We start from the raw sequence: 57671 nt of genomic DNA on the forward strand, positions 1-57671 counted from the left end.
CAGACTTTCTTCAGACCAAGACGGATATCCTTTTCCAGACTGTCGATGTCCCAGGTGTCAAACCCGTCTGTTTTTTGTAGGCAGTTCACAAAACGGTGAATTTCACGTAGCGTCAGGGTACGGTGTTTGCTGTCGTAACGCGCCAGCATCACGCGCCCGCTGGATGCGCCGAGATCAACCGCGACACAATGGCGAAAAGTCATAATCAGGTCCTTCTTAGAGTCATTGCGCACAGTCTAAAAAAGCCCTCAAAAACCTACCTTCTCGTTACTGACAGGAAAATGAGCCGCTGGCAACAAGGCAAAGATGAACGTGATAGCGTTCACAGTTTCTACTAATAGGCCGGTGTGATGTCGTCCGCATTTCCCGCTTTTTCCCGCCTTTTCTTGAAAAAAAGACCATGTTTGCGCGCTTTAGCGTCAAAAATTTAAGGTGAGGCCGATAACCCTTAATTACTATTCGGACATGTTGAATTCAGGAGGAAGCAACCATGACCGTACTGCATAGCGTGGATTTTTTTCCATCAGGTAAAGCGCCCGTGGCGATTGAACCTCGTCTGCCGCAAGCCGCTTTCCCTGAACATCATCATGATTTTCATGAAATCGTGATTGTGGAACACGGTACGGGCATTCATGTATTCAACGGGCAGCCGTATACCATCAGCGGCGGTACCGTGTGTTTTGTTCGCGATCACGACCGGCATTTATATGAACATACCGACAACCTATGCCTGACGAATGTACTGTGGCGTTCACCGGACGCCTTCCAGTTCCTGGCGGGGTTGGATCAATTGCTGCCGCAGGAGCAGGATGGTTACTATCCTTCTCACTGGCGGGTGAATCAGAGTGTGTTGCAGCAGGTGCGCCAGTTGGTCGGTCTGATGGAGCGCGCCGGAGACGGCATGGATGCGCCTGCCGTGGCGAATCGCGAAATTTTGTTTATGCAACTACTGGTGTTGTTACGCCGCAGTAGCCTGATGGAAGGCGCGACCAATAACGACGCCAAACTCAACCAACTGATGGCATGGCTGGAAGACCATTTTGCGGAGGAGGTCTGCTGGGAGGCGGTAGCTGAACAGTTTTCGCTGTCGCTACGCACGCTGCATCGTCAGCTTAAACAGCATACCGGGCTGACGCCGCAACGTTACCTTAATCGCCTGCGTTTGATCAAAGCCCGGCATTTATTGCGCCATAGCGATCATAGCGTAACAGAAATCGCGTACCGCTGCGGTTTTGGCGACAGTAACCACTTTTCGACTCTGTTTCGCCGAGAATTTAACTGGTCGCCGCGGGATATCCGTCAGGGACGCGATGCGATGATCCAGTAACGCGAACGCTATCAACGTTTTTCGTCGCCAATATGCTGATAATTATACCCTTTAATACCGGATGGCGGCTGCGCCTTACCTGGCCTACGGCGGCGAGCGGTAGACAGAATAAGCGTAGCGCCATCCGGCAAGCATTCAACATGAGGTGCTGCGGTGGCAAATCAGTTAATCCTTTTGAAAAAAGATTTTTTTACTGATGAGCAGCAGGCCGTTACGGTTGCCGATCGCTATCCACAGGATGTTTTTGCGGAACATACGCATGAGTTTTGTGAACTGGTGATGGTCTGGCGGGGCAATGGCCTACACGTTCTTAATGAGCGCCCATACAGAATTACCCGCGGCGATCTGTTTTACATTCGTGCTGAAGACAAACACTCCTATACCTCCGTTAACGATCTGGTGCTGCAAAATATCATTTACTGCCCGGAGCGTTTGAAACTCAATGTAAACTGGCAGGCGATGATTCCCGGCTTTCAGGGAGCGCAGTGGCATCCTCACTGGCGGCTGGGCAGTATGGGAATGAATCAGGCGCGGCAGGTCATTAACCAGCTTGAACATGAGAGTAATGGACGCGATCCGCTGGCGAATGAGATGGCGGAATTGCTGTTTGGTCAACTGGTGATGACGTTAAAACGGCATCGCTACGCGACCGACGATCTTCCGGCAACCTCCCGAGAAACCCTGTTGGATAAATTAATTACCGCTTTGGCTAATAGTCTTGAGTGTCCCTTTGCGCTGGATGCGTTTTGCCAGCAGGAACAATGCAGCGAACGGGTGCTGCGGCAGCAGTTTCGCGCCCAAACCGGGATGACGATTAATCAATATTTACGCCAGGTCCGTATTTGCCACGCGCAGTATCTGCTTCAGCATAGCCCGCTGATGATTAGCGAGATTTCGATGCAGTGCGGTTTTGAAGATAGTAATTATTTTTCAGTGGTGTTCACGCGGGAAACCGGGATGACGCCGAGCCAATGGCGTCATCTCAGTAATCAAAGCGATTAACTGGCCATGCCTAAACCGACAATATTTGCCGCGATAATAATTACCACGCAGCCGAGGCTTAATACGGCAACGGGACGGCGGCCAGCATTTTTCCACTCTTTTAGCACCAGACCGACAAGCCCCCCGCACAGCACATAGAAGCTCATGTGCAGCATCCAGCTCATGTAGTCATATTGCGCGGGAATGCGCGCGTGACCCCAGGCATAGAAAAAGAACTGTAAATACCACATCAGACCGCCAAGCGCGGACAGCAGAATATTGCTGATAATCAACGGTCTTGCCAGCGAGAAGTCGGCTTTTATCGACAGATTTGGCACTTTTGCCAGGCGGATAAAACAGAAACCGAGGTTCACCAGCGCGCCGCCGCCCATAATCACCACGTAACTCGGCAGCGCGACATAGAGCGGGTCAACGCCAAGCGCGGCAGCAGCTTCATGCATCGGTTTCGCGGCGTTCATGGCAAAAGACATCCCCGCCGAGAAAATACCGCACATCACTGCCAGCAGAAGCCCTTTCTTCAGATTGAACTCCTCCGCTTTAATGCCCATTTTGCGTTCTTTTAACTGTCCGGCGCGCGTCACAATCCCGACGCCGATCAGCGCGACAAAAACGCCAAGTAGCGTCATGCGTCCCCCTTCGGTATGGATTAACACATCGAAGTTACCGTTGATGATAGGCGTCATCAGCGTGCCGACGATAAGCGTAATGCCGATAGCGATGCCGATACCCATCGACATCCCGAGATAACGCATGGTCAGACCGTAATTAATATTGCCGATGCCCCACATGGCGCCGAACAGAAAAACCGGTAAAAGGGTGGAGAGGTTAAACTGTCCATAATAGGCCCAGAAATCAGGCAGTAACAGAGCGCTAATTGTCCACGGCAGAATAAGCCATGAGACAATGCCACCCACTGACCACATGGTTTCCCATGACCACTGTTTCACTTGCTTGAACGGGGCATAGAAGCAGGCTGCACTGGCCGCACCTATTAAATGCCAGAAAATACCCATCGTAATCGCGTTACTCATGACATGTTCCTCATTATTTTTTATGGACGGGATACCCCTTCCGTTTGTATGAGTTTAAAAATTACGCAGCCTGGTAACCTTATAACGATTGCCGCCGTTGGGTGTATTCTGGCAATCAGCACGTTAATGAAGTGATTAACTTCACGTTTTAAAAAAGTCGGAGCGCATCGTGACCGTCTGGATGTTATTTAAATCAGTGGGTAATATTTGTTTTCTAAAATACCTTCATCATAACGACACGAAACGACTTAGCTGGCAACAATGCAAAGAAAACGCTGCGTGAGTTCACATAATGGGAATAGTCTGACTTACCGTTTGATAAAAGGGTAGTTATACAGTAATTATTTAGTTGTTTTATTTGTATTTACAATTTAAATATATTGAAATTAACGTTAGGAATCAATGAAATATAAATATAAGGAAATCCCTATATTGGCGTTGTTGATGGTGTTTTGATTTTTATTTTATATTACGAATATAAATTTCATTTATTTTATTTTGCTTTTTGAACATTATCCCAATTTTAAATTAAAGATCTTTGTCTATATTGTCGCCATTCACATTGCGTATTATGGTTGTAATGGTCTGACATGAAACAACGTTTTAATTTTAAATTAAATGGATTCTGTTATGAGAAAATCTCTTTTCTTACTATTACCTCTTGTTGTAACAAATGCGCATGCAGTATATGTCGATGTTCGTCATGAATATCTTGATGACAGTAAAGCTAACTATGACCGTGCGTATATTTCTCATCGGTTTGCGAATGGTGTTGGTTTTGCGATAGAAGCTATCTCAAAATCAGGCGGGGATGACACCAATAAAGCGTTTAATGACCTGGAAACACAGGGCAACGAATATACGATAAGCTACCAATTTAAAACCGGTGATGTCGCCTGGCAACCGGGTTTCGTGCTGGAAACAGGCAACGGTTACTCTACCTATAAGCCTTACTTCCGCGCGACGTGGACATTAAATGAAAGCTGGTGGGTTGGTGCGCGCTATCGTTTTGAATATGTACGCCGTTCTTCTGATATCCGTGATGATGATACCATCAATCGTATGGATGTCTGGGCGGGTTATAAATGGAACAACTTTGACTGGACAATCGAAGGAATTTATAAGAAAGCTGATAAATATGATCTTTACGATGGCGGCAAAGATAACTATGAATATAACTTCAGAACTGCCTATATTATTGATCAATGGTCGCCATTCGTTGAGGTAGGTAATGTTTCCGTCAATAGCAACAGCGATGAAAGACAAACCCGTTTCCGCGTGGGTATAGGCTACACATTCTAATCATTATCCCTGTTTATTATTTATTCCCTTTTCCGGCTACTTTATAGGTAGCCGGTTTTTTTTACCTGGTGATGACCTGCGGATAATTATTATCGTGCGTTGGCCGGATAAGACGCGAATCGCCATCCGGCAACGAGATATGCAGGAAACTATGCGCTTACATGATGCCCAGTAGACGGGGTAAGAACAGTGTGATTTCCGGAATGTAGGTAATTAATAACAGAACGCCGATAATCGCGCCGTAAAAAGGCAGCAACGGTTTAATCACTTCCTCAACTTTGACCTTACCGACGCTCGCCCCGACATATAAACCACTGCCAACTGGCGGCGTAATGGTGCCAATCGCCAGGTTATAGATCATGATAATGCCGAAATGCACCGGATCGACGCCCAGTTTAGCCATGATCGGCAGCAGAATCGGGGTAAAAATCAGAATGGCCGGACCAATATCCATAAATGCGCCGATAATCAACAAAAAGACGGTAATGACTAACAGGATAACCAGTTTATTGGCGGAAATACCGAGGATCATATCGCTCAGCGCCGCAGGAATATTGGTGATCGACATCGAGAAGGACATCGCCGAAGAGGTTGCCAGCAGGAACATGATGACCCCGGTCATTACCACTGTCTGGAGCAAAATCGAAGGCAAATCCTTAATTTTCAGCGTGCGGTAAAACACCATCGTCAGCAATAACGTATACACCACGGCAATCGCGGAGGCTTCAATGGCGGTGAAAATCCCCTGCACAATGCCGCCGACGATAATCACGATCAGCAGCAGGCTGGGAATGGCCTCAACGGCAACTTTTAGCGCCATGCCTTTTTGGACGGTGAAGAAAACCCGATAATTTCGACGCTTAGCGACCACCAGCGTGACCAGCATACAGCCAACGCCCCACAGCACTCCCGCGACCAGACCGCCGGCGAACAGAGCGGCAATCGATGTTCCCCCGCTTGCCAGCGCATAAAGGATAAAAGCCGTGGTGGGCGGAATTAACATTCCCGTCGGCGCGGAGGCGATATTCACCGCGGCCGCAAAGCCGCGATCGTAACCTTCGCGCGCGCTCATCGGCACCATCACGCCGCCGATGGAGGTTGAGGCGGCAATCGCCGATCCGGAAATTGCACCGAACATCATATTGCCGACGATGTTGGTATAAGAGAGCGAGCCGGGCAGTTTGCCAGTAAACAGTTTGGCAAAATTGACCAGCCGGGCGGCAATTCCCCCGCTATTCATGATCACCCCGGACAAAACGAAGAACGGCACGGCCAGCAAGGCAAAACTGTCCAGGCTGGAGAACATTTTTTGCGCGGTGGCGAACATCGAAATATCGAAAGGCAGTACCAGCATCATGGTGCTGAAAGAGGCGATAACGATGCAGATCCCGATAGGCGCGCCCATGGCCAGTAAAACAACAAAGACGGCAATTAGCGTACAGGACGCAAAAATAGGGTCAATCATGTGATTTCTCCAGAGTGTGCTCAGTGGTATCCGTGGCGGAATGGATAGCTTTCAGGGCGTCAACGATATTCAGCAGCCCATAGAGGATGATCAGTACGCCCGCGCAGGGGAGCGCGTAATAAATTTTTCCCATCGGAATGCCCAGCGCAGGGGAGATTTGCAGCATAGAAATCGCAGAAATCTTTAAGCCGCCGATAATCAATACCCAAATGGAAAACGCGATAAAAATGACCTGCAGAATAATATCCCACCAGCCGCGAATCGTCGGCGACACCTTATCCAGTAAGAGAGTCAGGCTGATATGCTGTTTCTGACCGGCGACAAAAGCCATGCCCAGCATTGATACCCACACCAGGAGAAATCGCAGCATCTCTTCGGTAAGGGTGCTGGGAACGCCCAGAATGTAGCGGCTCACCACCTGCCAGCAGGCGATGCCAACCATTATCGCCAGCACCAGGCAACAGATAGCGCCCAGCAATAAATCAAGTCCTTTTCTGAATGTGTTCATCTTAATTTCCTGATTAGATTAATTTTTTGCTGTCTGGATACGTTGATACAGCCCGTAAAGCCGCGGTTTGTTTTTCAGACCGTCGTAAATAGGCTGTACTGCCTTCTGGAAGGGTTTTTTGTCGATCTCGTAGAATTCAACGTTGAAATCTTTTACCGCCGCCAGCCTGGTTTTCTCTATTTCCTTGTCCCATGCGGCTTTCTCAAATTCGATCGACGCCTTGATGGCGGCTTCGACGATGCGCTGCTGTTCCGGCGTCAGCTTTTCCAGCGTGAGGGTACTCATTAGCAGGATATCGGGAATGCGGGTGTGCATATCGTAGGTGTAATAACGGGCGACTTCGCCGTGGCGGGCGATGGTGAGAGCGAACTCATTGTTTTCCGCGCCGTCGAGAATGCCTTGTTGTAACGAGGTATAGACCTCCGCCTGGCTCATGGCGATGGGCGAAGCGCCCAGCAGTTTGAGGGTTTGGATCGCCGTCTCACTCTGCATGACGCGGATCTTCTTCCCGCGTAAATCCTCAATGCGTTTAACCGGCGCTTTGCTCATATAAAAATTACGCGCGCCGGAATCATACCAGCCTACGCCGACAAACCCCTGTGCGGCGGTGGACTGATAAACAGGCTCCATCACCTGTGGGTTATCCATTACGCGGTAGTATTCATCGACGGTGGCAAACAGGTAGGGAAGTGAGAACACGCCGTACTCAGGCGAAAAACTCTCCATCAGCCCGGACGACACTTTAGTGATGTCGACGACGCCGACCTGCGTCAACTCCACCAGTTCGCGCTCGCCGCCAAGCTGTCCGTCCGGGAAGTACTGTACTTTGATATCGCCGCCCGTTTTCTCTTCAACTTGCTGCCCCAGGAAGTGCAACGCATCTTTTACCGGCTGGCTATTTTCAGCGTAGGCCAGGCGCAAAATGGTTTCGCCGTGGGAGAAGAAAGAAAGTGTGGAGAGTAAGGCCAACGTAGCCAGACGTATAAAACCAGGTTGCTTCATGATTCCCTCGCAATTGTAATAATTTACCGGGAATGTAATTGCATGGTGAAATTATAACCTTCTTGATTTTGCCACCGCTGACAAAAATTGGCACCAAAAGAAAGATTTTGAAACCCTGTTTCACATTTCATGATTTCCAGGAATTCATCAACAGACGGTTTCGGTTGGACGCGTAAAAAACGGTTTTTTTCAGCGGATGCCGTAACGTTTATAACCCTGGAAAAAGTACGGCATTGATAATCATTTTCAATATCATTTAATTAACTATAATGAACCAACTGCTTACGCGGCGTTAACACTGTGCCGCTCGACAATAATGGAGATGATTATGAGTTATACACTGCCATCCCTGCCGTACGCTTATGATGCACTGGAACCGCACTTCGATAAGCAGACGATGGAGATTCACCACACCAAACACCATCAAACCTATGTCAACAACGCCAACGCGGCGCTGGAAAATCTGCCTGAGTTTGCTGACCTGCCGGTTGAAGAACTGATTACTAAACTGGACCAGGTGCCAGCGGACAAAAAAACTGTGCTGCGTAACAACGCGGGCGGCCACGCTAACCACAGCCTGTTCTGGAAAGGGCTGAAAAAAGGCACCACTCTGCAGGGCGATCTGAAAGCGGCTATCGAGCGTGACTTCGGTTCCGTTGACAACTTCAAAGCTGAATTCGAAAAAGCAGCAGCAACCCGTTTCGGCTCCGGCTGGGCGTGGCTGGTGCTGAAAGGCGACAAACTGGCTGTGGTTTCTACCGCAAACCAGGATTCCCCGCTGATGGGTGAAGCCATTTCCGGCGCTTCCGGCTTCCCGATCCTGGGTCTGGACGTGTGGGAACACGCTTACTATCTGAAATTCCAGAACCGCCGCCCGGACTACATCAAAGAGTTCTGGAACGTGGTGAACTGGGACGAAGCAGCAGCGCGTTTCGCCGCTAAAAAATAATTTGCATTGCACGTCTGTAGAAGCGAGTCTGATGACTCGCTTTTTTTGTATCCGCGTAAGGAGCAGCAGATGCATTATCCGGTTGACGTGTTTATTGGCAAAATTCGTGACTATGACGGCAGCCGCCCGAGTGCTATCGCCAAGGTGCAAATCGACGGCGAACTCATGCTGACCGAGCTGGGTCTGGCAGGCGATGAGCAGGCCGAAAAGAAAATCCACGGCGGCCCCGATCGCGCGCTATGCCATTACCCCCGCGAACACTATGCTGATTGGATTCGCCAGTTCCCCGAGCAGGCGACGCTGTTTTGCGCCCCGGCGTTTGGCGAGAATCTGTCGACGGACGGAATGACCGAACACAACGTGTTTATTGGCGACATCTACCGCTGGGGCGAGGCGTTGATCCAGGTCACTCAGCCGCGCTCTCCATGCTTTAAACTTAATTTCCACTTTGCCATCAGCGACATGGCCCTCCTTATGCAGAACAGCGGAAAAACCGGCTGGCTGTATCGGGTCATTGCGCCAGGTAAGGTCTCCAGCGATGCGCCGCTGGAACTGGCGTCGCGTCTGAGCGATGTCTCGGTTCATGAAGCGGGTGTTATCGCCTGGTCTATGCCGTTTGATGACGAACAATATCACCGGCTGTTGAGCGCCGCCGGGCTGTCGGCGAGCTGGAGCCGCACCATGCAGAAGCGTCGTTTGAGCGGCAAAATTGAAGATAGCGCCAGACGACTGTGGGGGGATAAAACTCCGCTAAAATGAAAGGAAGGATTATGACTGAAGCTGAAAATGCGGTGGCGATCGTAAAAGAATTTTTGGTGGCCTCGATGATTCCCGATGCTGAACGCGCCGCAACGTATATGCACCCGGAGGTGAAAATTACCTTCACCGGAGGCCGGGCGATGGCGGGCGCGGCAGATATCGCGCAGTTTAACGGCGCTCGCTACAAGTGGGTGAAGAAGGCGCTGGGCGAGTTTGATGCGGTGCAGCATGATGATTACGTTGTGATTTATTCCAACGGTACGTTGTATGGCGAATGGCCCGACGGTCGCCCGTTTGCCGATAACCGCTTTATTGACCGCTTCGAAGTGCGCGATGGCAAAATTACCCGGATGGACGTGTGGAATGACAGCGCCGAGTGGATTTTAGCGCCGGAAATCTCCCGATAGCGCGGTACGTAGGCCGGATAAGTGTAGCGCCGTCAGGCAGTCAGGTGTACATTGCCGGATGACGGCGTTTGCCTTATTCCGCTGGTAACCTATTAATTATTCACAAAAGATATGTAAATTATGGACGCACATATTCTCGAGGCTTGTACGGAAGAAGTTAAGCACATCTTATTCGAAGAGTATCACCTCAAATCTATTGAGGAGCTTTGGGAGCGGTCTCTGGATGAGGAGTTTTTAGCTGAGTTGTATCAACAGTTTAAGTTCATAACGGAAAAGTATGGCGTGAATGGTGATGAATTGGACAGCATCCTCGATACGCTTTAAATGGTTAAGGCTCGGTAAGAGAAAGTATTACCGAGCCATGAATAATATTAGGTTCGCTTGTACAGCGGTAGCCACAGCGTGAGCCGCAACCCACCCAGCGGGCTATCGTCAGCCTTAACCCAGCCGCGGTGCTGCTGCATGGCGCTTTCGACAATCGCCAGCCCCAGCCCGGTGCCGCCAGACTCGCGGTCGCGCGCCTCATCAGTGCGATAGAACGGACGGAAGATCTGCTCGCGGTCTTCAGGGCTGACGCCCGGCCCGTCGTCATCGACCGTGATCGTAATACCGTCTTTATCCACCGAGAAGCCGACTTCAATCTTCGTATGTGAATAGCGCAGCGCATTACGAACAATATTTTCCAGCGCGCTTTCCAGCGCGTTTGGGTTGCCATAGAGCGGCCACGGCCCCGGCGGATAATTTACCGTTAACGACTTGCCCATCTGTTCGGCTTCAAAGGCGGCGTTATCCAGCACTTCGCCCCATAGCTGATTGGCTTTCATCGTTTCGCTGACCAGCGCGTTTTTCTGTTGGTTACGCGACATCACCAGCAGGTCATTGATCATGCTGTCCAGACGCTGCGCTTCGGTTTCAATACGCTCCAGCTCTTTGCTTTCGCCGCCACGACGACGCAGCAGCGCGGTACCCAGTTGCAGGCGCGTAAGGGGCGTTCGCAGCTCATGGGAGATGTCTGACAGCAAACGCTGCTGCGAGGTCATCATCCGTTCCAGCGCCGTCACCATCTGGTTAAAACTGGCGCCAGCGGCGAGGAACTCCTGCGGACCCGCCTCCAGCTCCGGATGCTGACGCAGGTTGCCTTGCGCCACTTCATCAGCCGCGTTTTTCAACTTACGCGCCGGTTTCGCCAGACTCCATGCCAGCCATAGCAAGAGCGGCGAACTGACCAGCATCGTGACAATGAGCAACAGAAGCGGGCGGTCAAACAGCAGATTAATAAAATCGGATTGCGAACTGCTGGCCGGTCGAATCAAGTAAAGCTGGTAATTATCCTCTCCGTCGCGAACGGAGAACGGCCCCACCATCTCTACGCGGCCATATTTTTTCTTCTGCGGATGATCGGCGTTATCCGCCTGACCAATGAAGTTACGAATGATCTGCATTTCGCTGCGTTCAGCACCGATCACGCGTCCTTCAGAGGTCACCAGTAATAACCGCTGTCCAGGCGGCGCCCACTTATCGATCGCGCGGAACAGGCGACGCCACCACATCAGGTCGTTGGGCGGATCGTTCGCAAGTTCAGCTTCTACATGTTGCTCTATCATCAATCCCTGGCGCTGTTCGCTGTCCAGCAGCTCGGTCATCTGGCGTGAATCGAGCTTGGGCAACATCAGTACCAGCATTAGCACCAGCGCCAGCGTCAACCAGAAGATGGCGAAGATGCGCGCGGTTAAACTTCCTATCATGAAGCGGAAACCATCAGATAGCCGCGACCACGCAATGTTTTAAACCACGGATGACCGTCTTTGCGTTCCGGCAGTTTGCGGCGCAGGTTAGAAATATGCATATCAATGGCGCGATCGAACGGCGTCAGGCGCTTACCCAGCACTTCCTGGCTTAAATGTTCACGGGAAACCACCTGGCCGAGGTGTTGCGCCAGCAAATAGAGCAGGGTGAATTCCGTACCGGTCAGCTCCAGCGTTTGGCCATCGAAACTGGCTTCCTGGCGGCCCGGATTAAGGCTTAGCGCATCGACTTCCAGCGTCGGCGAGCCGTTGTCGCTGCTCTGCTGCTGTTCGCTCCAGTGGGAACGGCGCAAAATAGCCCTGATGCGCGCTACCAGCTCGCGGTCGTTAAACGGTTTGGGCAAATAGTCGTCCGCGCCCAGCTCAAGGCCGAGAACGCGATCCAGCTCGCTGCCGCGCGCGGTCAGCATAATGACAGGCGTCTGGTGTGTCTGGCGAAGCGCTTTCAACGTATCGATACCGTTTTTCTTCGGCATCATGACGTCAAGCAAAAGTAAATCGATGCTGTCATCCAAAAGCTCAAGCGCCTGCTCGCCGTCGTGGGCCACCAGGACATTAAAACCTTCCATTTCGAGGAGCTCTTTTAACAGGGAAGTCAGCTCTCGGTCATCATCAACTAACAGGATTTTATTCATTGTTTACGTACCTCCGAGGCAGAAATTACGTCATCAGGCGTCGCTAATCCATGACTTTACGTTGTTTTACACCCCCTGACGCATGTTTGCAGCCCGAATCGTAAACTGTCTCTCGTTGAATCGCGACAGAAAAGATTTTGGGAGCAAGCGATGCGCAAAGTTACCGCTGCTGTTATGGCCTCAACGCTGGCATTCAGTTTTTTAAGCCACGCAGCTGAAGTTGTTACAAGCGATAACTGGCACCCCGGTGACGGGGCCACGCAGCGTAGCGCGCAAAATCATATGTTTGACGGCATAAGTTTAACCGAACATCAGCGTCAGCAGATGCGAGATCTTATGCAACAGGCAAGGCACGAACAGCCTCCTGTTAATGTTAGCGAAATGGAGACAATGCATCGGCTTGTCACCGCAGAAAAATTTGATGAAAGCGCTGTGCGCGCTCAGGCAGAAAAAATGGCGCAAGAGCAGGTCGCCCGCCAGGTCGAAATGGCCCGCGTGCGTAACCAGATGTATCGCCTGTTAACGCCGGAGCAGCAAGCGGTTTTGAATGAAAAGCATCAGCAACGAATGGAGCAACTGCGCGACGTGGCGCAATGGCAAAAAAGTTCATCGTTGAAATTATTGAGTAGTAGCAACTCACGTTCCCAGTAACAACCCTGTTTTCCTTGCCATAGACACCATCCCTGTCTTCCCCCACATGATGTGGGGGTTTTTTTTATCTCCAGTTTGTCATTCTGTTATTAGCTTACTGTTTTAAACCATCCGTTATACTACCGGCAGAAGATAGCGGGAGTATTTATGAATCAAACCTATGGACGGCTGGTTAGCCGGGCGGCTATCGCGGCAACGGCGATGGCATCAGCGTTACTTTTGATCAAAATTTTTGCGTGGTGGTATACGGGATCGGTGAGTATTCTGGCGGCGTTGGTGGACTCGCTGGTGGATATTGCCGCGTCATTGACGAATTTGTTGGTCGTGCGTTATTCGCTGCAACCCGCAGATGATGAACACACGTTTGGGCACGGTAAAGCGGAGTCGCTGGCGGCGCTGGCGCAAAGTATGTTTATTTCCGGTTCGGCGTTGTTTCTGTTTTTGACCAGTATCCAGAATCTGATTAAGCCGACGCCAATGAACGACCCCGGCGTGGGGATTGGCGTTACCGTCATCGCTCTGATATGCACTATTATACTGGTCACGTTTCAGCGCTGGGTGGTACGCAAGACCCAAAGTCAGGCGGTACGGGCGGATATGCTTCATTATCAGTCTGATGTTATGATGAACGGAGCGATTCTTATCGCGCTGGGGTTATCCTGGTACGGTTGGCATCGTGCGGATGCCCTGTTTGCGTTAGGTATCGGCATCTATATTTTGTATAGCGCGTTACGTATGGGGTATGAGGCGGTGCAGTCATTATTGGATCGCGCGCTGCCCGATGCGGAACGACAGGAAATTATTGATATCGTGACGTCATGGCCGGGAGTCAGCGGCGCGCACGATCTCCGCACGCGGCAGTCAGGGCCGACTCGCTTTATTCAGATTCATTTGGAAATGGAAGATAATCTGCCGCTCGTTCAGGCGCATTTTGTGGCTGACCAGGTAGAGCAGGCGATTTTGCGGCGTTTTCCGGGTTCAGATGTCATTATTCATCAGGATCCCTGTTCAGTTGTCCCCAGGGAAGGCAGGAAGTTCGAGCTTGTATAATTGATTGTTAAAAAGTGAGCCAGGCCAGCATTTTGTGTATAAATTACCGCCATTTGGCCTGACCTGAATCAATTCAGCAGGAAGGGATTGTTATACTATCTGTATATTCGTTGGATCGTTTCGAAGTGCGAAATCGGCTTCCGGCAATAGATTTCATTTTGCATTCCAAAGTTCAGAGGTAGTCATGATTAAGAAAATCGGTGTGTTGACAAGCGGCGGTGATGCGCCGGGCATGAACGCGGCAATCCGCGGTGTTGTGCGCGCAGCGTTGACGGAAGGGCTGGAAGTCATGGGCATTTATGACGGCTATCTGGGCCTGTATGAAGATCGTATGGTGCAGCTTGACCGTTACAGCGTATCTGACATGATCAACCGTGGCGGTACTTTCCTCGGTTCTGCCCGTTTCCCGGAATTCCGTGACGAAAATATTCGCGCTGTCGCGATCGAAAACCTGAAAAAACGCGGTATCGATGCGCTGGTAGTTATTGGCGGCGACGGTTCTTATATGGGTGCAAAACGTCTGACTGAAATGGGCTTCCCGTGCATCGGTCTGCCAGGCACTATCGATAACGACATCAAAGGCACCGACTACACTATCGGCTATTTCACTGCTCTCGGCACTGTCGTGGAAGCGATTGACCGTCTGCGTGACACCTCCTCTTCTCACCAGCGTATCTCTATCGTTGAGGTGATGGGCCGTTATTGCGGCGACCTGACGTTGGCGGCGGCTATTGCTGGCGGCTGTGAGTTTATCGTGGTGCCGGAAGTTGAATTTAATCGCGAAGATCTGGTGGCCGAAATCAAAGCCGGGATCGCGAAAGGGAAAAAACACGCTATCGTCGCTATTACTGAGCATATGTGCGATGTTGACGAACTGGCGCACTTTATTGAAAAAGAAACGGGCCGTGAAACGCGTGCGACGGTGCTCGGCCACATTCAGCGCGGTGGTTCCCCGGTACCTTACGATCGCATTCTGGCTTCCCGTATGGGCGCGTATGCTATTGACCTGCTGCTGGAAGGCCATGGCGGTCGTTGTGTCGGTATCCAGAACGAGCAGCTTGTTCATCATGACATCATCGATGCGATTGAAAACATGAAGCGTCCGTTCAAAAGCGACTGGATGGAGTGCGCGAAAAAACTGTACTGATTGTTTTTGCGCGCCTGATGGCGCTACGCTTATCAGGCCTACAGGTTGCAGAAACGTGTAGGCCGGATTAGGCGCTAGCCGCCATCCGGCAATCCCTCAGATTTATTCCTCGAAGTTATAGCCAATCTTTTTTTATTCTTTAATGTTTGGATCGCTTTCTGGCACGCTTTGCTCATCACAACACAACATAAGCGAGTCGGGCGATGAAAAAGTGGGGCGTGGGATTCACATTATTGCTGGCGTCAACCAGCCTTCTGGCAAAGGATATTCAGTTACTTAACGTATCGTACGATCCAACGCGTGAGCTGTACGAGCAGTACAACAAAGCGTTTAGCGCGCACTGGAAGCAGGAAACCGGCGACACCGTCGTGATCCGCCAATCGCACGGCGGTTCGGGTAAACAGGCGACTTCCGTTATTAACGGCATTGAAGCCGATGTCGTGACGCTGGCGCTGGCTTACGATGTGGACGCTATTGCGGAACGTGGTCGTATCGATAAAAACTGGATTAAGCGTCTGCCGGATAACTCAGCACCTTACACCTCCACCATCGTTTTCCTGGTCCGCAAAGGCAATCCAAAACAAATTCATGACTGGAACGATCTGATTAAACCCGGTGTGTCGGTGATTACGCCAAACCCGAAAAGCTCTGGCGGCGCACGCTGGAACTATCTGGCGGCATGGGGCTACGCCCTGCACCACAACAATAACGATCAGGCCAAAGCGCAGGATTTTGTCAAAGCCCTGTTTAAAAACGTTGAAGTGCTGGACTCCGGCGCGCGCGGCTCAACCAATACTTTCGTTGAACGCGGTATCGGTGATGTGCTGATTGCCTGGGAAAACGAAGCGCTGCTGGCGACGAATGAACTGGGTAAAGATAAATTCGAGATAGTGACCCCGAGTGAATCTATTCTCGCAGAGCCGACCGTTTCCGTGGTCGACAAAGTGGTGGAAAAGAAAGACACCAAAGCGGTAGCGGAAGCGTATCTCAAGTATCTCTACTCGCCGGAAGGGCAGGAGATAGCAGCGAAAAACTTCTACCGTCCGCGCGATGCTGACGTGGCGAAAAAATACGACGATGCGTTTCCGAAGCTGAAGCTGTTCACCATTGACGAGGTGTTTGGCGGCTGGGCGAAGGCGCAAAAAGATCACTTCGCTAATGGCGGTACGTTCGACCAAATCAGCAAACGCTAAACCGTTTATAAACCCGGTAACGTATTATGTTACCGGGTTTTTTCTTTGCCACAATTTTGCGTTACTCTTCCCCGTCTATGGGTCACAGGGAACGCATATCATGAAAAAAACAGGCTACTTTTTACTGGCGGTGATAGTGATTGTCGCCGCGGCGGGCGTCGGTTACTGGAAATTTTCCGGCAACCCTGATGCATTACGGGAAATCGTGCTTGAACAATGCCTGCCCGATCAGTTACAGCATCAAAACCCAGCGCCGTGCGCGGAAGTCAAACCTCGCGCTGGCTATGTCGTCTTTAAAGATCGTCACGGTCCGTTGCAATATTTATTGATGCCCACCTACCGTATCAACGGTACAGAAAGCCCGCTATTGCTGGAACCCGCTACGCCCAACTTTTTCTGGCTGGCCTGGCAGGCTCGCGGCTATATGAGTAAAAAATACGGGCATGATATTCCGGATAGCGCGGTCTCGCTGGCGATTAATTCGCGGCTTGGTCGTTCACAGGACCATTTGCATATCCATATTTCTTGCATCCGTCCTGACGTTCGGGAGCAACTGGATAACGATCTCACGCGCATCAGCACTCGCTGGCTTCCGCTACCGGGCGACCTGATGGGGCATGAATACCTGGCGCGCCGGGTAACCGAGAGCGAGCTGGCGCAGCGTAGTCCGTTTATGATGCTGGCGGAAGAGGTGCCGGAAGCGCGCGATCATATGGGACGCTATGCGCTGGCGGTGGTACGCCAAAGCGATGGCTCTTTTGTCCTGCTGGCGACCGAGCGTAATTTACTGATCTTCAATCGCGCATCGGCGGAAGAGATTCAGGACCATAGTTGCGCCATTTTGTCTTCCCGCTGATTTTCGTTACACCCCCTGCTCATTATCTTATTGATTCTTATCCCGGTTTAAAACCGGGGTAAGATCGTGTCTATAAAAATATGTGAAACCGATCAAAAGATATAAAGGTATACATTTATATCTTTTTGAGGATGGTTACACTCTCTTCATAGCCTCCATTGCGTGTCGGACAGGCGGCTTATTTATAAAAACGTTTTTATTTCATGTAGTGACATCATTAATTGTTCACCAGATTTGCGCTGTTAAGCGTAAAGGAATATCAACATGAAACTTTCTATCGTGGAAAAAATCGGCTTCGGCGCGGGAGATATGGCGATAAACGTTGTGATTATCGCCATGCAGCTGCTCCTCGCCTATTTCTATACCGATATCTACGGCCTGAGCGCCGCTGATGTTGGCGTACTGTTTGTGGTTGTGCGGATGATTGATGCCATTATCGATCCGGCCATGGGGGTTCTTACCGATAAACTGAATACGCGCTGGGGGCGTTATCGCCCGTGGCTGCTGTGGTTTGCTATTCCTTTTGGCTTCGCCGTTTATTTGATGTTTATTACGCCTGATATGGCTTATATGGCCAAACTGGCATGGGCCTATGGCACCTATATTCTTATGACCCTGGTCTATACCGCGATCACCATTCCCTATATTTCGATGATTGGCGTGATTACCAGCGACCCCGTCGAACGGTTAAGCGCCAACGGCTATCGTTTTGTGATGACTAAGATTGCCGCTTTCCTGGTGACTATCGTCGTACCGATGCTTGCCGTCTGGCTGGGGCAGGGTAATAAGGCTTTGGGCTATCAGTTTTCGATGGGCTTAATGGGGGCAATGGGTGCGCTGCTGTTTATCTTCTGTTTTCTTACCACGCGTGAACGCAGCGAGCCGGAAATTACCTCGCTATCGGTGGGGAAACAGTTTAAATATCTGTTACGTAACGATCAGTGGATTATTCTCGGCGTTGTTATTCTGCTGCTGATGTGCGGTTATGTTATTCGCGGTTCCGTTGCCGCTTATTACGCCAAGTATTATCTGAACGGCGGAGATAGCCTGATTTCACCCTTCCTGACTACCGGCGTCGTTGCCTCTATTTTAGCGATGATCGCCACCACCTGGATAACCAAGTTCTGGGACAAAATTAAGATGTTCCGCTACACCCAGATTATTACCTTTATCCTGAGCGCGCTGATGTATTTCTCTGTCGGGCGTGAAAATCTTATCCTGGCGTTTGCGTTCTATTTTCTCATTAATTTCTTCTGCGATATGCAAATGCCGGTGTTCTGGTCCTCTATCGCCGAAGCGGTGGATTACGGAGAAAAGAAAACCGGTCTGCGCGTTTCCGGGTTGGCGTTTGGCGGCATCCTCTTCTTCCAGAAGTTTGGGATGGGGATCGCGGGCGGGATACTCGGATTCCTGCTGAGCCACTTTGGCTATCAAGCCGATGTTGAACAGAGCGCGCGTTCGCTCACCGGTATTGCGCTGATGATGACGCTCATTCCGGCTCTGTTCCACCTTGCGGTTGGGCTGCTTATGAAAAAGTATCTGATTAATAATGAATATTATCGAGATATTCAGCTTGCCCTGGCGCAGAAACAGGCATAAGGAGGCGCAAATGAAGGCCATGAATAAGGTTTGGGTTATCGGCGATGCCTCCGTTGATCTGGTGCCGGAAAAACAGAACAGCTATCTGAAATGTCCCGGCGGAGCGTCGGCGAACGTGGGGGTATGCGTTGCCAGGCTGGGCGGGGAGTGCGGTTTTATCGGTTGTCTTGGTGATGATGACGCCGGTCGCTTCCTGCGCCAGGTTTTCCAGGATAACGGCGTGGATGTCTCTTCGCTGCGGCTGGATGCGGACCTGACCAGCGCGGTGCTGATTGTCAACCTGACGGCTGATGGGGAGCGCAGCTTTACCTATCTGGTGCATCCGGGGGCTGATACCTACGTTTCGCCGCAGGATTTGCCGCCGTTCAGGCAGTACGAATGGTTTTACTTCAGCTCAATTGGCCTCACCGACAGGCCCGCTCGCGAGGCGTGCCTTGAGGGAGCGAGAAGAATGCGTGAAGCGGGTGGTTACGTACTGTTTGACGTCAATCTGCGCAGCAAAATGTGGGGGAATACTGATGAAATCCCTGAACTGATCGCCCGGTCCGCCGCGCTGGCTTCTATCTGCAAAGTCTCGGCAGATGAGCTGTGCCAGCTCAGCGGGGCCAGCCACTGGCAGGATGCGCGTTATTACCTGCGCGATCTGGGCTGCGACACCACGATCATTTCGCTGGGGGCCGATGGCGCGCTGTTGATTACCGCCGAGGGGGAATTCCATTTCCCCGCACCGCGCGTCGATGTTGTTGATACCACGGGAGCCGGTGATGCTTTTGTCGGCGGCCTGCTGTTCACCCTTTCCCGCGCAAATTGCTGGAACCATGCCCTGCTGGCGGAGGCCATCAGCAATGCCAACGCCTGTGGCGCTATGGCGGTGACGGCAAAGGGCGCAATGACCGCTTTACCGTTTCCCGACCAGCTAAACACTTTTCTTTCCAGCCATTCGCTGGCACAAGCCATGACCGTGAAATAAGGAGTCATCATGCACGTTGATCAAAACAAAATACTGGGATGCCTGGTTGGCGCCGCCGCCGCGGACGCGATGGGAGCCGCGACGGAAGTACGCACCCAGCAGCAGATAAAAGACTATTTTGGCGGCTGGGTGACGACCTTTCAAAAACCGCCTGCGGACACGTTTGGCCGCTGCAATGAAGCGGGGATGTGCACGGATGATTTTATTCAGGCGAAGTACATCATGGATGCGCTGCTGCGCCATCAACGCCAGGTCAGCGACGAGGCGATGCGCGAGGCTTTTCAGCAGTGGCTGGATTACCCGTACTACGCCAACTTTACCGGCCCGACGACGCGTGCGGCAATGAAGGCAATATTCAATGATAACCGCGCCTCTTTACAGGGTGAGCTGGAAGGCGAGAAACAGTCGGTACAGATTATTAATAAGGGTAACGCGGAGGCAACGAACGGCGCCGCCATGAAGATTTGGCCAGCGGCGGTGCTGCATCCTGGCGATATCGACGCGGCGATTGACTGCGCGCTGCAGATTTGCCGTTTTACGCATAATAACGTGCTGGCGATGTCCGGCGCAGCGGCGATGGCGGCGGCAACCAGCGAGGCGTTAAGAGCGCAGACCAATGCAGACAGCATTATTGCCGCCGGTATTTACGGTGCGCAAAGGGGCTATCTGCTGGCGCAGGAGCAAGGGGCGATGATGGTCGCCGGGCCTTCCGTTGCCCGACGCATTGAACTGGCCGTGGATATCGGTAAACGTCATCGCCATTGGGAAACGGCGATAGTGGATATTGCCGATATTATTGGCTCCGGGCTGCACGTGAGTGAAGCGGTGCCCGCGGCCTTTGGCCTGTTCGCGTGTTGTCCGAATTCTGCCGTAGATGCTATTATCTCCGGCGTTAATATCGGCAATGATACTGATACTGTCGCCACCATGGTTGGGGCGATTTCCGGCGCATTCCATGGCGTGGAGGCTTTTCCCGCCGATTATTTAACGACTTTGGATCGTATGAATCATTTCGATTTGGCAGAACTGGCCAGGCAAATCGCAGGGTAGCGACTTCACCCTGCCGGGGACGGTAAAACGTCCCCTGCTGGCGAAGACGTGAGGTGCGCAGCTTGCAGGTTGATAAAACGAGCTTTACTCCGCTTTATAAGCAACTATTTTTTATCATCTGTCAGCAGATCCAAAATGGATCCCTGCCTTTAGGCAGCCAGCTGCCGACGCAAAAAGAGATTGCCAGAGCCTACAACGTCTCGCTGATTGTGGTTAAACAGGCCTGGAGCGAATTAATCAATGCGGGCATTATTTCCTCCCAGCGCGGAAGCGGTTCGGTGGTGTGCTCGGTACCGGAAGGCGTGAGCTACGGGCACACGTTTCGCGGTATTACCCGCGATCTCCAGGACGCCAGCGTGGCGATTGAGAACCGTATTCTGGAAATCGCGCCGCGCCGCGCGCGCGACGCTCAGGCAGACGGCTTGAGCCTGCCCGCACAGCATCACTATCTCTATATTTCGCGTATTCGTTGCCTGAATAACCGTCCGTTTAACCATGAAAAGATCTATCTCGATCTTAGCTTCTTTCCCGATCTGCAACTCACACCGCAGGCGCTGGAGCATACGTCGCTCTATTCGTTATTAAACGTCACAAGCGACTCGGCGATAGAAAAAGTTGAGGCGATTTTACCTTCCGCTGACCTGTGCGAAAAATTGCAAATCGCCGCCAATAAACCGCTGTTATCCGTCGCCAGACAGACGTTTCAGGCCGGGAAGGACAGCCCTTTTGAGTATTGCCGCTATTACGTGCTGTCTGAATACTTTGGTGAAATTCATTATCACTGATCTGTCCGCTTAATCTTGCGATAACCCCACTATATCTGGCGTTTACCTGCCTGACTGTCCGTCGTATTCTTGCTGAAAAAATCGTCAGGAGACAGGTATGTCGCTCTGGTTGTCCCATCCTCTGTTCCTCCCGTCCATCATCGTTGGCGTTACTATCCTTCTGTGGGCGACTTCGCTACTGCCGGAGTTTATGACCGCACTGCTGTTTTTTGCCGCCGCGATGATCGTCAAAATCGCGCCGCCGGAGGTGATTTTCGGCGGCTTTGCTTCATCAGCCTTCTGGCTGGTATTCAGCGGCTTTGTGCTGGGGACCGCCATTCGCAAAACCGGGCTGGCGGACAGGGCGGCCCGCTCGCTCTCGTCGCGCCTCACCGATTCCTGGCCGCTGATGGTTGGCAGCGTGGTGCTGCTCAGCTATGCCCTGGCCTTTGTTATGCCTTCAAATATGGGGCGCATTGCGCTGCTGATGCCGATTGTGGCGGCCATGGCGAAACGCGCGGGGATTGAGGATGGCACACGCGGTTGGTATGGGCTGGCGCTGGCGGTGGGATTCGGTACTTTCCAGCTGTCGGCCACCATTTTGCCTGCTAACGTCCCGAATCTGGTGATGAGCGGCGCGGCGGAAGGTTCATACGGCATCCATCTGAATTATGTACCTTATTTACTTCTGCATACGCCGGTGCTCGGTTGGCTAAAAGGGGCGGTACTGATTGCGCTGATATGCTGGCTGTTTCCCGGTAAACCGCATCCGCCGCGCGACATGACGCCGCTGCCGCCGATGAGCCATGATGAGAAGCGCCTGGCATGGCTGCTGGCGGTGGTGTTGACGCTCTGGGTGACTGAAAGCTGGCACGGCGTGGGGCCAGCCTGGACGGGGCTGGCGGCGGCGGTGATAACGCTTCTGCCGCGCGTTGGTTTTATCAACGGCGACGAGTTTTCCAGCGGCGTGAATATCCGTACCTGTATTTACGTCGCCGGGATTCTGGGGCTGGCGATCACCGTCACTCACACGGGTATTGGCAGCGTCGTGGGAAATGCGCTGCTGCATATTATGCCGCTGGATAAAGAGAGTCCGTTTACCAGCTTCCTCGCGCTGACCGGAATTACCAGCGCGCTGAACTTTATTATGACCGCTAATGGCGTACCGGCGCTGTATACCACCTTCGCGCAGAGCTTTTCCGATGCTACCGGTTTTCCACTATTGAGCGCGATCATGATTCAAGTACTGGGGTATTCCACGCCGCTGCTGCCGTATCAGGCGTCACCGATTGTGGTGGCGATGGGACTAGGGAAAGTTCCTGCGCGGGCGGGAATGCTGTTATGTATCGCGCTAGCGGTGGTGAGCTATTTGATTCTGCTGCCGCTGGACTACCTGTGGTATCAGGCGTTGGGGAAACTGTAGCCTGTTCCGCTTGGGGATTTTCCCGGAGGCGGTGCTACGCACCTGTCCGGGCTACCAGGCGATAACCCCGGTTGCGAAGCGCGACCGGGGAAAGACCCGCTAAAGCGAATTACGCTTTTTTAGCAGCTTCTGCTGCTTTCACGATCACCGCGAAGGCATCAGCTTTCAGAGAAGCGCCGCCTACCAGCGCGCCGTCGATGTCCGGCTGCGCGAACAGTTCGGCGGCGTTGGACGCATTAACAGAACCGCCGTACTGGATAATAACCTGTTCAGCGATTTTCGCGTCAGCTTTAGCAATGTGGTCACGGATGAATTTGTGCACTGCCTGAGCTTGCGCAGGAGTTGCAGATTTACCGGTACCGATCGCCCATACGGGTTCGTAAGCGATAACCGCGCCTTCAAAGGCTGCCGCGCCCTGCGTTTTCAGTACCGCGTCGATCTGGCGTGCGCATACTTCTTCTGTTTTGCCCGCTTCGTTTTCCGCTTCGGTTTCACCGATGCACAGTACCGGCGTCAGACCTTGTTCTTTCAGTACGGCGAATTTTTTGGCGATCAGCTCGTCAGATTCTTTGTGATAAGTACGACGCTCGGAGTGGCCGATAATAATGTACTGCGCGCCGATATCCTTCAGCATTTCAGCCGAAGTTTCACCGGTGAATGCGCCAGACAGATTCAGATCAACGTTCTGCGCGCCCAGCATAATGTGGCTACCGGCAGCAGCGCGTTTCGCCAGATCGATATACATTTCCGGCGGAGCGATTGCCACGTCGCAGCCTGCTACGCCCGTCAGTTCTTTACGCAGGTTAGCCACCAGTTCGTTTACCATGTGGCGGCTGCCGTTCAGTTTCCAGTTACCCATCACTAAAGGATGTCGCATTTCATTTCTCCACGCTTAGTCAGCGAATTAAGGAAGATGGCCGCTCGTCAGAGCAGCATGGTCTGTGAAACAGTATAGAGATTCATCCCCGGAAAGGCTTTGCTTTTTGTCATCAATTCGCCCCTTCCAGATTTTCAGATAACGCCAGCTTAATCGGTTCAACCGCGAAGGTCAGCCCCTTTTCGCCATTATCTGCGACAACATAACGTACCGCGCCTTCGGTCTCGGCGTAATAGTGTTTACCTTTACCGGCGATAAGCATCTTTTGCAGTTTTTTCTGGCTTTGCTCTTTTGTCAGCAACGGGGCGACAGTGCGAATAATGGCGGCCATATATTCCAGCGCTTTCGCTTTCGCCGCTTTCTGTTCCGGCCCCTGAATGGGCAGCCAGGTAATCTGCATACTTTTCACTTTGAGCGTACCGCGCTCCAGCGCCGTGGAGGCATACAGATTTTCGTTAATCTTACTGGCGGCGCGGGTCAGGTTCGCCTTATCGCGGCTATTCTCAATGGCGCGAAATTCATTGAGCGGCAGATCGGGATTCTGGCGGTTAAAGTTCTCACGAAACTGGCTAATAGAAAGATCAAAGGTTGGCGAGCCCGCCAGCAAATAGGGCGCTGTCGTGGTCGATGAAGAGAGCTGCGCGTGCGCCGTTATGCTGGCGGTGAGAGCAGAAAACAACAGTAAAAACAGAGTACATCCTGGCTTCATCAATCTTACCTTTCGTTAGGACTGCTCACGATTAAAACGATAACTGTCGGGCTTGTCAAAAGGGTAAACTGTAGCGGAAGGCAAAATATAAGGAACTTACATGACCATACAGCAATGGTTATTCTCATTTAAAGGGCGTATCGGACGCCGTGATTTCTGGATTTGGATCGGCCTCTGGTTTGCCGGGATGCTGGCGCTATTTTCGCTGGCGGGGAAAAATCTGCTTGATATCCAAACGGCGGCATTTTGCCTGGTGTGCCTGCTGTGGCCGACCGCCGCCGTCATGGTCAAACGTCTGCATGACCGGGGGCGATCCGGCGCGTGGGCGTTGCTGATGATTCTGGCGTGGATGCTGCTGGCCGGAAACTGGGTGATGCTGCCGGGGATGTGGCAGTGGGTCGTCGGGCGATTTATTCCGACGCTGATCCTGGTGATGATGCTTATCGATCTGGGCGCGTTTGTCGGTGTTCAGGGGGAAAATAAGTTTGGGAAAGCGACACAGGACGTGAAGTTTAAAGCAGAACCGTGAACGGGCGGTAAACCGTAATTTGCCCGGTGGCGCTGACGCTTACCGGGCCTACAGATTGGTGATGATTTGCAGGCTGGATAAGCCCTAGCCGCCATTCGGTAAAACATCACCAGTAATGTTCAGCCGTCATATGCCCCGGTCGGCGGCGCAGATGTTTAGTCATCTGTCGGGTCTCTTTCAGCAGTTGCTGCGTATCGCGCACCATCTGCGGGTTACCGCATAGCATGACGTGGCTGGTCTCTTTATCCATCGGCAACCCAACGGCTTTTTCCAGCTCGCCGTTTTCAATGAGCGCTGGCACGCGTCCGGTAAGCGAGCCTGGCACGCTCTCCCGGCTGACCACCGTTTGGATGCGCAGCTTGCCTTCATAACGCTGTTGCAGTTCCAGCATTAGCGGCAGATAGCTTAAATCGGCGGCGAAGCGTGCGGCGTGGACTAAGACCAGATTTTTAAAGCGCGCGACATCCTGGCCATATTGCAGAATAGACAAATACGGGCCAATAGCGGTTCCGGTCGCCAGCATCCATAGCGTCTCGCAGTCAGGCACTTCATCCAGTACAAAGAAACCCGACGCGTCGCTGACCACTTGTACCTCATCGCCAGGTTTTAGCGCCGCCAGCCGCGGGCTGAGCTTTCCTTGCGGAACGGTCACCAGATAAAACTCTAAATTCGGATTGTCAGGCGCATTCACATAGGAATACGCGCGCTGAACGCGCTCGCCATCGATCTCCAGTCCGAGTTTGGTAAATTGGCCTGCAGTAAAAGGATTAATGGGGGCGTGAACGGTCAGGCTGAACAGTGCGTCAGTCCAGTTTTGCACCTTAGTGACTTTACCTGTTACCCAATCGGCCATGGTTTTCTCCTGTTCTGAATCGCTAACCTTATCTTCGTTCGTCAGGAGAAAGATTTCCAGCCCCGCGAGGCTGGAAGGCTCTAACTAACAAATGCGCTAGAGGATATGCGCCTGTACATCCGGATCTTTACGATCAAGATAGTGGATCGACTGAATGCGGCGGATAGTGCGTGATTTGCCGCGGATCAGCAGTGTTTCCGTCGTGGCAATATGGCCTTTCCGGCTAATTCCTTCCAGCAGATCGCCTTTCGTGATGCCGGTCGCGGAGAAAATAACGTTATCGCTACGCGCCATGTCGCCCAGGCATAACGCCTTGCCCGCTTCAATGCCCATTGCTTTGCAGCGCGCCAGTTCCTGTTCGCCAATGCGGCGGTTTTCTTCGCTGTCGCCTTTCACGTCATGGCGCGCCAGCAGACGCCCCTGCATATCGCCGTCCAGCGCGCGGATCACCGCTGCGGATACTACGCCTTCTGGTGCGCCGCCAATCCCGTACAGCACGTCGACTTCACTATCCGGCATACAGGTCAGAATTGAGGCCGCGACGTCGCCGTCAGGAATGGCAAACACGCGTACGCCCAGTTTAGCCATCTCTGCGATAACCTCGTCATGACGCGGTTTTGCCAGAATGGTCACGGTCAGATCGCCAAGCGGTTTACCCAGCGCATCCGCGATGTTGCGCAGGTTATCCGCCAGCGGCAGATTGAGATCGATCGCCCCTTTGGCGCCCGGACCGACAATCAGTTTTTCCATATACATATCGGGCGCATTCAGGAAGCAGCCTTTATCGCCGACCGCCAGCACCGCCAGCGCGTTCGCCTGACCCATCGCCGTCATGCGCGTGCCCTCAATCGGATCGACGGCGATATCTACCGCATCGCCGTGGCCGGTACCGACTTTCTCGCCGATATAGAGCATTGGGGCCTCGTCGATTTCGCCTTCGCCAATCACGATGGTGCCGTCAATGTTGACCTGGTTGAGCATGATACGCATGGCGTTGACCGCCGCGCCGTCCGCGGTATTTTTATCGCCGCGTCCCAGCCATTTGTAGCCAGCCAGCGCCGCCGCTTCGGTCACACGGGAAAATTCGATGGCAAGTTCTCGTCTCATAACAAACTCGTAGCAAAAAGGAGTGGCGCGCAGTGTAGCACAGGGGAAGGAGGGAATAATTGATGTGTGTGCGGAGTTGCCCCCGCACAAAGATTCTGCCGGATGGCGACCTTACTTGTCGTGATCTTCCCACGCCATTGCGCGTTTAACCGCTTTCTTCCAGCCGCTGTAACGGTAGTTACGCTCGGTGGTTTCAATACCGGGGCGGAATTCTCGCTCAATGACGGCTTTTTCCTGCAGCTCGTCCAGGTTCTGCCAGTAACCGACGGCCAGACCAGCCAGATAGGCGGCGCCCAGCGCGGTCACTTCGCGCACTTCCGGGCGTTCCACCCGCGTGCCGAGAATATCTGACTGGAACTGCATCAGGAAGTTGTTGGCCACTGCGCCGCCGTCCACACGCAGAGCGTGCAGGCGGATACCGGAGTCGGCCTGCATCGCTTCCAGTACGTCGCGGGTCTGGTAAGCGATGGATTCGAGCGTCGCGCGGATAATGTGATTAGAGTTCACGCCGCGGGTCAGGCCAAAAATGGCGCCGCGGGCATACGGATCCCAGTACGGCGCGCCCAGACCTGTGAAGGCCGGAACCACGTAGACACCGTTGGTATCTTTCACTTTCGTGGCGAAATATTCGGAGTCGAATGCGTCGCTGATGAGCTTCATTTCATCACGCAGCCATTGAATGGACGCTCCCGCCATAAACACCGCGCCTTCCAGCGCATAGTTGACTTCGCCGCTTGGGCCGCAGGCGATGGTGGTCAGCAGGCCGTTTTCCGATTTTACCGCTTTCTCGCCGGTGTTCATCAGCATAAAGCAGCCGGTGCCGTAGGTGTTCTTTGCCATTCCTTCCTTTACGCACAGTTGGCCGAAGAGCGCGGCCTGCTGATCCCCGGCAATCCCGGCGATAGGAATACGTGTACCGCCTTTACCGCCAATATTGGTCTGACCGTAGACTTCGGAGGACTTACGTACCTGGGGCAGCATCGCGCGTGGGATATCCAGCACGTCCAGCATCTTATCGTCCCAGTCCAAATCATGGATGTTGAACAGCATGGTTCGTGAGGCGTTGGTGTAATCCGTAACGTGGACGCGGCCCTGCGTCATCTTCCAGATAAGCCAGGTATCCACCGTACCGAACAGCAGCTCGCCACGCTTCGCGCGTTCGCGCGAACCTTCCACATGGTCAAGGATCCATTTCACTTTAGTGCCAGAGAAGTACGGGTCGACGACCAGACCGGTATTGTCGCGGATGTAATCTTCCAGACCGTCGCGTTTAAGCTGTTCGCAAATATCGGCGGTACGACGGCACTGCCAGACAATAGCGTTGTATATCGGTTTGCCGGTTTCACGTTCCCAGACGATCGCGGTTTCACGTTGGTTGGTGATACCGATAGCGGCAATCTGATCGGAACTGATATCGGCCTTAGCCAGCACTTCTACCAGCGTTGAGCTTTGGGACGCCCAAATTTCCATCGGGTCGTGTTCTACCCAGCCTGGCTTAGGATAAATTTGCTCAAATTCACGCTGTGATACGCTGACGATATTCGCGTCATGATCCATAACGACCGCGCGGGAGCTGGTGGTACCCTGGTCGAGCGCAACGATATATTTTTTTTCAGTCATAATTTTGTCCCGTAATCAGATTACAGCGAAGCATTTTGTTGTGTGGTCGCGGTGGAGTCCTTCTCTTCCACGACGCAGGTATCGCACGGCAAATGACGGCCAATAAATTTGCGATAAGCAAACGCGCCCAGAATGGCGCCGACGATGGGGCCAAACAGCGGCACCAGGAAGTAAGGAATGTCTCTACCGCCGGTAAACGCAATTTCACCCCAACCGGCAAGCCCGGCGAACATTTTGGGGCCAAAGTCACGCGCCGGATTCATCGCAAACCCGGTCAACGGCCCCATAGAGGCACCGATAACGGCGATCAGTAAACCAATGAGCAGTGGCGCAAGCGGACCGCGAGGTACGCCGTTACCGTCGTCGGTCAGCGCCAGAATCAGCCCCATCAGAATAGCGGTAATCACCATTTCAACCGCGAAGGCCTGCACAAAATTGATATGAGGATTCGGGTAAGTTGAGAAAATGCCTGCGAGATCGAGACTTTCAACGCTGCCACGGACGATATGGTGGGTTTGTTCGAAGTCCACAAAAAGATTGTAATAAAGCCCGTAAACTAACGCCGCTGCGCAAAAGGCGCCGGCAACTTGAGAAATAATAAAAGGAACAACTTTACGTTTGTCGAAACAGGCAAATAGCCAGAGTGCGATGGTCACTGCCGGGTTCAGGTGTGCGCCAGAAACACCTGCCGTCAGGTAGATAGCCATCGCTACTCCCAGACCCCAGATGACGCTGATTTCCCACTGTCCAAAAGTAGCTCCGGCAACTTTAAGCGCAGCGACACAACCCACACCGAAAAAAATCAACAACCCGGTACCGAGGAATTCAGCAATGCACTGGCCTTTTAAGGTTGATGTTTGACTCATAATCGGATCCTGAAGAGTATGTAATGATTATTGGTATGCGAGGAAGTCATGGACATCCACGATGCCCTGTAGGCACACTGTTAATTTATCGTTAACGAGCAAAAACGAGAAATATCGAAATCAAAATGTGTGTACTGCGTCAATAAAATGAGCGTTATCGCGCCATGAGGCGCATTTTGAGACAGCAGAAGAGAGTGAATTGAATCATTTCATTAACCAATATGTTAACACTTTTAAGTTATTGAATGAATGTTACCAGGAGATGGATGAAAATTGCTGCAAACCGCGATCTACGCGGTATGTCGCTGGACAGCGAGAGCGGGGCTTCATACAATCGACACTATATATTGTGCGCGTTTACGTGAAGCGTCGCCTTGCAATTCAGGAGAGGTAAGATCATGTCTTTAGAAGTGTTTGAGAAACTGGAAGCAAAAGTACAGCAGGCGATTGACACCATCACCCTGTTACAGATGGAAATTGAAGAGCTGAAAGAAAAGAACAACAGCCTGACGCAGGAAGTGCAGTCTGCACAGCATCAGCGTGAAGAACTCGAGCGTGAAAATAATTCTCTGAAGGAACAGCAGAGCGGCTGGCAGGAACGTTTGCAGGCGCTGCTTGGTCGTATGGAAGAAGTCTAATCCTCGTCATATTTCACGTTATGGCGGCGTTGGCTGCGTGCGTTCACCCCAGTCACATAGCGGCCTATGCTCCTGGGGATTCACTTACTTGCCGCCTTGCCCTGACGCGAAATCTATAGAGGATTTAGAATGCGGATACCGGTGGGCCGGATAAGGCGTAAGCTGCCATCCGGCAATCAGCGACAACGCATAAAAAAGGCGCCTTACGGCGCCTTTTTTGATCACTCGATATCAAGCGGGTCTTCGGAAAGGATAATCCCGGTGTTGTCGGCATAGAGATGATCGCCGGAGAAGAACGTCACGCCGCCGAAATTGACGCGCACATCGCTTTCCCCAATGCCTTCACCTGCGGCGCCAACCGGAATGGCGGCGATCGCCTGAATGCCGATATCCAGCTCTTCCAGATCGTCCACCTGACGCACCGCGCCATAGATAACCAGCCCTTCCCATTCATTTTGCGTGGCCAGACGCGCCAGCTCCGCATCGACTAATGCACGGCGGACAGAACCGCCGCCATCGACCAGCAGAACCCGACCACGGCCATTTTGTTCGAGCAGATCGTACAGCAACCCGTTGTCCTCGAAACATTTTACCGTGATGATTTGTCCGCCAAACGACGACCGCCCTCCAAAATTAGAGAACAGCGGTTCCACGACGTTGACATCTTCCTGATAGATGTCACAAAGCTCGGAAGTATCGTATTTCATAGGCTTAACGTTCAGTTGCTGCGAGAATTTTTAGTATATCGCGCTAAGTATACTGTTGGCAAAATCATCAATTGTTAATTGATATTTGTCAGTTAAACGGCCCACTGACTTAAGAGTATCCCAATCACAAATAACAGGTTGGTTAACAACGCGCCTTTAACGGTACGTTCAAGCATCGGGCGCATTGCCGCAGGCTCCCTTTCGCGCATTACGTAGCGCGCTTGTTTAATGAGCAAGGGCGCGGCCAGAATAAACAACCATCCCCACGGACTGTGTAGCGAGAGCAGATTAAACAGCGCCAGACAGAGCAGCGCGCCTAGCAACAGGCAGGCGTGATAACGACGCGCGTTGACATCGCCCAGTCGTACTACAAGGGTGTTTTTGCCGTTCTCTCTGTCGCTATTAATATCGCGCAGGTTATTAATATTCAGCACCGCCGTCGCCAGTAAACCGCAGGCGGTGGCCGGGAGAATCAGCGCCGGAATCAGCGTATGCGCCTGGAGATACCAGCTCCCCATGACACTTAGCCAGCCAAAGAATACCAGGACAGAGATATCACCCAGCCCGATATAGCCGTAGGGCCGATTACCCACGGTGTAGGTGATGGCGGCGATAATCGACAGCCCGCCCAAAATCAGGAAGCCGACAAAATCGGTTAACGTATGGCACGCGACCGCCACCAGCGCCAGTCCGGAGATACAGATCAGCACGACGGTAATGATTAACGCCCGCTTCATCTCCTGTCGGGTGATGACGCCTTTTTGCATCCCCCGCAGCGGCCCGATGCGATCCGGTTTATCGCTGCCTTTGACAGCGTCGCCATAATCGTTGGCGAGGTTGGATAAAATTTGCAGCAGCCCGGCGGTGATAAGGGCCAGCAGCGCGACCAGAGGATCGAAATAGCCTTGCCACCATGCCAGGGCCGTACCGACGATAATCGCCGCGAAGGCGAGGGGTAAGGTTTTGGGTCGTAAGCTTTCCAGCCAGGCCTGGGTGCGGCTAATTTGTTGTTGTTCAGTCATATTTAGCGCCAATAAAAATGGGGCTTTTCAGCCCCATCAACAGTGATGAAAATGCATTGGACGCGATTATAAGATAAAACGGCTTAGATCTTCATCTGCGACCAGCGCATCCAGATGTTTGCTCACATATTCCGCATCAATTGTGATGTTTTGGCCGTGCAGATCGCTGGCGTTATAGGAAATTTCTTCCATCAGACGCTCCAGTACGGTATGCAGACGGCGCGCGCCGATGTTTTCGGTGGTTTCGTTAACCTGCCAGGCGGCTTCGGCAATACGTTTAATACCGGAATCGGTGAACTCGATATTGACGCCTTCAGTTGCCATCAGCGCTTTATACTGCACGGTGACGGAGGCGTTTGGCTCGGTCAAAATGCGTTCGAAATCGCTGGTGGTCAGCGCCTGAAGCTCAACGCGAATCGGCAGGCGGCCCTGCAGTTCCGGGATCAGATCAGACGGCTTCGCCACCTGGAACGCGCCAGAGGCGATAAACAGAATATGATCCGTTTTGACCATCCCGTGTTTGGTCGAAACCGTGCAGCCTTCTACCAGCGGCAGTAAGTCGCGCTGTACGCCTTCGCGTGAAACATCCGGGCCGGAGGTTTCGCCACGCTTACAAATTTTGTCAATTTCATCGATAAACACGATGCCGTGCTGTTCAACCGCGTCGATAGCGTCCTGTTTCAGCTCTTCCGGGTTGACCAGCTTAGCAGCCTCTTCTTCAACCAACAGTTTCATCGCGTCTTTAATTTTCAGCTTACGCGGTTTCTGTTTCTGACCGCCCAGGTTCTGGAACATAGACTGCAACTGGCTGGTCATCTCTTCCATGCCCGGAGGCGCCATAATCTCTACGCCCATCGGCGCGGCGGCGAGGTTAATCTCGATCTCTTTATCGTCGAGCTGGCCTTCGCGCAGTTTTTTGCGGAACGTTTGACGGGCGGCAGAAGGCTCCTGCTGCTGTTCGGCCTGGCCCCAGTTATTTTTTGCGGGTGGGATCAGTACGTCGAGAATACGCTCTTCCGCCAACTCCTCCGCACGATAGCGGTTTTTCTCGATAGCCTGTACGCGAACCATTTTCACAGCGGCATCGGTCAGATCGCGGATGATAGAGTCCACTTCTTTCCCGACGTAGCCCACTTCGGTGAATTTGGTGGCTTCGACTTTAATGAACGGCGCGTTGGCGAGTTTTGCCAGACGACGGGCGATTTCGGTTTTACCGACGCCGGTCGGGCCAATCATCAGAATATTTTTCGGCGTTACTTCGTGGCGCAGCTCTTCATCAAGCTGCATACGACGCCAGCGGTTACGCAATGCAATCGCCACGGAACGCTTTGCGTTATCCTGGCCGATAATGTGTTTGTTCAGTTCGCTGACAATTTCGCGTGGGGTCATTTCAGACATGAGAGGTCCTTACGCTTTGGCGGTCAATTCTTCAATGGTGTGGAAATGGTTGGTGTAAATGCAGATATCGCCTGCAATATCCAACGCCTTTTCAGCAATTTCGCGCGCGCCGAGCTCGGTATTTTCCAACAGAGCGCGAGCGGCAGCCTGGGCATAAGGACCGCCGGAGCCGATAGCAATTAAATCGTTTTCAGGTTGCACGACATCGCCGTTACCCGTGATGATGAGCGAGGCGGTTTCATCCGCGACGGCCAGCAACGCTTCCAGTTTGCGTAGCATACGGTCGGTACGCCAGTCTTTCGCCAGTTCAACGGCGGCTTTGACCAGGTGCCCTTGATGCATTTCCAGTTTACGTTCAAACAGCTCGAACAGCGTGAATGCATCCGCAGTACCGCCCGCAAAGCCCGCAATGACCTTGTCGTTGTAGAGGCGGCGGACTTTCTTCACGTTGCCTTTCATTACTGTGTTACCCAGTGTGGCCTGACCATCACCGGCGATTACCACGTGGCCGTTACGGCGTACGCTTACTATTGTTGTCACGAGCAGACCCCTTGGTTACTAATGCTGAATTGCGGCCCCGTACGGCGTACGGGGCATAATGCAAGTATAGATGGGGGAGATTTTGAGGGTTTCAACCCCCGGTGGCGAGTCGAATGCAGTTTGTATGGCCCGCCATCTTCAGACGGTTAATGGTGCTGTCGGCATTTTCTTTACCTTTCACCGGCCCGATAACCACGCGATTCCAGCCGTTATTGGTGGTAATTTTGGAGTCAAAGCCTTCAAACGCCAGCTGAGCGCGGACGCTTTCTGCCTGCTCGGCGCCTTTGAATGAACCACATTGCACCATCCAGCGACGTTCATCTTTTTTCTCTGCTGTCGCCTTCGGCGCTTCAGGCGCGCGCGTAATTGGCGCGGCTTTTGGCGCTGCCGCGCTGGTATGCGCCGGCGTTTGCAGCAAATCCTGATAAGGTTGCTGCGAGGCCGTCTGCTTCGGCGGCTGACTTTGGCGCGCGGGTTGCGCCGGGGCGGACTGTACCGTGCGTGTTTGCGGCTGCTCGTTTACCCGCGGCTGCGTACGTGGTTGCTGAACAGGCTGCGTTTGAGCCCACTGCTGCTGCGCCTGACGCTGGCGCTGTAGCGTTTGCTGGCGTTGTTCTGGCGTCTGCTCGTTCCACGGCACTTCGTTAAGTTGCGTTGGCTGCTGACGCATATCCGCCTGCATCTGCTCCAGGAGTTGACGCTGTTCGCTGGTGAGCTGATTCGGATTCATGACTTCGCCGCCGGCGGACGGTTCCGTTGGCGTACGCACGCCCGGCTGGCGACTTTCCAGCTCTTTGATGTAACGCCAGCGTTCTTCCGGTTTTGGCGGAAGCCCATTGCCGGTGACTTTCTGGTTTTGTAGCGTTTCGGACTCTTCTTTCTTATGGTGAGTAATGAAGTACAGACCGCCGATAAAGGTCACAAGGACGGCTGCCGCAATCGCGACCATTGCCGGCGAGACGGCAGGCATGTTGCTTTGCTTCTTCCGTGAGTTCCGTGAGGTGCTCTTTTTGCGCCGCGAAGGAGCCGGTTGGCCGCGACGTACATAATCTCGTTGTGCCACTATCGTTTCGCTGTATTTATTCGTTCGTCAGCCCGTCATGTTACTGAAGCGGCGGGCCTTTGACCAGACAGGTGAGTCTTAAAGCTATTTACTTTAGGGTAAAGCGCGCGTAGAACCGCGAATAATCAGCTCGCAATCCATTAAACGCGAGCCGCTGCTCACATTTTGCCCCTGCATCTGATCGAGCAACAGCAGCATCGCCTCGCGACCAATGTCAAAACGCGGCTGCGCCACGGTTGTCAACGGAGGGTCGCAAAACTCGGCCAGCGCGATATTGTCAAAGCCAATAATCGACAGATCGTCAGGTACTTTCAGACCCTGGCGCTTGGCCCAGGAGAGGGCGCCCAGCGCCATTACGTCGCTATGACAAAAGACGGCGGTAGGCGGCAACGGTTGCTCAAGCAGCTGCTTTAATGCGTTTGCCCCGGCTTCGTAGGTAAAGTCGCCACGGGCGATGTAATGCGGATCGACCACAATGCCACTGCGTCTTAATGCCTGTACGTAACCTTGTAAGCGATAGTGACAGAGCGGCATATCTTCCGGCCCCGCAATACAACCAATCCGCTTGTGGCCCAAATCCAACAGGTAGTTCATGGCATTGAACGCGGCGGTCAGGTTATCGATATGTACCGTCGGCAGTTCAAGCTCCGGCGCAAACTCATTCGACATCACCATCGGAGGCAAATTGCGCTGCTCCTCAACGCTGGCGTCAAAGGGCAGTCGGGAACTGAGAAGTACCATGCCGTCGATCTGTTTGGTGATGATGAGATTAAGAAAGGTTTTTTCTTTCTGGTTTTGATGGGCGCAATCGCCAATCAGCACCAGATACCCCTGTTCTGCCGCGGTCACTTCGATACCGCGGATAATTTCACTGAAGAAGGGATCGCAAATATCCGGGACAATCACCAGAATCGTACGGGATTCATTGCGTTTTACATTTCGCCCCATCGACTGCGGGAAATAACCCACTTCAAGCGCGGCCTGTTCAACCCGGCTACGGGTCGACTGGGAGACTTTATCGGGGTTCATTAACGCGCGGGATACGGTTGCCGTAGAGACTTTCGCCTTCAACGCAACATCCTTCATCGTAGCGGCAGTAACCTGCTTGTTCGATTTCACTCTTTCTCCTCGCCTGGGAACTGCTGGCGCAGATCTATCCCTGGTAACACTCATCGAAAACATTTTTATCAGATAGTGCGTGGAAGCGGTTACAGAATTTTCATAAAAAGTGTGATGGATCTTTAATTTTACGATCCGCCTCGCATCGTGAGGACTATCCTTCAATCGGATCGACGTCCAGAACCCATTTAACTTTCCGCGCTTCCGGGAGCGTATTGATCAACGCCAGCGTGCCGCTGATGATGTGTTGCAGGCGAATCCGTGAAGGATGCTGAAGTAAAATTTGCCAGCGATAGCGGCCGCCGCGTTTTGGCGCGAGGGCCGGAACCGGACCTAAGATCCACAGCTTATCGTCTGATAGCGGGCTGGCCTGAATCAGATTACGCAACTGCTGGAGAAAGACGGGCGCCTGCTGATTGTTGTGATCCTCTGCGCGAATAATGACGTGGCTGGTCCACGGCGGAAGCTGGAGCGTTTGCCGTTCCGCCAGCGCCTGTTCCGCAAACGCATCATAGCCTTTATACAGTAACGTTTGCAGCAGGGGATGCTCAGGATGGTGCGTTTGGAGCACCACTTCGCCCTGTTTGCCCGCGCGCCCGGCGCGGCCGGAAACCTGAGTGTAGAGCTGGGCGAAGCGTTCCGCCGAACGAAAATCTGCGGAAAAAAGCGCGCCATCGACATCCAGCAACGCCACCAGCGTGACGTCCGGAAAGTGATGGCCTTTCGCCAGCATTTGTGTGCCTATCAGAATGCGCGCTCCGCCGCGGTGAACTTCCGCCAGATGCTGCTCCAGCGCGCCTTTACGACTGGTGGTATCACGGTCGATTCGTGAGATCGGCACGCCGGGGAAGAAGGGCGCCAGCACCTGCTCCAACTGTTCCGTCCCTAACCCAACCGGTAGCATATGTGTGGAGCCGCAGGAGGGGCACTGACGCGGTACCGGACGTTGGCTGTCGCAGTGATGACAGCGTAAATGATGCTGCGCCTGGTGCAGCGTGTAGTAGTGATCGCAACGCGGGCACTCCGCAATCCAGCCGCAGTCGTGGCAAAGCAGCGCGGGCGCGAATCCCCGGCGGTTAAGAAATAAAATTACCTGATTGTCGGCCTGGAGATGTTGGCGCATACGGGCGATAAGGGCGGGCGCCAGTCCCGCCTGAAGACGCTGTCCTTTTAAATCCAGCACATGCTGCAGGGCTGGGCGGGCGTTGCCTGCGCGCCGCGTCAGACGCAGCATCCGGTATTTTTTCTGCCGCACGTTGCATAGCGTTTCCAGGGCTGGGGTGGCGGAGCCGAGAATAATCGGGATCTGCTCGCTATGGGCGCGATACACTGCCAAATCGCGGGCATGGTAGCGCCACCCTTCCTGCTGTTTATAAGAGCTGTCGTGCTCTTCGTCGATGACAATCACGCCAAGATTTTTAAACGGCGTAAACAGCGAGGAGCGCGTGCCGATGACAATCGCCGCTTCGCCGTTTTTCGCTTTCAGCCATGCCGAAAGACGCTCGCTGTCGTTTAGCCCGGAATGCAGCACTTCCACCGGCGCGTTAAAACGTTCGCGAAAACGGGCGATCGTTTGCGGCGTCAGGCCGATTTCCGGCACCATTACCAGCGCCTGTTTGCCCTGGGCGAGGACGTTTTCCAGCACGCTCAGATACACTTCGGTCTTGCCGGAACCGGTTACGCCTGCCAGCAACCAGGCGGAGAAACCGTCCGACGCGCTGTGAATCGCGCCGACTGCTGTCGCCTGTTCGGTATTCAGCCGCAGGCGCTCTCCTGCGACGGCATAACGCTCCCGCCAGTCGGTAAACGCGGGCGTTTCACTGGCAAGCTCACAAAGCCCCTTACGCCGCAGCGTTTGCAGCGTGGCGTCAGTAAAATCAAGCTCGGCTACCTGATAGCGCCAGATCTTTCCTTGCCGCAGCGCCGCCAGCGCCTGTTGTTGTTTGGCGGAGCGTTTCAGGCTGTTGATGTCGACGGCTTGCCCCTCTTCGGTGGCGAACCAATACCATAGGGGCGCGTTGCTGGCTGGTTTTCCCTGACGCAGTAAAACCGGCAGAGCGTGAAACAGAACGTCGCCGAGGGGATGGTGGTAGTAATCCGCCGCCCAGAGGAGTAAGCGCCAGATGGAGGGAGAAAAGATTGGCTCGTTATCCAGGATTTCAATGACCGATTTTAATTCATCGAGCGGCAATTCGCTGTGGTCGCTAACCGAGACGACAATGCCCACGCGCTCTTGCTGCTTGCCGAACGGCACGCGCACGCGGCACCCGGCTTTGGCGACCCCGCCTTCCGGCAGCAGGTAATCAAAGGTTCGGGGAAGCGGAACGGGCAAGGCAACGTGCGCGACGGACATAGCATCTTCCTGACTTGAAATTTCGTCGGGTAGTATACACATTACGATAAGGGAGCGCGGATCAGTTTGCATACGGTGGTCAAATTCTGTATGATTCGCCGCCTTTGGTGCGTGTTGTGAGCATCAAACCCTTTACTATTAACTTCGCGTGGTGTCTGGCGTTAGGGCTGGAAGAGCGACGCGGCCTTACACTGAGGTTCCCCATGAAAAAAGGTATTCACCCGAATTACGTAGAAATTACTGCAACCTGTTCTTGCGGTAATGTTATCAAAACCCACTCTACCGTGGGTCACGACCTGAACCTGGACGTGTGCGGCAAATGCCACCCGTTCTTCACTGGTAAGCAGCGTGTTGTTGATACCGGTGGTCGTGTTGAGCGCTTCAACAAGCGCTTCAGCATCCCTGGCAGCAAATAAGTTACCGCCAGAAAAAAAGCGCCGCAGGGCGCTTTTTTGTTATGGATGACCCGTCCTGAATAATAACGTTGACACATTTTATTTATATACAAAGGAAGATATGTCAATCTATTCCAGAACTAGCCAGTGGTAATAACGCTGCTTATTACTCGAACAACCTTTCTCGCCCGCCGATCTTGATATATTCCTAAAATTCACCGTACAACCATTTTTGATCTTTTGTATACCACCTGTTCCTTGTAGGGTTTTGCGCAACTATAACTCATAAGGATATAACAATAAGCGGAAAACCGGCGGCGCGTCAGGGTGACATGACCCCGGTGGGCGGTCCGATAGTCCAGGGGGCAGCGGGTGTGCTGATTGGCGCGCCGACGGACGTGGCCTGTTCGGTGTAGTCCTCTCTGAATATATAGGAGATAAATCAGAGGAGATTTTTGATACAGAGGAGACGAAAAAATGAAAGGAATGATTAAATTCATACTATTGTATTTTTATGTGTACTTTTCATTTTTCCTTATGTGTTTTGTGGGAGAATGGATTCTAAGAGGTATCTATTATTTCAGATTTTCGACATGGCCAAAAATTGATTTTAATATTAATGATATTTTTGCTCCTGTTTTCTTTTATGCCACTGGCGCATGGTTGCTATGCGTTGTTTATAGAATAAATGGATGGGATACAGGACGAAAGAAAAAGAAATAATTTATTTTAAAGTGAGTTATTAATTACACAATTTTAAAATAAAATCTGGAGAAGAAATTATCTTGAGAGCGTTCAGAATTATGTGTCACGTTAAAAATGCTACAGCGGCATCACATTCTTCAGTCGTCCTTCAACATAAATGGCTAACTGCGACAATGTCAAATTCTGACCTTCCAGCTGAAGAAACGGGTGGTCGATCTGAGTCTGGATAAGGCGAATGTCATAACTACAATACGTTTTAACCATTCAGGCGGAAGTTAGCTTCCGCCTGTTTTACTTTTACTATCTCGCTTTATTTTTTAAACATCTGCTCTGGATCGATAATCAGCGCCCGATAACCCAGCATACCGGCACGGTTACTGTGTACTTTTAGCTCCAGCATCACATCCTGAGTACCGTCTTTGACTTCATCCAGAACGGAAACGATCGGTTTTGTACCGCTCATTCCCGCTGTAGCCGAGTACATGAACATCGTTTTGGTTTCCGGGCGATATTCCGTGACGGAAGTAATGGCGCTGTACCAGTCAAAACCGCGCTCTTTACCATATTCCCACATTTGGGAAACCGTCATATTTTTTTCGTCAATTTGATATTCCACGCCGCGGGAATATTTCATTGACGGCATGGCCGGTTGTTCCATGCCGCGCGCATCGCCGTTATCAAAGGCGGTCACGACGGTTTTACCTCCGGTGCTTTTGGATGGCACTAACCAACCGGTATGTTGTGTCCATGTCCAGTCAAATCCACCGTCGCAGTGGTGCGCTTCGCAGGTCAGCGGTTTACCGTTGCTGTCTACGGGTTTCAGCACTTTTTTCGCCAGTTCGCCTTTCCAGCCGGATGGATCGGAAAGTATCCATTTCACTTTTTTATCGCGACCAATTTTGATGATGGCAGACTGGTGGCGCGAGCTAATGATAATGCTGTCGTCGCGAGGATCGTAGCTGACGGAGTTAACATGCGCCCAGTTGCGACCCGGGCCGGAGCCCGCGATATCGCCGAAGGGTTGTTTTGCAAGCTGCTCTTTGGTCATGACCTGACCGGAATGTTCGGCATCGACGCTCAAACATACCGCTCCCTGATCCATCGCCAGAATAACGTCGTCACGATAGGGGTCGAGGATTTTTGGCAGATCCCAGTAATCGACGGTATCGCCGTTCTGGTCAACTTCAAGAATATGATCACGCACCGTATTGATGGTGTATTTACCATTTAATGGATAATTTTCTTTTGCGACACGCAGCAGGTAGGTGCCTTTCGGCGTTTCGGTAATGGCGTGCGAAAAATCAATAAATCCTTTTGGCAGTCGTTTATCAGAAATAACGCGGCCTAAGAAATCATATTTAAAGTAACGTTGACCCTGGCCAAAAATAAGATTGCCATCGTTAACCTGATGGAAGCTCATCATGGAACCAAAGCGCGTTATATCATCCTGGTTACGGAATTTATCAATATTCATATAGCCGCGAACATCGCCATTCGTATCGCTAATCCAGTTGATACCGGTATAATCCCAGTTCGCCGCGCCGCCTGCGACATGCATAATGTGGCCAGCTCTTGGCATCCCCGTTATATGGTTAAAAAGATATAAGCGATTTTTAAGCGAGCTATCGACTTTAACCGGTTCTACCGTAGGAAGAACGGCAGTTTGCCCGGTAGTAGAGGGTAATGATACCGGTGCGGCGTAAATGGACCACGTATAAGTTTGTTTTTTACCTTCTTCAGTCCAGTCAACTTTAACTTTATTGACATAATCTGGATACAAGCCAAATACAGGTATGCCGTCATGGGTATTTATAGCCTGCGGGCCGACATCATAACTGATCGGGATACCTTTTTCCCCTTTCCCTAAAACGGTAACCTTCACGTTCTGTACATTATGATTGGCTTTATTAATGATTGCTGTTAATGGGAAAACGCCGCCGTAGGGGGCGACATCGACCATACCTAATGGCCCCTCATGGACTGGAATGACATCTGCTGATGCGACCATTGGCCTGTTTGGGTCTAAAACACCTGAGGCCAAAACGCTGCCGCTCAAACACAGGCAGCATAATACAGGTAAGACTTTCCTTGTAAATAACATATTTATTTCCCCATTCGATATTATCGATAAAATGAATGTATATTAACCTTCTTATTTATCGGAGATGAAAAAACATTTAAAAAAGTAAAACAATCCGCGGAGGGGAATAATGATGTTGGTCACAAATATGAGGTGTCCATGGTCTTTTTAACAATACTTATCGTTATACTATTTGTTCAGTAAATATATGGCGGTGTATTATTATTCATGTACGCTTTGCTACGTGAAACATTAAATAAATATTGGAAGTTTAAATATAATAAAATTATATCGGTTATGGCATGTCGGGAATTTTTTGCAGGAAAATAACGAAGAGAAACTTATCATGTCTGACAAATTTATCCACTGAGGGCTATTCGGGAAGATGAACGGTTAGAAAAATGTCGGAGATAGCCGTGTACAGGGGGAATCGTTAAAAAAGCGCGGCCAGAGGCGTTCTGACCGCATGCTTTGCTATCAGTATTCCCACGTTTCCGGGTCAATCCCCATCTCACGCATGATCTCTTTTGCCGCTTCCGGGATTTCATCGCTGCGCTCTTTTCGCAGATCGGCATCATCCGGCAAGGGTTGCCCGGTAAAGGCGTGCAGAAATGCTTCACACAACAGCTCGCTGTTGGTGGCGTGGCGCAGGTTGTTCACCTGACGACGCGTACGTTCATCGGTGAGGATTTTTAACACCTTCAGAGGAATGGAAACCGTAATTTTTTTGACTTGCTCACTCTTCTTACCGTGCTCAGCGTATGGGCTGATATATTCGCCGCTCCATTCAGCCATGAGATACTTAATCCTCTTCGTCATTAATATTGAGGTCTGAACCTGAGCCCGGACCATAATCGCGCGTAGTTTACCGTAGTGGCGCGGCCCTGACACGAAGTTAGCGGTCGCAGATGTGCGCTAATGCATATAATTTTAACGGCTATTTGCGGTTTGCTCAATCTATACGCAAAGAAGTTTAGATGTCCAGATGTATTGACGTCTATTGTGGTAGTGGTTAATCTGTGGCCTGACTTTCACCGACTCAGCCAGGAATATCTTCATATGACGCGTAAACAGGCCACTATCGCAGTGCGTAGCGGATTAAACGATGACGAACAATACGGCTGCGTTGTGCCGCCAATCCATCTCTCCAGTACTTATAACTTTACCGGTTTCAATGAGCCGCGCGCGCATGATTATTCCCGCCGCGGTAATCCCACGCGTGATGTTGTTCAGCGCGCATTAGCGGAACTGGAAGGCGGCGCGGGCGCGGTATTGACGAATACCGGCATGTCGGCGATTCATCTGGTCACCACCGTTTTCCTCAAGCCGGGCGATCTGCTGGTCGCGCCGCATGATTGCTATGGCGGCAGTTATCGTCTGTTTGACAGTCTGGCGACACGCGGCTGTTATCGTGTGCGGTTTGTCGATCAGGGCGATGAACGCGCCTTACAGGCGGCGCTGGAAGAAAAACCGAAGCTGGTACTGGTAGAAAGTCCAAGTAATCCATTGTTACGCGTGGTGGATATTGCGAAAATCTGTCGGCTGGCGCGCGAGGCGGGCGCAGTGAGCGTCGTTGATAACACGTTTTTAAGCCCGGCGCTGCAAAATCCGCTGGCGTTGGGTGCCGATCTGGTGTTGCATTCATGCACGAAATATCTCAATGGTCATTCGGATGTTGTGGCCGGCGTGGTGATTGCTAAAGATCCGGAAATGGTCACTGAACTGGCGTGGTGGGCGAATAATATTGGCGTGACCGGCGGGGCGTTTGATAGCTATCTGCTGCTGCGCGGTTTGCGAACTCTGGTGCCGCGTATGGAGCTGGCGCAGCGCAACGCGCAGGCGATTGTGAAATATCTGCAAACCCAGCCGTTGGTGAAAAAACTGTATCACCCGTCGCTGCCGGAAAATCAGGGGCATGAAATTGCCGCGCGCCAGCAAAAAGGCTTTGGCGCAATGTTGAGTTTTGAACTGGATGGGGATGAGGAGACGCTGCGTCGTTTTCTGGGCGGGCTGTCGCTGTTTACGCTGGCGGAATCTTTAGGGGGAGTGGAAAGTTTGATCTCTCACGCCGCCACCATGACGCATGCCGGTATGTCGCCGCAGGCGCGTGCCGCCGCCGGGATCTCCGAAACGCTACTGCGTATCTCCACCGGTATTGAAGATGGCGAAGATTTAATTGCCGACCTGGAAAATGGCTTCCGGGCTGCAAACAAGGGGTAAACATGAGTGTGATTGCGCAGGCAGGGGCGAAAGGTCGTCAACTGCATAAATTTGGCGGCAGTAGTCTGGCGGATGTGAAGTGTTACCTGCGTGTCGCAGGCATTATGGCGGAGTATTCGCAGCCTGACGATATGATGGTAGTGTCCGCCGCAGGCAGTACCACCAACCAGTTGATTAGCTGGCTCAAGTTAAGCCAGACCGATCGCCTTTCTGCGCATCAGGTATTACAGACGTTACGCCGCTACCAGTGCGATCTGATTAGCGGGCTGCTTCCCGCCGACGCGGCAGATGACTTAACCAGCGCTTTTATCAGCGATCTGGAACGTCTTGCCGCCTTGCTCGACGGCGGCGTAACGGATGCCGTCTATGCTGAGATCGTCGGACACGGCGAAATTTGGTCGGCGAGATTGATGTCCGCCGTCCTGAATCAGCAGGGGCTGGATGCCGCCTGGCTGGACGCGCGCGCATTTTTACGCGCCGAACGCGCCGCACAGCCGCAGGTTGATGAAGGGCTATCTTATCCTTTATTGCAACAGCTACTGGCGCAGCATCCTGGCAAACGTCTGGTCGTGACCGGCTTTATCAGCCGCAATCACGACGGCGAAACAGTCCTGTTAGGCCGGAACGGTTCCGACTATTCCGCCACGCAAATCGGCGCGCTGGCGGGCGTTTCCCGCGTGACCATCTGGAGCGATGTCGCGGGCGTTTATAGCGCCGACCCGCGCAAAGTGAAAGATGCCTGCCTGCTGCCGTTGCTGCGTCTGGACGAAGCCAGCGAGCTGGCGCGTCTGGCGGCGCCTGTTCTGCACGCCCGTACGCTACAGCCAGTGTCCGGCAGCGATATCGATTTGCAGTTGCGCTGTAGCTACACGCCGGATCAAGGGTCAACCCGAATTGAACGGGTGCTGGCTTCCGGGACGGGCGCGCGTATCGTGACCAGTCACGACGATATCTGTCTGATTGAGTTTCAGGTGCCCGCCAGCCAGGATTTCAGGCTGGCGCACAAAGAGCTCGACCAAATTTTAAAACGGGCGCAGGCGCGTCCGCTGGCGGTGGGCGTGCATCGCGATCGCCAGCTATTGCAGTTCTGCTATACCGCCGAGGTAGCGGATAGTGTACTGAAACTCCTCGACGATGTCGGGCTGCCGGGCGAATTGCGCCTGCGGCAGGGGCTGGCGCTGGTGGCGATGGTCGGTGCGGGCGTTACTCGCAATCCGCTACACTGCCATCGCTTCTGGCAGCAGCTTAAAGGTCAGCCAGTGGAATTTACCTGGCAGTCGGAGGAGGGCATCAGTCTGGTGGCGGTGCTGCGTACCGGCCCAACTGAGAGCCTGATTCAGGGGCTGCATCAGTCGGTTTTCCGCGCCGAAAAACGCATTGGCCTGATGCTGTTCGGTAAGGGGAACATCGGCTCCCGTTGGCTGGAACTGTTTGCCCGTGAACAAAGCACGCTTTCCGCGCGTACTGGTTTTGAATTTGTGCTGGCGGGCGTGGTGGATAGCCGCCGTAGCCTGTTGAATTATGAAGGGCTGGACGCCAGCCGCGCGCTGGCATTCTTTGATGATGAAGCCGCTGAGCAGGACGAAGAGTCGCTATTCCTGTGGATGCGTGCGCATCCGTATGATGATTTAGTGGTGCTGGATGTGACAGCAAGCGAGCAACTGGCCGATCAGTATCTGGATTTCGCCAGCCACGGTTTTCATGTGATTAGCGCCAATAAACTGGCGGGCGCAAGCGCCAGCGATAAGTATCGCCAGATTCATGACGCGTTTGAAAAAACCGGGCGTTACTGGCTGTATAACGCCACCGTGGGCGCGGGGTTGCCGATCAACCACACGGTGCGGGATCTGATTGACAGCGGCGATACGATTCTCTCGATCAGCGGGATCTTCTCCGGGACGTTATCCTGGCTGTTCCTGCAATTTGACGGTACGGTGCCGTTTACCGATCTGGTGGATCAGGCCTGGCAGCAGGGGCTGACCGAACCCGATCCGCGCGTCGATCTTTCCGGAAAAGATGTCATGCGTAAGCTGGTGATTCTGGCGCGCGAGGCTGGATACGACATCGAGCCGGATCAGGTGCGTGTAGAATCGTTGGTGCCGGCGCACTGTGAAGAAGGGTCTATCGATCACTTTTTCGAAAACGGCGACGCGCTGAATGAACAGATGGTGCAGCGTCTGGAGGCAGCCCGCGAACTGGGGCTGGTGTTGCGTTACGTGGCGCGTTTCGACGCCAATGGCAAAGCGCGCGTCGGCGTTGAAGCGGTGCGTCCGGAACATCCGCTGGCGGCGCTGCTGCCGTGCGATAATGTCTTTGCTATTGAAAGCCGCTGGTATCGCGATAACCCGCTGGTGATCCGTGGGCCGGGCGCGGGTCGCGATGTGACCGCCGGGGCGATTCAGTCGGATATCAACCGCCTGGCGCAGTTGCTGTAATAAAGGCAAGTTCGTGAGCGAAGCGCCGGGTTGCGCTTCGCTCCCTCATCAATACGTTATGCAGTCATTCTGTAGATACTGATATACGAAGCGCTATCCGATTGCTGACGAAACATTATGGCGTGATGCTTTTTACATTCTCAACCCGGACATCCATCCGGGGGTAAGGAATATTGATGCCGTTTTCATCCATTGCTTCCTTGATATTTTCCAGAAGATCGTAGTAAGTACTCCAGTACTGAGCGTTGGGCACCCATACGCGAACATAGAAATTCAGGCTAGAGGGCGCAAGTTCGCCCAGGCGGACCGTAATATCGCGGGTTTTATCAATGCGATGATCTTGTTCAATAATACGATGTATCACGCTTTTTACGTCAGCAATACGGCTTTGGTAATCCACGCCAATAATCAGATCAATACGTCGATAGGGGTGTCGTGAATAGTTGATAATATTATCAGCAATAATTTTACCATTCGGGATGACAACTTCTTTGCTATCCGCAGTGAGCAGAGTGGTGGAGAAAATATGGACCTTTTCTACTGTGCCGATAACCAGGCCAATTTGTACAATTTCCCCGGCGCGGAAAGGACGCAGGGAGACAAGCAGTACGCCTGCGGCAAAGTTGGAAAGTGACCCTTGCAGCGCCAGACCAATGGCTAAACCCGCCGCGCCGATAACGGCAATAATTGAGGAGGTTTCTATACCGATACGGCCAAGAGCGGCTACTGCCGTGAAAGCTATCGTGATGTAGCGAACCAGCGCGGAGAAAAAGTGGACAATAGTGGCATCCACTTGCCGCCTGAGAAGTAATTTTTCCAGCCCCCTCGATAGTAAGCGAGCTATTAACTTACCGATGAAAAGTAGAATGATGGCGGCAACAACATTCCAGCCAAAATGAATTACCGAGTCACTGTGCTCGGCCATCCATTTGATCGCGCCTTTAATTTTTGGAAATAACTCAAAACCTTCCATGTTTATCCTCTGTCAGCAGTATCCGCGGTATTAGCGGTAATAAAACGGTTCATTTTTGCCTGGATAATCGCCGCGCCGACGGGTGGCAGCAGTAACGCCCAGAATAGTGTCCAGCCGGTTCGTATTCCGCCATCTTCGTTTTTATTCGCCAGCAGAGCGCGGATTTCATCGCTAAGCGTCAGACACAATATGGCTGTGCCAAACGGCATAATTGCTGACAGCCATCCCGCGCCACATGCGGTCATGAGTCGGGGCGAAGGCGCCACAAATTGCATTTCCCGGTGAATTCTGAAGAACCAATAAATAATATAAAATGGAATGAAAAAGGCCAATAATGCGACGACAAGGGGTTCTGTGCACTCAGGTCGCTGGGTTGATGAGAACCTTTTGGGCGGTGCAATATAGAAAAGTTCTTTTTTGAGCGGTAATAGTAGCAAAAGCGCGATAACCGCTAAAGTAATTACGATTATTCCTATATAAGGAATTGAGTATATAAATATAGACAGATAGCCAGCGATGATAAATTTGAACAGTAAGCAGAGGCTAAATAAAATAACAAATGTCTGAGCACTGCCGATAGCGCTGAAAAGCAGCATGGGGACTAACAGCGTTATGATCCCCATACCCAGATTAATTAAAAACTGCGCTATGATAAGCCTGACTACGTCAGACGGGCCATTTATGCAGAAGGAACAGACCACGCCAATGATTAACAGAAGCGCAACAAAGTAGAAGGGGTAACAATTTTTTATACGGCAGACAAACCAGCTGGCAACCATACCCAGGAGGTATCCCAGTTGGCCGCAAACGAGAATAACACCAATACGATCGGCTGGAATAGACAGTGATTTACTCCAAAAATAAACACCATACGACGATCCCAGCGAACTGATAAAAGAGAGCACCAAAAAGAAAAAAGTGATCCCCCAGAATCGATAGCTACTCAGGAGATCGGCGCAGGTCCATTTTTTATCTGACATTGACGGTAAAGTAATTTCCATATTTATCCCTTGTTTTCCATAGAAAATAAGAATGTATAGAACTATTCAAATTGATAATAAATATTGATTATGTGAATAACGTTTATAGCCGATTTTAACTTAAAACGAAGGGCCATTTTATCAAATAGTTCTATTCTTTTTCAGCGTATAAAAGCAGGATGTGAGGTGATTAAATCTATAGCGCCTTCTGAATGATAATCTGTGATTTTTTATGCGTGGCATTACATCATTGGGTTAAATGTGATTCCATTGTGAGTTATATTTTTCCGTCAGCAAATACAGAATTTGCGTGACGCGTTTGGCGGAATAGTGGGCGCTTTGCTGGAATTCAGGTTGTTGCCATAGCCAGGTAACAAAGCGGCGACTAGCCGCCAGATTAACGGCGACACCTTGTTCTAAGTGGGAACCGGTTAACGAACAGACCATTTTGCGGTTGTGACCTTGCCCCCAGAGTTGCCACTGATTTTGCCACCATCCCTGCCATGTTTTGCCTAACAGTTGCCACTCTGCGCGGCAATCGTCATCGTTTATCTCTTCCTCAACGAACCACAGCGAGGAGAGACGCTGGCGAAACCGCTCCGCCCATGCCGTAATGACCGCGCCGCGCAAAAAACACTCATGGGCAATGATGTGTGTCGCGACATCAGGAAAGCGGTTTTTCAGCACCCGAAAATGACCATGCGCCGTAATGACCGGGCGAAGTATTGTTCCTTGCGCGTTACGTTTAAGCGCCGCCGGGCCATACTGAATCTCATCGAACTGACTGCGCTGTAAAAATTGCCGTTCTTTAATGGCGATACGGTGAATAATATCGCCCTTCTCGCCCTCGGGCGGCGCAATTCCTTTCCAGTGGTAATGCAAACTTTTTCCGGCAGACAGTAACGTGAAATTGCTGGAAAGGTGAAGAATATTGCCGCGAACAGCGTCAAAACTGAATAAAAAGTACAATTGTTGGAAGGCATTCGCTCCCTGAAACGGTACGAGCAGCGGAATACTGCAAATCTGTTCCGGCGTTTCGGCGACATTCAGCGCGTGCTGTTTTGGCGTCCAGACCTTCTTACAGTACTGGCACTGAAGTCGCTGCGTTCCGCCGGGATTACGTCCGTAACGAATCCATGTTTTTTGATAGCAATCGGGGCAAAAGTGACCATGCTCTTTGGCATATTGCGCGATATAAGCAGACGCCCAGCGGCGAAATTCCCCCTCGTTGAAGAGCGGCGGATAACTGCCGCAGGCTCGACAATGCAATGCCGGATAACCCAGGCGATAGTCCGGCCACACATAATCCGGCGAGTCAGGCAGCCCAAGATTGCGACAACCAGCGCTTTTGCAGGCATTAATGGTGAACAGAGGCGGCATACATTTTACCAACGATTTTGGCAGGTCGTTGATTCTGCCTTCATAAAACGGTACGCGGGTGTGAGGACTCTCACATAAAAAAACCTTTCAGAACGTAACGTAGCGAATCTTTATATGACTGAAAGGGACTTATTTATGAAAGTAAAACTGCTTGCTGCCGGTATTTTGTTCACGCTGCCGTTCTGGGCCTGCGCTAAAGATGTCACCATTATTTACACCAACGATCTACACGCCCATGTGGAGCCTTATAAAGTACCGTGGATTGCTGACGGTAAACGCGATATTGGCGGTTGGGCCAATATCACTACGCTGGTGAAGCAGGAAAAAGCCAAAAATAAGGCGACGTGGTTTTTTGATGCGGGAGATTACTTTACCGGACCGTATATCAGCAGCCTGACGAAGGGTAAAGCGATTATCGATATTTTGAATACCATGCAGTATGACGCTGCCACTATCGGTAATCATGAGTTCGATCATGGCTGGGACAATACATTGTTGCAACTGAGCCGGGCGAAATTCCCTATCGTGCAGGGCAATATTTTTTATGAGGACAGCAGTAAATCCTTCTGGGATAAGCCGTACACCATTGTTGAAAAAGATGGCGTCAAGATTGGCGTGATCGGCTTACACGGTGTTTTTGCTTTTAATGATACGGTTTCTGCCGCGACGCGCGTGGGCATTGAGGCACGCGATGAAATTAAGTGGCTGCAACGTTACATTGATGAACTTAAAGGTAAAGTCGATCTGACCGTGGCGCTGATTCACGAAGGCACCCCGGCCCGCCAGTCCAGCATGGGAAATACCGATGTGCGACGCGCGCTGGATAAAGATATTCAGACCGCAAGTCAGGTAAAAGGGCTGGATATTTTGATTACCGGCCACGCGCATGTCGGTACGCCGGAACCGATTAAAGTCGGTAATACGCTGATCCTCTCAACGGACAGCGGCGGTATTGATGTGGGTAAACTGGTGCTGGATTACAAAGAGAAACCACACCACTTTACGGTGAAGAACTTTGAGCTGAAGACCATTTTTGCTGATGAGTGGAAGCCCGATCCGCAAACGAAACAGGTGATCGACGGCTGGAACAAAAAGCTCGATAAAGTCGTGCAGCAAACGGTGGCCCAGTCGCCGGTCGAGTTAACGCGCGCGTATGGCGAATCGTCGTCGCTGGGGAATCTGGCGGCGGATGCGCTGCTTTTTACGGCGGGGAAAGACACCCAGTTAGCGCTTACTAACTCTGGCGGTATCCGCAACGAAATCCCGGCTGGCGCGGTGACGATGGGTGCGGTAATCAGTACCTTCCCGTTCCCTAATGAACTGGTCACGATGGATTTAACCGGTAAACAATTGCGCAGCCTGATGGAGCATGGCGCTGGCTTAAGCAACGGCGTATTGCAGGTGTCTAAAGGGCTGGAGATGAAGTATGACAGCAGCAAACCTGTCGGCCAGCGGGTTACCGTGCTGACGCTCAATGGCAAGCCGATTGACGATGCTACGGTTTATCACATCGCTACCAACAGCTTCCTTGCCGACGGCGGCGATGGTTTTGCGGCATTCACGGAAGGCCAGGCGCGGAATACCTCCGGCGGCTACTATGTGTCGAATGCGATAGTTGATTACTTTAAGGCGGGCAACACCATCACGGATGAGCAGCTCAAAGGGATGCGCGTTGCGGATGTGAAGAAGTAATTTCCCCTGCCGCGGCGCGTTCAGTGTCGCGGCGTGACATGAAGAAAATTCAACTTTGCTGAATATTCCTCATTCTTTGGCGTGATTTTTCAGTTGACGTCCTTCCGCTTTTCCGTCATTTTTACATCTGGACGTCTAAACGGATAGATGTTTACAACACGACAAATAATAACATGCGATTGATGAGGTAAGGTATGAGCTTTTTTCACGCCAACCAGCGGGAAGCCCTGAATCAGAGCCTGGCGGAAGTACAGGGTCAGATTAACGTTTCGTTTGAATTTTTCCCGCCGCGCACCAGTGAAATGGAGCAAACCCTGTGGAACTCCATCGATCGCCTGAGCAGTCTGAAACCGAAGTTTGTTTCGGTAACGTATGGCGCCAACTCCGGGGAACGCGACCGCACTCATAGCGTTATTAAAGGCATTAAAGAGCGTACTGGGCTTGAGGCCGCGCCGCACCTTACCTGCATTGACGCCACCCGCGACGAGCTGCGCGCGATTGCTCAGGACTACTGGAATAACGGTATCCGCCACATTGTCGCTTTGCGCGGCGATTTGCCGCCGGGCAGCGGTAAGCCGGAGATGTACGCCGCCGATCTGGTTGGTTTGCTCAAAGAGGTGGCCGATTTCGATATTTCAGTAGCGGCCTATCCGGAGGTACATCCGGAAGCGAAAAGCGCGCAGGCCGATCTGCTTAATCTGAAGCGTAAAGTGGATGCTGGCGCTAACCGCGCGATAACCCAATTTTTCTTCGATGTGGAAAGCTACCTGCGTTTTCGCGACCGCTGTGTTTCTGCCGGTATCGACGTAGAAATTATTCCCGGCATTTTACCGGTGTCTAACTTTAAACAGGCGAAAAAATTTGCCGATATGACCAATGTCCGCATTCCGTCCTGGATGTCACTGATGTTTGAGGGGCTGGATGATGACGCAGAAACCCGCAAGCTGGTGGGCGCTAACATTGCGATGGACATGGTGAAAATTTTAAGTCGCGAAGGAGTGAAGGATTTCCACTTCTACACGTTGAATCGTGCGGAAATGAGTTATGCCATTTGCCACACGCTGGGCGTAAGACCGGGTTTATAACCTCCAGCTCCCTGCCGGGAGCTTTATTACATCTCATATTGATCTACATCTCTGTAACTAAAAATATAAAAGGTATTAGCTATCGAATCTGTGGATTAATTCAACTATATCTATTTGCTCCTGGTGTATATCGTAACGGTAACACTTTAAAAGGGAGCTGAGATATGAGCACGACCGACGATACCCATAACACGTTATCCACTGGAAAATGTCCTTTCCATCAGGGTGGGCATGACCGAAGCGCAGGCGCAGGGACAGCCAGCCGCGACTGGTGGCCGAACCAGCTTCGTGTGGATCTTTTGAATCAACATTCCAACCGTTCTAACCCGCTGGGTGAAGACTTTGACTACCGCAAAGAGTTTAGCAAGTTAGACTACTCCGCCCTGAAAGGGGATCTCAAGGCGCTGCTGACCGATTCACAACCGTGGTGGCCCGCCGACTGGGGCAGCTATGTCGGTTTGTTTATTCGTATGGCCTGGCATGGCGCTGGCACCTACCGTTCTATTGATGGTCGTGGCGGCGCGGGTCGTGGTCAACAGCGTTTTGCGCCGCTTAACTCCTGGCCGGATAACGTCAGCCTCGATAAGGCGCGTCGTTTGTTGTGGCCGATTAAGCAGAAATATGGCCAGAAAATTTCCTGGGCCGACCTGTTTATTCTGGCGGGTAACGTGGCACTGGAAAACTCCGGCTTCCGTACCTTCGGTTTCGGCGCCGGGCGTGAAGATGTCTGGGAACCGGATCTGGATGTGAACTGGGGCGATGAAAAAGCCTGGTTGACTCACCGACACCCTGAAGCGCTGGCAAAAGCGCCGCTGGGCGCGACCGAGATGGGCCTTATCTACGTTAACCCGGAAGGGCCGGATCACAGCGGCGAACCACTTTCTGCCGCCGCCGCTATTCGCGCTACCTTTGGCAATATGGGGATGAACGACGAAGAAACCGTGGCGTTGATCGCTGGCGGGCATACCCTCGGTAAAACCCACGGCGCGGCAGCGGCATCCCATGTAGGGGCCGATCCGGAAGCCGCGCCGATTGAAGCGCAGGGCTTAGGTTGGGCCAGCAGCTATGGTAGCGGCGTTGGCGCGGATGCTATCACCTCCGGGCTGGAAGTGGTCTGGACGCAGACGCCGACCCAGTGGAGCAACTATTTCTTCGAGAACCTGTTCAAATATGAGTGGGTACAAACCCGTAGTCCGGCTGGCGCTATCCAGTTTGAAGCGGTAGACGCGCCGGACATCATCCCGGACCCGTTCGATCCGTCGAAAAAACGTAAGCCAACCATGCTGGTCACCGACCTGACGCTGCGTTTTGATCCGGAGTTCGAGAAGATTTCCCGTCGTTTCCTTAACGATCCGCAGGCCTTTAATGAAGCCTTTGCTCGTGCCTGGTTCAAACTGACGCACAGAGATATGGGACCAAAAGCGCGTTACATCGGACCGGAAGTGCCGAAAGAAGATCTGATCTGGCAGGACCCGTTGCCGCAACCGCTCTACCAGCCAACGCAGGAAGACATTATCAACCTGAAAGCGGCGATCGCTGCATCCGGGCTTTCTATTAGCGAGATGGTTTCGGTTGCCTGGGCATCCGCGTCTACTTTCCGCGGCGGCGATAAGCGTGGCGGCGCTAACGGCGCGCGTCTGGCATTAGCGCCTCAGCGCGACTGGGATGTCAACGCCGTTGCGGCTCGCGTTCTGCCGGTATTAGAAGAGATCCAGAAAACGACGAATAAAGCCTCGCTGGCCGATATTATTGTGCTGGCGGGCGTGGTCGGTATCGAGCAGGCGGCCGCTGCTGCGGGTGTCAGCATCAGCGTACCTTTTGCGCCGGGCCGGGTGGATGCGCGTCAGGATCAGACCGACATCGAGATGTTCTCGCTGCTTGAACCGATTGCCGATGGATTCCGTAACTATCGTGCGCGTCTGGATGTGTCGACGACCGAATCGCTGTTGATTGATAAAGCGCAGCAGTTAACGTTGACCGCGCCGGAAATGACGGTACTGGTTGGCGGGATGCGTGTGCTGGGAACCAACTTTGACGGCAGCCAGAACGGTGTCTTTACCGACAGACCGGGCGTGCTCAGCACAGACTTCTTCGCTAATCTGCTGGATATGCGTTACGAGTGGAAACCGACCGACGAATCTAATGAGCTGTTCGAAGGCCGGGATCGTCTGACTGGCGAGGTGAAATACACGGCGACCCGCGCCGATCTGGTGTTTGGTTCCAACTCCGTACTGCGCGCGCTGGCGGAAGTTTACGCGTGTAGCGATGCGCACGAGAAGTTTGTGAAGGACTTCGTCGCGGCATGGGTGAAAGTGATGAACCTGGACCGTTTCGATCTGCAATAATCTGATAGGTTAATTCGTCAGCGGCTGCTATTCGGTAGTCGCTGACTTTTTCCGCGTTTAATGCGAAAAATAACGAAAGTGCCCCGTTACTTTCCAGTTAAATAATACATCTTCCTCCTGTGCTCCCGCGCCTATGTTATGCACAACCAGCGGCACCCCTTCAGGCGTGACGTTCAGGGATACCACGCCAATATGCGCAAGGCCGTTATCCAGTCGCCAGGAGACAATATCTCCCGGTTGATAATCGCTATATTTATCTGTCACCGGCAACGCTTTGTTTTGACGCTGGAACCAGGTTTCCAGATTCGGAACGCGGCGATGGTCGATATTGCTGTCCGGGCGTTTCAGCTTCCAGTTATTCGGATAGGCAGAGAAATGCGCCTGCATGTCTTCATGTACCCGTTTCTGTAAATCAACCTGCTGACTGCGCAGTGCGCGGATGACGACATCTGCACATACGCCACGCTCCAGCGGAAGATCGCCATTCGGATAATCCAGACGAACATAGGCAGCATCATAAAATAGCGTCTTACCTATTTGCGTCCCGGCACTTTGGGCGATTGCAGCATTAGTTTGCGCCTGAACGGTTATTGGTCTGGTATCAGAGCGTGGCGAATGATGAGAGATATGGCTAATAAAAAAAGCAGCAAGAATACCGATAAGCGCCTGTGCGAATTTCATCTTCTTCGTCCGTGAAGTGTGTCAGTACGTCATTTGACTTTCCGCGGAGAGAATGGTGCGTGATAAAAAAGTCTATTTCAGGACAAAATGGACTGATTCCAGGCTATGGAATACCTGATGATGGCGCTTCGCTTACCCGGCCTGGATGATTGGATAACAAGGCCAGATAAGGTGCCTGTGTCGACATTCGGCAAATGAATTCTGTTGTGTCAGCAAGCTGAAATACTCCTGACTATCGTCAGGAGTATTGCTCAGACCTTATTCCCATTCCTGCAAGAAGCGTTGACCATACTGGTCGGCGACCAGCAGCGCGGCGTACACTTCATCCGGCGTTGCGCCGCCAGGCATGTTATGAATAGTTTCACCTTCTGCGCAGGAGGCTTCCGCGACGGTGCGCATTTTTGCCGGAATATCCTGTTTAATATCCAGTTGCGCCAGCGTAATCGGCAGGCCAACGGAATGGCACAGCGCAGCAACGGTTTCTATTTCTTCGACCGGCGCGTTTTCCAGCACCAGTTGCGTCAGCGTACCGAAAGCGACCTTCTCACCGTGATAATAGTGGTGCGCATCCGGAATCGCCGTTAAACCGTTATGAATCGCGTGCGCTGCGGCCAGACCGCCGCTTTCAAAACCGACCCCGCTCAGGTAGGTGTTGGCTTCGATGACGCGTTCCAGCGCTGGCGTGACGACGTGCTGTTCGGCGGCCAACATGGCTTTTTCGCCTTCTTCGATCAGCGTGTTATAGCATAGCTCCGCCAGTGCCATCGCGGCCTGTGTACACTTGCCGCCCGCCATTGTGGTGGCGCCGCTGCGTGAGCAGGCGCGCGCTTCAAACCAGGTCGCCAGCGCATCGCCGATACCGGCTGCCAGCAGACGCGCCGGCGCGCCCGCCACTATCTGCGTATCGACAATGACCATATTCGGGTTATGCGGCAGCAGCAGATAACGGTCAAACTCACCGGCATCGGTATAAATAACCGAGAGCGCGCTGCACGGTGCGTCGGTAGAGGCGATGGTCGGCGCGATAGCGACCGGGACGTTCATAAAATGCGCCAGCGCTTTGGCGGTATCCAGCGTTTTACCGCCGCCGATACCCAGTACGGCGCCACACTGACTTTTCTCGGCGACGGCGCGCAGCCTGTCGATCTCATTTTGCGAACATTCGCCGCCAAACGGGGCGATTTCTACTGACAAACCGGCACCCGTCAGGCTTTTGCGCAGCGTCTCTTCGGCAAATCCCAGCACGAATTTATCGCCCACAACCAGCCAGTTGTTCGCCATTGGTTTTAAATAATCGCCAAGACGCGCGATGACGTTTGCACCCTGAATATACTTACCTGGTGACTGAATAATGCGATCCATACATTTCTCTCCTACAGGTTCAGATTACCAAAAGCGTTTTTCCAGTCTTGCTCAAACTTCTCTATTGCTGACTCTACCGCAGGCGTATTGAGCATTTGTTGCGCTACATCTAAAGGAAGGGTAATCGCCTGGCAACCTGCCAGTAAGCAATCCAGCGCCTGCCGCGGTGTTTTAAAGCTGGCCGCCAGCACCATGCTGTCGGGAGCGTGATGTTCCAGTAGCGTTTGCAGCTCCTGAACCATACGAATGCCATCGCCGCCCTGCGCATCAACGCGGTTGACGTAGGGAGCGACATATTTTGCGCCCGCCAGCGCCGCCAGCAGGCCCTGCGACGCGCTGTAGACGGCGGTGCCCAGCGTCACGATGCCTTCTTTTTTCAGCAATTTAATCGCTGCAAGACCTTCGGCGGTCACCGGAATTTTCACCACAATGCCGGGGATGGCGTTATTCAGTCGTTTGGCTTCTTCCACCATCCCTTTCGCGTCGCGGCTCATGGTCTGCGCAAATAAAGTGCCTTCTTCGCCGATGGCGTTTTGCAGCCTGGGCAGCACATCCCAGATAGATTCTTTGCTGGCTGCCACAATGCTTGGATTGGTGGTGACGCCGGCAATCGGGAAAATGCGCGCCAGACGTTCAACTTCCGCCACGTTAGCGGTATCCAGATAGAGTTCCATAGTCTTTCCTTTACAGTTCAAGTTCATGTTGCAGCAGGCTGGCGATAGCGTCGGCGGAAGCGGCGTTAACCAGCGTGTTGCGGAATTCTTCGTGCATGATGCGGCGGGCCAGGCGCGAGAAAATACGCATATGCTGGTCGCCCGCGGCGTGTTTGTTAAGCGTCAGCATAATGATGAACTGCGCCTCGTCATCTCCCCAGCGTACCGGCGCGTTCAGGCGCGCCACGCTGATGGTGGACTGTTCGATATGTTCCGATTTGCTGTGCGGAATGGCAAAGCTAAAGCCCAGTCCGGTGGAGAATACCGCCTCGCGCGCCCATAGATCGGCTTCCAGTTTGCGTGGGTAGCGGCAGCGGCCCGCCAGCAGC

Annotated in this window: 54 protein-coding genes and 1 pseudogene (2 of these 55 cut by a window edge); 26 read left to right on the forward strand and 29 right to left on the reverse strand. The window is 52.5% G+C overall.

Annotation, left to right across the window (positions count from 1 at the left end; genetic code table 11):
- Positions 1–203: the start of a rhamnulokinase gene (rhaB, locus tag NA986_RS22050; protein WP_023216602.1), read on the reverse strand. It extends 1267 nt beyond the left edge of the window; the window shows 203 of its 1470 coding nt (coding positions 1–203); the start codon lies at positions 201–203; the stop codon falls past the left edge of the window.
- Positions 204–490: 287 nt separating this feature from the next.
- On the opposite strand from rhaB, the gene rhaS reads away from it, so the two are divergent.
- Entirely contained in the window at positions 491–1327 is an 837-nt protein-coding gene (rhaS, locus tag NA986_RS22055) for an HTH-type transcriptional activator RhaS (RefSeq protein ID WP_023216601.1), read from the forward strand.
- Positions 1328–1480: 153 nt separating this feature from the next.
- Positions 1481–2329, forward strand: a complete 849-nt coding sequence (gene rhaR, locus NA986_RS22060) for an HTH-type transcriptional activator RhaR (RefSeq protein ID WP_000013290.1) — start codon at positions 1481–1483, stop codon at positions 2327–2329.
- On the opposite strand, the gene rhaT is transcribed toward rhaR, so the two are convergent.
- Positions 2326–3360 carry an L-rhamnose/proton symporter RhaT gene (gene rhaT, locus NA986_RS22065; RefSeq protein WP_023181427.1) on the reverse strand — a complete coding sequence of 345 codons (1035 nt, stop codon included), beginning with the start codon at positions 3358–3360 and terminating at the stop codon, positions 2326–2328. The two genes, rhaR and rhaT, sit on opposite strands and share 4 nt — an antisense overlap.
- Before the next feature lie 618 nt (positions 3361–3978).
- Here rhaT and NA986_RS22070 point away from each other — a divergent pair.
- Complete coding sequence (locus NA986_RS22070) at positions 3979–4662, forward strand: oligogalacturonate-specific porin KdgM family protein (protein ID WP_000378721.1); 684 nt, start codon at positions 3979–3981, stop codon at positions 4660–4662.
- Positions 4663–4819: 157 nt separating this feature from the next.
- Here the strand turns inward: NA986_RS22070 and NA986_RS22075 are convergent, their stop codons facing one another.
- Genes NA986_RS22075 through NA986_RS22085 form a run of 3 tightly spaced genes read right to left on the reverse strand, consistent with a single transcriptional unit; the run spans position 4820 to position 7637 of the window.
- Positions 4820–6127: a TRAP transporter large permease gene (locus NA986_RS22075; RefSeq protein WP_000566800.1), complete on the reverse strand. Its 1308-nt coding sequence runs from the start codon at positions 6125–6127 to the stop codon at positions 4820–4822.
- A complete protein-coding gene (locus NA986_RS22080; protein ID WP_001091413.1) occupies positions 6120–6635 on the reverse strand; it encodes a TRAP transporter small permease in 516 nt (171 codons plus the stop codon). The genes NA986_RS22075 and NA986_RS22080 overlap by 8 nt, the downstream gene beginning before the upstream one ends.
- Positions 6636–6653: 18 nt before the next feature.
- Positions 6654–7637: a TRAP transporter substrate-binding protein gene (locus NA986_RS22085; RefSeq protein ID WP_000812816.1), complete on the reverse strand. Its 984-nt coding sequence runs from the start codon at positions 7635–7637 to the stop codon at positions 6654–6656.
- A 328-nt stretch (positions 7638–7965) separates the two neighbouring features.
- On the opposite strand from NA986_RS22085, the gene sodA reads away from it, so the two are divergent.
- The 4 genes from sodA to NA986_RS22105 all read left to right on the forward strand — a co-directional run bounded on the left by sodA (position 7966) and on the right by NA986_RS22105 (position 10076).
- Positions 7966–8586, forward strand: a complete 621-nt coding sequence (gene sodA / locus NA986_RS22090; RefSeq protein ID WP_000122632.1) for a superoxide dismutase [Mn] — start codon at positions 7966–7968, stop codon at positions 8584–8586.
- A 69-nt stretch (positions 8587–8655) separates the two neighbouring features.
- The gene (gene yiiM / locus NA986_RS22095; RefSeq protein ID WP_023216600.1) at positions 8656–9345 is read left to right on the forward strand and encodes a 6-hydroxyaminopurine reductase; all 690 of its coding nucleotides are present in this window, start codon (positions 8656–8658) and stop codon (positions 9343–9345) included.
- Positions 9346–9356: 11 nt separating this feature from the next.
- Entirely contained in the window at positions 9357–9752 is a 396-nt protein-coding gene (locus NA986_RS22100) for a nuclear transport factor 2 family protein (RefSeq protein ID WP_000133442.1), read from the forward strand.
- 120 nt (positions 9753–9872) lie between these two features.
- On the forward strand, positions 9873–10076 hold the full coding sequence (locus NA986_RS22105; RefSeq protein WP_000338672.1) for a hypothetical protein: 204 nt from the start codon (positions 9873–9875) through the stop codon (positions 10074–10076).
- Positions 10077–10123: 47 nt separating this feature from the next.
- On the opposite strand, the gene cpxA is transcribed toward NA986_RS22105, so the two are convergent.
- Together cpxA and cpxR are read right to left on the reverse strand one after the other, a co-directional pair.
- Positions 10124–11497, reverse strand: a complete 1374-nt coding sequence (cpxA, locus tag NA986_RS22110; protein ID WP_000580402.1) for an envelope stress sensor histidine kinase CpxA — start codon at positions 11495–11497, stop codon at positions 10124–10126.
- Entirely contained in the window at positions 11494–12192 is a 699-nt protein-coding gene (gene cpxR, locus NA986_RS22115; RefSeq protein WP_001033731.1) for an envelope stress response regulator transcription factor CpxR, read from the reverse strand. Before cpxR ends, cpxA begins: the two co-directional genes overlap by 4 nt.
- Before the next feature lie 150 nt (positions 12193–12342).
- On the opposite strand from cpxR, the gene cpxP reads away from it, so the two are divergent.
- The 10 genes from cpxP (at position 12343) to NA986_RS22165 (ending at position 22895) form a co-directional block, all read left to right on the forward strand.
- On the forward strand, positions 12343–12843 hold the full coding sequence (cpxP, locus tag NA986_RS22120; RefSeq protein WP_001233463.1) for a cell-envelope stress modulator CpxP: 501 nt from the start codon (positions 12343–12345) through the stop codon (positions 12841–12843).
- 147 nt (positions 12844–12990) lie between these two features.
- Positions 12991–13893: a CDF family cation-efflux transporter FieF gene (gene fieF / locus NA986_RS22125; protein WP_001077321.1), complete on the forward strand. Its 903-nt coding sequence runs from the start codon at positions 12991–12993 to the stop codon at positions 13891–13893.
- Between the two features lie 184 nt (positions 13894–14077).
- Positions 14078–15040, forward strand: a complete 963-nt coding sequence (gene pfkA / locus NA986_RS22130; protein WP_000591793.1) for a 6-phosphofructokinase — start codon at positions 14078–14080, stop codon at positions 15038–15040.
- Between the two features lie 203 nt (positions 15041–15243).
- Positions 15244–16233 (forward strand): sulfate ABC transporter substrate-binding protein, encoded by a 990-nt coding sequence (locus NA986_RS22135; protein WP_023216599.1) that lies wholly within the window; start codon positions 15244–15246, stop codon positions 16231–16233.
- 100 nt (positions 16234–16333) lie between these two features.
- Positions 16334–17089 carry a CDP-diacylglycerol diphosphatase gene (locus NA986_RS22140; protein ID WP_070794036.1) on the forward strand — a complete coding sequence of 252 codons (756 nt, stop codon included), beginning with the start codon at positions 16334–16336 and terminating at the stop codon, positions 17087–17089.
- A 264-nt stretch (positions 17090–17353) separates the two neighbouring features.
- On the forward strand, positions 17354–18688 hold the full coding sequence (locus tag NA986_RS22145; protein ID WP_000777314.1) for an MFS transporter: 1335 nt from the start codon (positions 17354–17356) through the stop codon (positions 18686–18688).
- A 10-nt stretch (positions 18689–18698) separates the two neighbouring features.
- The gene (locus NA986_RS22150) at positions 18699–19658 is read left to right on the forward strand and encodes an aminoimidazole riboside kinase (protein ID WP_023216597.1); all 960 of its coding nucleotides are present in this window, start codon (positions 18699–18701) and stop codon (positions 19656–19658) included.
- Between the two features lie 9 nt (positions 19659–19667).
- A complete protein-coding gene (locus NA986_RS22155; protein WP_000557881.1) occupies positions 19668–20708 on the forward strand; it encodes an ADP-ribosylglycohydrolase family protein in 1041 nt (346 codons plus the stop codon).
- Between the two features lie 62 nt (positions 20709–20770).
- Positions 20771–21493 (forward strand): GntR family transcriptional regulator, encoded by a 723-nt coding sequence (locus NA986_RS22160; protein WP_001535809.1) that lies wholly within the window; start codon positions 20771–20773, stop codon positions 21491–21493.
- Between the two features lie 97 nt (positions 21494–21590).
- The gene (locus tag NA986_RS22165; RefSeq protein WP_023216596.1) at positions 21591–22895 is read left to right on the forward strand and encodes an SLC13 family permease; all 1305 of its coding nucleotides are present in this window, start codon (positions 21591–21593) and stop codon (positions 22893–22895) included.
- A gap of 109 nt (positions 22896–23004) precedes the next feature.
- Here the strand turns inward: NA986_RS22165 and tpiA are convergent, their stop codons facing one another.
- Together tpiA and NA986_RS22175 are read right to left on the reverse strand one after the other, a co-directional pair.
- Positions 23005–23772 (reverse strand): triose-phosphate isomerase, encoded by a 768-nt coding sequence (gene tpiA / locus NA986_RS22170; RefSeq protein WP_017441865.1) that lies wholly within the window; start codon positions 23770–23772, stop codon positions 23005–23007.
- 112 nt (positions 23773–23884) lie between these two features.
- The gene (locus tag NA986_RS22175; RefSeq protein ID WP_000802241.1) at positions 23885–24481 is read right to left on the reverse strand and encodes a YiiQ family protein; all 597 of its coding nucleotides are present in this window, start codon (positions 24479–24481) and stop codon (positions 23885–23887) included.
- Between the two features lie 100 nt (positions 24482–24581).
- Between NA986_RS22175 and NA986_RS22180 the strand changes: the two genes are divergently transcribed.
- Positions 24582–25010 carry a DUF805 domain-containing protein gene (locus NA986_RS22180; RefSeq protein ID WP_000155237.1) on the forward strand — a complete coding sequence of 143 codons (429 nt, stop codon included), beginning with the start codon at positions 24582–24584 and terminating at the stop codon, positions 25008–25010.
- A 106-nt stretch (positions 25011–25116) separates the two neighbouring features.
- On the opposite strand, the gene fpr is transcribed toward NA986_RS22180, so the two are convergent.
- The 4 genes from fpr to NA986_RS22200 form a co-directional block, all read right to left on the reverse strand.
- Positions 25117–25863 (reverse strand): ferredoxin--NADP(+) reductase, encoded by a 747-nt coding sequence (gene fpr / locus NA986_RS22185; protein WP_000796303.1) that lies wholly within the window; start codon positions 25861–25863, stop codon positions 25117–25119.
- Positions 25864–25959: 96 nt separating this feature from the next.
- Entirely contained in the window at positions 25960–26970 is a 1011-nt protein-coding gene (glpX, locus tag NA986_RS22190) for a class II fructose-bisphosphatase (protein WP_001250624.1), read from the reverse strand.
- A 111-nt stretch (positions 26971–27081) separates the two neighbouring features.
- Positions 27082–28590, reverse strand: a complete 1509-nt coding sequence (glpK, locus tag NA986_RS22195; protein WP_000136808.1) for a glycerol kinase GlpK — start codon at positions 28588–28590, stop codon at positions 27082–27084.
- A gap of 20 nt (positions 28591–28610) precedes the next feature.
- The gene (locus tag NA986_RS22200) at positions 28611–29456 is read right to left on the reverse strand and encodes an MIP/aquaporin family protein (protein WP_000084285.1); all 846 of its coding nucleotides are present in this window, start codon (positions 29454–29456) and stop codon (positions 28611–28613) included.
- A 398-nt stretch (positions 29457–29854) separates the two neighbouring features.
- Between NA986_RS22200 and zapB the strand changes: the two genes are divergently transcribed.
- Positions 29855–30094, forward strand: coding sequence for a septal ring assembly protein ZapB (zapB, locus tag NA986_RS22205; protein ID WP_000051370.1), 240 nt, complete (start codon positions 29855–29857; stop codon positions 30092–30094).
- Between the two features lie 221 nt (positions 30095–30315).
- Here the strand turns inward: zapB and rraA are convergent, their stop codons facing one another.
- The 7 genes from rraA to priA all read right to left on the reverse strand — a co-directional run bounded on the left by rraA (position 30316) and on the right by priA (position 38296).
- Positions 30316–30801: a ribonuclease E activity regulator RraA gene (gene rraA / locus NA986_RS22210; RefSeq protein ID WP_000872918.1), complete on the reverse strand. Its 486-nt coding sequence runs from the start codon at positions 30799–30801 to the stop codon at positions 30316–30318.
- A gap of 92 nt (positions 30802–30893) precedes the next feature.
- Positions 30894–31823 carry a 1,4-dihydroxy-2-naphthoate polyprenyltransferase gene (gene menA / locus NA986_RS22215; protein ID WP_000139639.1) on the reverse strand — a complete coding sequence of 310 codons (930 nt, stop codon included), beginning with the start codon at positions 31821–31823 and terminating at the stop codon, positions 30894–30896.
- Between the two features lie 66 nt (positions 31824–31889).
- A complete protein-coding gene (gene hslU / locus NA986_RS22220; protein ID WP_001293360.1) occupies positions 31890–33221 on the reverse strand; it encodes an HslU--HslV peptidase ATPase subunit in 1332 nt (443 codons plus the stop codon).
- Between the two features lie 9 nt (positions 33222–33230).
- Positions 33231–33761: an ATP-dependent protease subunit HslV gene (gene hslV, locus NA986_RS22225; RefSeq protein WP_000208240.1), complete on the reverse strand. Its 531-nt coding sequence runs from the start codon at positions 33759–33761 to the stop codon at positions 33231–33233.
- A 91-nt stretch (positions 33762–33852) separates the two neighbouring features.
- Positions 33853–34824 (reverse strand): cell division protein FtsN, encoded by a 972-nt coding sequence (gene ftsN, locus NA986_RS22230; RefSeq protein WP_000068814.1) that lies wholly within the window; start codon positions 34822–34824, stop codon positions 33853–33855.
- Positions 34825–34917: 93 nt separating this feature from the next.
- The gene (cytR, locus tag NA986_RS22235) at positions 34918–35943 is read right to left on the reverse strand and encodes a DNA-binding transcriptional regulator CytR (RefSeq protein ID WP_000841339.1); all 1026 of its coding nucleotides are present in this window, start codon (positions 35941–35943) and stop codon (positions 34918–34920) included.
- Positions 35944–36097: 154 nt separating this feature from the next.
- Entirely contained in the window at positions 36098–38296 is a 2199-nt protein-coding gene (priA, locus tag NA986_RS22240; protein WP_000109397.1) for a primosomal protein N', read from the reverse strand.
- Positions 38297–38499: 203 nt separating this feature from the next.
- On the opposite strand from priA, the gene rpmE reads away from it, so the two are divergent.
- Both rpmE and NA986_RS22250 read left to right on the forward strand, forming a co-directional pair.
- Positions 38500–38712: a 50S ribosomal protein L31 gene (rpmE, locus tag NA986_RS22245; protein ID WP_000715284.1), complete on the forward strand. Its 213-nt coding sequence runs from the start codon at positions 38500–38502 to the stop codon at positions 38710–38712.
- A gap of 278 nt (positions 38713–38990) precedes the next feature.
- Positions 38991–39104 (forward strand): annotated as a pseudogene (locus NA986_RS22250) (hypothetical protein); the annotation flags it as partial.
- Between the two features lie 602 nt (positions 39105–39706).
- Here NA986_RS22250 and NA986_RS22255 read toward each other — a convergent pair.
- Together NA986_RS22255 and metJ are read right to left on the reverse strand one after the other, a co-directional pair.
- A complete protein-coding gene (locus tag NA986_RS22255) occupies positions 39707–41497 on the reverse strand; it encodes an aryl-sulfate sulfotransferase (RefSeq protein WP_000899644.1) in 1791 nt (596 codons plus the stop codon).
- A gap of 456 nt (positions 41498–41953) precedes the next feature.
- A complete protein-coding gene (gene metJ, locus NA986_RS22260) occupies positions 41954–42271 on the reverse strand; it encodes a met regulon transcriptional regulator MetJ (RefSeq protein ID WP_000852811.1) in 318 nt (105 codons plus the stop codon).
- A 264-nt stretch (positions 42272–42535) separates the two neighbouring features.
- Between metJ and metB the strand changes: the two genes are divergently transcribed.
- Both metB and NA986_RS22270 read left to right on the forward strand, forming a co-directional pair.
- Positions 42536–43696, forward strand: coding sequence for a cystathionine gamma-synthase (metB, locus tag NA986_RS22265; RefSeq protein ID WP_000197213.1), 1161 nt, complete (start codon positions 42536–42538; stop codon positions 43694–43696).
- Between the two features lie 2 nt (positions 43697–43698).
- On the forward strand, positions 43699–46131 hold the full coding sequence (locus NA986_RS22270; protein WP_070794037.1) for a bifunctional aspartate kinase/homoserine dehydrogenase II: 2433 nt from the start codon (positions 43699–43701) through the stop codon (positions 46129–46131).
- Between the two features lie 115 nt (positions 46132–46246).
- On the opposite strand, the gene mscS is transcribed toward NA986_RS22270, so the two are convergent.
- The 3 genes from mscS to NA986_RS22285 form a co-directional block, all read right to left on the reverse strand.
- The gene (mscS, locus tag NA986_RS22275) at positions 46247–47104 is read right to left on the reverse strand and encodes a small-conductance mechanosensitive channel MscS (protein WP_000398244.1); all 858 of its coding nucleotides are present in this window, start codon (positions 47102–47104) and stop codon (positions 46247–46249) included.
- Between the two features lie 2 nt (positions 47105–47106).
- Positions 47107–48105, reverse strand: coding sequence for a hypothetical protein (locus NA986_RS22280; protein ID WP_023216594.1), 999 nt, complete (start codon positions 48103–48105; stop codon positions 47107–47109).
- A gap of 234 nt (positions 48106–48339) precedes the next feature.
- Positions 48340–49464, reverse strand: coding sequence for a hypothetical protein (locus NA986_RS22285; protein ID WP_001134808.1), 1125 nt, complete (start codon positions 49462–49464; stop codon positions 48340–48342).
- A 135-nt stretch (positions 49465–49599) separates the two neighbouring features.
- Between NA986_RS22285 and NA986_RS22290 the strand changes: the two genes are divergently transcribed.
- The 3 genes from NA986_RS22290 to katG all read left to right on the forward strand — a co-directional run bounded on the left by NA986_RS22290 (position 49600) and on the right by katG (position 54586).
- On the forward strand, positions 49600–51156 hold the full coding sequence (locus NA986_RS22290) for a bifunctional metallophosphatase/5'-nucleotidase (protein WP_000865252.1): 1557 nt from the start codon (positions 49600–49602) through the stop codon (positions 51154–51156).
- 194 nt (positions 51157–51350) lie between these two features.
- Complete coding sequence (gene metF, locus NA986_RS22295; RefSeq protein WP_000007503.1) at positions 51351–52241, forward strand: methylenetetrahydrofolate reductase; 891 nt, start codon at positions 51351–51353, stop codon at positions 52239–52241.
- A 164-nt stretch (positions 52242–52405) separates the two neighbouring features.
- On the forward strand, positions 52406–54586 hold the full coding sequence (gene katG, locus NA986_RS22300; RefSeq protein ID WP_000108105.1) for a catalase/peroxidase HPI: 2181 nt from the start codon (positions 52406–52408) through the stop codon (positions 54584–54586).
- A gap of 57 nt (positions 54587–54643) precedes the next feature.
- Here the strand turns inward: katG and NA986_RS22305 are convergent, their stop codons facing one another.
- The 4 genes from NA986_RS22305 to ptsP form a co-directional block, all read right to left on the reverse strand.
- Positions 54644–55267: a DUF1287 domain-containing protein gene (locus NA986_RS22305; protein WP_000666689.1), complete on the reverse strand. Its 624-nt coding sequence runs from the start codon at positions 55265–55267 to the stop codon at positions 54644–54646.
- Positions 55268–55525: 258 nt separating this feature from the next.
- Entirely contained in the window at positions 55526–56629 is a 1104-nt protein-coding gene (gene gldA, locus NA986_RS22310) for a bifunctional L-1,2-propanediol dehydrogenase/glycerol dehydrogenase (RefSeq protein ID WP_023216593.1), read from the reverse strand.
- Between the two features lie 11 nt (positions 56630–56640).
- Positions 56641–57303, reverse strand: coding sequence for a fructose-6-phosphate aldolase (gene fsa / locus NA986_RS22315; RefSeq protein WP_000424866.1), 663 nt, complete (start codon positions 57301–57303; stop codon positions 56641–56643).
- A 10-nt stretch (positions 57304–57313) separates the two neighbouring features.
- Positions 57314–57671 carry the 3' end of a phosphoenolpyruvate--protein phosphotransferase gene (gene ptsP / locus NA986_RS22320; protein WP_023216592.1) on the reverse strand. The gene runs 2144 nt beyond the window's last position, so only the last 358 of its 2502 coding nucleotides appear in the window; its start codon lies beyond the right edge, outside the window; its stop codon occupies positions 57314–57316.

Origin of the sequence: Salmonella sp. NW177, assembly GCF_051811585.1 — a bacterium.
GTDB classification, from domain to species: Bacteria; Pseudomonadota; Gammaproteobacteria; order Enterobacterales; family Enterobacteriaceae; genus Salmonella; species Salmonella enterica.

Coding starts and splice junctions, on each gene's coding strand:
- NA986_RS22270 (WP_070794037.1), top strand. CDS start 43,699: ATGAGTGTGATTGCGCAGGCAGGGGCGAAAGGTCGTCAACTGCATAAA.
- NA986_RS22140 (WP_070794036.1), top strand. CDS start 16,334: ATGAAAAAAACAGGCTACTTTTTACTGGCGGTGATAGTGATTGTCGCC.
- NA986_RS22100 (WP_000133442.1), top strand. CDS start 9,357: ATGACTGAAGCTGAAAATGCGGTGGCGATCGTAAAAGAATTTTTGGTG.
- NA986_RS22290 (WP_000865252.1), top strand. CDS start 49,600: ATGAAAGTAAAACTGCTTGCTGCCGGTATTTTGTTCACGCTGCCGTTC.
- tpiA (WP_017441865.1), bottom strand. CDS start 23,772: ATGCGACATCCTTTAGTGATGGGTAACTGGAAACTGAACGGCAGCCGC.
- NA986_RS22285 (WP_001134808.1), bottom strand. CDS start 49,464: ATGCCGCCTCTGTTCACCATTAATGCCTGCAAAAGCGCTGGTTGTCGC.
- metF (WP_000007503.1), top strand. CDS start 51,351: ATGAGCTTTTTTCACGCCAACCAGCGGGAAGCCCTGAATCAGAGCCTG.
- metJ (WP_000852811.1), bottom strand. CDS start 42,271: ATGGCTGAATGGAGCGGCGAATATATCAGCCCATACGCTGAGCACGGT.
- NA986_RS22305 (WP_000666689.1), bottom strand. CDS start 55,267: ATGAAATTCGCACAGGCGCTTATCGGTATTCTTGCTGCTTTTTTTATT.
- metB (WP_000197213.1), top strand. CDS start 42,536: ATGACGCGTAAACAGGCCACTATCGCAGTGCGTAGCGGATTAAACGAT.
- fsa (WP_000424866.1), bottom strand. CDS start 57,303: ATGGAACTCTATCTGGATACCGCTAACGTGGCGGAAGTTGAACGTCTG.
- mscS (WP_000398244.1), bottom strand. CDS start 47,104: ATGGAAGGTTTTGAGTTATTTCCAAAAATTAAAGGCGCGATCAAATGG.
- rhaS (WP_023216601.1), top strand. CDS start 491: ATGACCGTACTGCATAGCGTGGATTTTTTTCCATCAGGTAAAGCGCCC.
- katG (WP_000108105.1), top strand. CDS start 52,406: ATGAGCACGACCGACGATACCCATAACACGTTATCCACTGGAAAATGT.
- NA986_RS22180 (WP_000155237.1), top strand. CDS start 24,582: ATGACCATACAGCAATGGTTATTCTCATTTAAAGGGCGTATCGGACGC.
- fieF (WP_001077321.1), top strand. CDS start 12,991: ATGAATCAAACCTATGGACGGCTGGTTAGCCGGGCGGCTATCGCGGCA.
- hslU (WP_001293360.1), bottom strand. CDS start 33,221: ATGTCTGAAATGACCCCACGCGAAATTGTCAGCGAACTGAACAAACAC.
- NA986_RS22200 (WP_000084285.1), bottom strand. CDS start 29,456: ATGAGTCAAACATCAACCTTAAAAGGCCAGTGCATTGCTGAATTCCTC.
- glpX (WP_001250624.1), bottom strand. CDS start 26,970: ATGAGACGAGAACTTGCCATCGAATTTTCCCGTGTGACCGAAGCGGCG.
- NA986_RS22075 (WP_000566800.1), bottom strand. CDS start 6,127: ATGATTGACCCTATTTTTGCGTCCTGTACGCTAATTGCCGTCTTTGTT.
- fpr (WP_000796303.1), bottom strand. CDS start 25,863: ATGGCCGATTGGGTAACAGGTAAAGTCACTAAGGTGCAAAACTGGACT.
- yiiM (WP_023216600.1), top strand. CDS start 8,656: ATGCATTATCCGGTTGACGTGTTTATTGGCAAAATTCGTGACTATGAC.
- NA986_RS22175 (WP_000802241.1), bottom strand. CDS start 24,481: ATGAAGCCAGGATGTACTCTGTTTTTACTGTTGTTTTCTGCTCTCACC.
- NA986_RS22145 (WP_000777314.1), top strand. CDS start 17,354: ATGAAACTTTCTATCGTGGAAAAAATCGGCTTCGGCGCGGGAGATATG.
- NA986_RS22085 (WP_000812816.1), bottom strand. CDS start 7,637: ATGAAGCAACCTGGTTTTATACGTCTGGCTACGTTGGCCTTACTCTCC.
- NA986_RS22150 (WP_023216597.1), top strand. CDS start 18,699: ATGAAGGCCATGAATAAGGTTTGGGTTATCGGCGATGCCTCCGTTGAT.
- NA986_RS22280 (WP_023216594.1), bottom strand. CDS start 48,105: ATGGAAATTACTTTACCGTCAATGTCAGATAAAAAATGGACCTGCGCC.
- cpxA (WP_000580402.1), bottom strand. CDS start 11,497: ATGATAGGAAGTTTAACCGCGCGCATCTTCGCCATCTTCTGGTTGACG.
- NA986_RS22135 (WP_023216599.1), top strand. CDS start 15,244: ATGAAAAAGTGGGGCGTGGGATTCACATTATTGCTGGCGTCAACCAGC.
- NA986_RS22105 (WP_000338672.1), top strand. CDS start 9,873: ATGGACGCACATATTCTCGAGGCTTGTACGGAAGAAGTTAAGCACATC.
- zapB (WP_000051370.1), top strand. CDS start 29,855: ATGTCTTTAGAAGTGTTTGAGAAACTGGAAGCAAAAGTACAGCAGGCG.
- glpK (WP_000136808.1), bottom strand. CDS start 28,590: ATGACTGAAAAAAAATATATCGTTGCGCTCGACCAGGGTACCACCAGC.
- NA986_RS22165 (WP_023216596.1), top strand. CDS start 21,591: ATGTCGCTCTGGTTGTCCCATCCTCTGTTCCTCCCGTCCATCATCGTT.
- cpxP (WP_001233463.1), top strand. CDS start 12,343: ATGCGCAAAGTTACCGCTGCTGTTATGGCCTCAACGCTGGCATTCAGT.
- NA986_RS22255 (WP_000899644.1), bottom strand. CDS start 41,497: ATGTTATTTACAAGGAAAGTCTTACCTGTATTATGCTGCCTGTGTTTG.
- priA (WP_000109397.1), bottom strand. CDS start 38,296: ATGTCCGTCGCGCACGTTGCCTTGCCCGTTCCGCTTCCCCGAACCTTT.
- NA986_RS22080 (WP_001091413.1), bottom strand. CDS start 6,635: ATGAACACATTCAGAAAAGGACTTGATTTATTGCTGGGCGCTATCTGT.
- pfkA (WP_000591793.1), top strand. CDS start 14,078: ATGATTAAGAAAATCGGTGTGTTGACAAGCGGCGGTGATGCGCCGGGC.
- rhaT (WP_023181427.1), bottom strand. CDS start 3,360: ATGAGTAACGCGATTACGATGGGTATTTTCTGGCATTTAATAGGTGCG.
- rpmE (WP_000715284.1), top strand. CDS start 38,500: ATGAAAAAAGGTATTCACCCGAATTACGTAGAAATTACTGCAACCTGT.
- rraA (WP_000872918.1), bottom strand. CDS start 30,801: ATGAAATACGATACTTCCGAGCTTTGTGACATCTATCAGGAAGATGTC.
- NA986_RS22070 (WP_000378721.1), top strand. CDS start 3,979: ATGGATTCTGTTATGAGAAAATCTCTTTTCTTACTATTACCTCTTGTT.
- NA986_RS22155 (WP_000557881.1), top strand. CDS start 19,668: ATGCACGTTGATCAAAACAAAATACTGGGATGCCTGGTTGGCGCCGCC.
- menA (WP_000139639.1), bottom strand. CDS start 31,823: ATGACTGAACAACAACAAATTAGCCGCACCCAGGCCTGGCTGGAAAGC.
- cpxR (WP_001033731.1), bottom strand. CDS start 12,192: ATGAATAAAATCCTGTTAGTTGATGATGACCGAGAGCTGACTTCCCTG.
- gldA (WP_023216593.1), bottom strand. CDS start 56,629: ATGGATCGCATTATTCAGTCACCAGGTAAGTATATTCAGGGTGCAAAC.
- sodA (WP_000122632.1), top strand. CDS start 7,966: ATGAGTTATACACTGCCATCCCTGCCGTACGCTTATGATGCACTGGAA.